This window comes from Desulforhopalus singaporensis (assembly GCF_900104445.1).
GTDB classification, from domain to species: domain Bacteria; phylum Desulfobacterota; class Desulfobulbia; order Desulfobulbales; family Desulfocapsaceae; genus Desulforhopalus_A; species Desulforhopalus_A singaporensis.
The window spans coordinates 1-57,671 of sequence record NZ_FNJI01000012.1; the positions used below are offsets into that span (position 1 = coordinate 1).

At 49.0% G+C, this 57,671-nt stretch carries 51 protein-coding genes and 1 tRNA gene (1 of these 52 running past the window's edge); 20 read left to right on the forward strand and 32 right to left on the reverse strand.

Going from position 1 to position 57,671, the window contains the following annotated elements; translation table 11 throughout:
• Positions 1-354, forward strand: a 354-nt coding sequence (locus BLQ17_RS23835) for a transposase (RefSeq protein WP_143005477.1), incomplete at its 5' end; no start/stop codon positions are given.
• 236 nt (positions 355-590) lie between these two features.
• On the opposite strand, the gene BLQ17_RS23675 is transcribed toward BLQ17_RS23835, so the two are convergent.
• The 4 genes from BLQ17_RS23675 to BLQ17_RS23680 all read right to left on the reverse strand — a co-directional run bounded on the left by BLQ17_RS23675 (position 591) and on the right by BLQ17_RS23680 (position 3,757).
• Positions 591-968 (reverse strand): site-specific integrase, encoded by a 378-nt coding sequence (locus BLQ17_RS23675; protein ID WP_407919119.1) that lies wholly within the window; start codon positions 966-968, stop codon positions 591-593.
• Positions 892-2,007 (reverse strand): tyrosine-type recombinase/integrase, encoded by a 1,116-nt coding sequence (locus tag BLQ17_RS09710; protein ID WP_092222295.1) that lies wholly within the window; start codon positions 2,005-2,007, stop codon positions 892-894. Before BLQ17_RS09710 ends, BLQ17_RS23675 begins: the two co-directional genes overlap by 77 nt.
• A 24-nt stretch (positions 2,008-2,031) precedes the next feature.
• The gene (locus BLQ17_RS09715) at positions 2,032-2,982 is read right to left on the reverse strand and encodes an IS1595 family transposase (protein ID WP_092222296.1); all 951 of its coding nucleotides are present in this window, start codon (positions 2,980-2,982) and stop codon (positions 2,032-2,034) included.
• Between the two features lie 289 nt (positions 2,983-3,271).
• A complete protein-coding gene (locus BLQ17_RS23680; RefSeq protein WP_407919120.1) occupies positions 3,272-3,757 on the reverse strand; it encodes a helix-turn-helix domain-containing protein in 486 nt (161 codons plus the stop codon).
• Here BLQ17_RS23680 and BLQ17_RS09720 point away from each other — a divergent pair.
• The 3 genes from BLQ17_RS09720 (at position 3,678) to BLQ17_RS09730 (ending at position 6,439) form a co-directional block, all read left to right on the forward strand.
• Positions 3,678-4,181 carry a magnesium chelatase subunit ChlI family protein gene (locus BLQ17_RS09720; RefSeq protein ID WP_092222298.1) on the forward strand — a complete coding sequence of 168 codons (504 nt, stop codon included), beginning with the start codon at positions 3,678-3,680 and terminating at the stop codon, positions 4,179-4,181. The genes BLQ17_RS23680 and BLQ17_RS09720 overlap by 80 nt on opposite strands.
• Positions 4,182-4,190: 9 nt before the next feature.
• Positions 4,191-5,915 carry a hypothetical protein gene (locus BLQ17_RS09725; protein ID WP_092222300.1) on the forward strand — a complete coding sequence of 575 codons (1,725 nt, stop codon included), beginning with the start codon at positions 4,191-4,193 and terminating at the stop codon, positions 5,913-5,915.
• A 161-nt stretch (positions 5,916-6,076) separates the two neighbouring features.
• Positions 6,077-6,439 carry a hypothetical protein gene (locus BLQ17_RS09730; RefSeq protein WP_092222302.1) on the forward strand — a complete coding sequence of 121 codons (363 nt, stop codon included), beginning with the start codon at positions 6,077-6,079 and terminating at the stop codon, positions 6,437-6,439.
• A gap of 40 nt (positions 6,440-6,479) precedes the next feature.
• On the opposite strand, the gene BLQ17_RS09735 is transcribed toward BLQ17_RS09730, so the two are convergent.
• From BLQ17_RS09735 to BLQ17_RS09755, 5 genes are all read right to left on the reverse strand, one after another.
• A complete protein-coding gene (locus BLQ17_RS09735) occupies positions 6,480-6,980 on the reverse strand; it encodes a deoxycytidylate deaminase (protein ID WP_092222304.1) in 501 nt (166 codons plus the stop codon).
• Positions 6,981-7,007: 27 nt separating this feature from the next.
• Entirely contained in the window at positions 7,008-7,844 is an 837-nt protein-coding gene (locus tag BLQ17_RS09740) for an alpha/beta hydrolase (RefSeq protein ID WP_092222306.1), read from the reverse strand.
• Positions 7,845-8,021: 177 nt separating this feature from the next.
• Positions 8,022-8,098, reverse strand: a tRNA-His gene (locus tag BLQ17_RS09745).
• A gap of 75 nt (positions 8,099-8,173) precedes the next feature.
• Entirely contained in the window at positions 8,174-8,821 is a 648-nt protein-coding gene (locus BLQ17_RS09750) for a zinc ribbon domain-containing protein (protein ID WP_092222308.1), read from the reverse strand.
• A 124-nt stretch (positions 8,822-8,945) separates the two neighbouring features.
• Complete coding sequence (locus BLQ17_RS09755; RefSeq protein WP_092222310.1) at positions 8,946-10,643, reverse strand: prephenate dehydratase domain-containing protein; 1,698 nt, start codon at positions 10,641-10,643, stop codon at positions 8,946-8,948.
• 314 nt (positions 10,644-10,957) lie between these two features.
• Between BLQ17_RS09755 and BLQ17_RS09760 the strand changes: the two genes are divergently transcribed.
• A complete protein-coding gene (locus BLQ17_RS09760; protein ID WP_245695085.1) occupies positions 10,958-13,771 on the forward strand; it encodes a DEAD/DEAH box helicase in 2,814 nt (937 codons plus the stop codon).
• Between the two features lie 62 nt (positions 13,772-13,833).
• On the opposite strand, the gene BLQ17_RS09765 is transcribed toward BLQ17_RS09760, so the two are convergent.
• From BLQ17_RS09765 to BLQ17_RS09775, 3 genes are all read right to left on the reverse strand, one after another.
• Entirely contained in the window at positions 13,834-14,283 is a 450-nt protein-coding gene (locus BLQ17_RS09765) for an SH3 domain-containing protein (RefSeq protein ID WP_092222314.1), read from the reverse strand.
• 173 nt (positions 14,284-14,456) lie between these two features.
• Positions 14,457-15,383 carry a S66 peptidase family protein gene (locus BLQ17_RS09770; protein ID WP_092222316.1) on the reverse strand — a complete coding sequence of 309 codons (927 nt, stop codon included), beginning with the start codon at positions 15,381-15,383 and terminating at the stop codon, positions 14,457-14,459.
• Positions 15,380-16,177 (reverse strand): type III pantothenate kinase, encoded by a 798-nt coding sequence (locus BLQ17_RS09775; protein WP_092222318.1) that lies wholly within the window; start codon positions 16,175-16,177, stop codon positions 15,380-15,382. Before BLQ17_RS09775 ends, BLQ17_RS09770 begins: the two co-directional genes overlap by 4 nt.
• 148 nt (positions 16,178-16,325) lie before the next feature.
• Between BLQ17_RS09775 and cutA the strand changes: the two genes are divergently transcribed.
• The 3 genes from cutA to BLQ17_RS09795 all read left to right on the forward strand — a co-directional run bounded on the left by cutA (position 16,326) and on the right by BLQ17_RS09795 (position 20,955).
• Complete coding sequence (gene cutA, locus BLQ17_RS09780) at positions 16,326-16,673, forward strand: divalent-cation tolerance protein CutA (RefSeq protein WP_092222320.1); 348 nt, start codon at positions 16,326-16,328, stop codon at positions 16,671-16,673.
• A gap of 376 nt (positions 16,674-17,049) precedes the next feature.
• Positions 17,050-18,885: a DNA topoisomerase IV subunit B gene (locus BLQ17_RS09790; RefSeq protein ID WP_092222324.1), complete on the forward strand. Its 1,836-nt coding sequence runs from the start codon at positions 17,050-17,052 to the stop codon at positions 18,883-18,885.
• A 54-nt stretch (positions 18,886-18,939) separates the two neighbouring features.
• Positions 18,940-20,955 carry a DNA topoisomerase IV subunit A gene (locus BLQ17_RS09795; RefSeq protein ID WP_092222326.1) on the forward strand — a complete coding sequence of 672 codons (2,016 nt, stop codon included), beginning with the start codon at positions 18,940-18,942 and terminating at the stop codon, positions 20,953-20,955.
• Positions 20,956-21,007: 52 nt separating this feature from the next.
• Here BLQ17_RS09795 and miaB read toward each other — a convergent pair whose 3' ends face one another.
• The 6 genes from miaB to BLQ17_RS09825 form a co-directional block, all read right to left on the reverse strand.
• Positions 21,008-22,360 carry a tRNA (N6-isopentenyl adenosine(37)-C2)-methylthiotransferase MiaB gene (miaB, locus tag BLQ17_RS09800; protein ID WP_092222329.1) on the reverse strand — a complete coding sequence of 451 codons (1,353 nt, stop codon included), beginning with the start codon at positions 22,358-22,360 and terminating at the stop codon, positions 21,008-21,010.
• An 82-nt stretch (positions 22,361-22,442) separates the two neighbouring features.
• Complete coding sequence (locus BLQ17_RS23685; protein ID WP_092222331.1) at positions 22,443-22,649, reverse strand: DUF4911 domain-containing protein; 207 nt, start codon at positions 22,647-22,649, stop codon at positions 22,443-22,445.
• A gap of 9 nt (positions 22,650-22,658) precedes the next feature.
• On the reverse strand, positions 22,659-24,104 hold the full coding sequence (purB, locus tag BLQ17_RS09810) for an adenylosuccinate lyase (RefSeq protein ID WP_092222333.1): 1,446 nt from the start codon (positions 24,102-24,104) through the stop codon (positions 22,659-22,661).
• Positions 24,105-24,491: 387 nt separating this feature from the next.
• Positions 24,492-26,204 carry a single-stranded-DNA-specific exonuclease RecJ gene (gene recJ, locus BLQ17_RS09815; RefSeq protein WP_092222335.1) on the reverse strand — a complete coding sequence of 571 codons (1,713 nt, stop codon included), beginning with the start codon at positions 26,202-26,204 and terminating at the stop codon, positions 24,492-24,494.
• Positions 26,197-27,141: a tRNA (adenosine(37)-N6)-dimethylallyltransferase MiaA gene (miaA, locus tag BLQ17_RS09820; RefSeq protein WP_176761165.1), complete on the reverse strand. Its 945-nt coding sequence runs from the start codon at positions 27,139-27,141 to the stop codon at positions 26,197-26,199. Before miaA ends, recJ begins: the two co-directional genes overlap by 8 nt.
• Positions 27,138-27,596 carry a ComEA family DNA-binding protein gene (locus tag BLQ17_RS09825; protein WP_176761166.1) on the reverse strand — a complete coding sequence of 153 codons (459 nt, stop codon included), beginning with the start codon at positions 27,594-27,596 and terminating at the stop codon, positions 27,138-27,140. Before BLQ17_RS09825 ends, miaA begins: the two co-directional genes overlap by 4 nt.
• Positions 27,597-27,762: 166 nt before the next feature.
• Between BLQ17_RS09825 and BLQ17_RS09830 the strand changes: the two genes are divergently transcribed.
• From BLQ17_RS09830 to rlmN, 4 genes are all read left to right on the forward strand, one after another.
• Positions 27,763-28,233 (forward strand): tRNA (cytidine(34)-2'-O)-methyltransferase, encoded by a 471-nt coding sequence (locus BLQ17_RS09830; protein WP_092222339.1) that lies wholly within the window; start codon positions 27,763-27,765, stop codon positions 28,231-28,233.
• A gap of 94 nt (positions 28,234-28,327) precedes the next feature.
• The gene (gene serC, locus BLQ17_RS09835; RefSeq protein WP_092222341.1) at positions 28,328-29,413 is read left to right on the forward strand and encodes a 3-phosphoserine/phosphohydroxythreonine transaminase; all 1,086 of its coding nucleotides are present in this window, start codon (positions 28,328-28,330) and stop codon (positions 29,411-29,413) included.
• 14 nt (positions 29,414-29,427) lie between these two features.
• Positions 29,428-30,297 (forward strand): radical SAM protein, encoded by an 870-nt coding sequence (locus BLQ17_RS09840; protein ID WP_092222343.1) that lies wholly within the window; start codon positions 29,428-29,430, stop codon positions 30,295-30,297.
• On the forward strand, positions 30,294-31,373 hold the full coding sequence (rlmN, locus tag BLQ17_RS09845; protein ID WP_092222345.1) for a dual-specificity RNA methyltransferase RlmN: 1,080 nt from the start codon (positions 30,294-30,296) through the stop codon (positions 31,371-31,373). The genes BLQ17_RS09840 and rlmN overlap by 4 nt, the downstream gene beginning before the upstream one ends.
• A gap of 170 nt (positions 31,374-31,543) precedes the next feature.
• Here rlmN and BLQ17_RS09850 read toward each other — a convergent pair whose 3' ends face one another.
• Positions 31,544-33,151, reverse strand: a complete 1,608-nt coding sequence (locus BLQ17_RS09850; protein WP_092222347.1) for a DUF445 family protein — start codon at positions 33,149-33,151, stop codon at positions 31,544-31,546.
• A gap of 767 nt (positions 33,152-33,918) precedes the next feature.
• On the opposite strand from BLQ17_RS09850, the gene BLQ17_RS09860 reads away from it, so the two are divergent.
• The 5 genes from BLQ17_RS09860 to BLQ17_RS09880 all read left to right on the forward strand — a co-directional run bounded on the left by BLQ17_RS09860 (position 33,919) and on the right by BLQ17_RS09880 (position 38,908).
• Positions 33,919-34,566, forward strand: coding sequence for a succinate dehydrogenase cytochrome b subunit (locus BLQ17_RS09860; protein ID WP_092222350.1), 648 nt, complete (start codon positions 33,919-33,921; stop codon positions 34,564-34,566).
• 82 nt (positions 34,567-34,648) lie between these two features.
• On the forward strand, positions 34,649-36,577 hold the full coding sequence (locus BLQ17_RS09865; RefSeq protein ID WP_092222353.1) for a fumarate reductase/succinate dehydrogenase flavoprotein subunit: 1,929 nt from the start codon (positions 34,649-34,651) through the stop codon (positions 36,575-36,577).
• Between the two features lie 59 nt (positions 36,578-36,636).
• Positions 36,637-37,392 carry a succinate dehydrogenase/fumarate reductase iron-sulfur subunit gene (locus BLQ17_RS09870; protein WP_092222355.1) on the forward strand — a complete coding sequence of 252 codons (756 nt, stop codon included), beginning with the start codon at positions 36,637-36,639 and terminating at the stop codon, positions 37,390-37,392.
• Between the two features lie 169 nt (positions 37,393-37,561).
• On the forward strand, positions 37,562-38,590 hold the full coding sequence (locus BLQ17_RS09875; RefSeq protein ID WP_176761167.1) for an FAD-dependent monooxygenase: 1,029 nt from the start codon (positions 37,562-37,564) through the stop codon (positions 38,588-38,590).
• 39 nt (positions 38,591-38,629) lie between these two features.
• The gene (locus BLQ17_RS09880) at positions 38,630-38,908 is read left to right on the forward strand and encodes a hypothetical protein (protein ID WP_092222358.1); all 279 of its coding nucleotides are present in this window, start codon (positions 38,630-38,632) and stop codon (positions 38,906-38,908) included.
• Positions 38,909-38,913: 5 nt separating this feature from the next.
• On the opposite strand, the gene pepN is transcribed toward BLQ17_RS09880, so the two are convergent.
• Entirely contained in the window at positions 38,914-41,553 is a 2,640-nt protein-coding gene (pepN, locus tag BLQ17_RS09885) for an aminopeptidase N (protein ID WP_245695087.1), read from the reverse strand.
• Positions 41,554-41,700: 147 nt separating this feature from the next.
• Between pepN and BLQ17_RS09890 the strand changes: the two genes are divergently transcribed.
• Complete coding sequence (locus tag BLQ17_RS09890; protein WP_092222360.1) at positions 41,701-42,924, forward strand: LL-diaminopimelate aminotransferase; 1,224 nt, start codon at positions 41,701-41,703, stop codon at positions 42,922-42,924.
• A 106-nt stretch (positions 42,925-43,030) separates the two neighbouring features.
• On the opposite strand, the gene ispH is transcribed toward BLQ17_RS09890, so the two are convergent.
• The 5 genes from ispH to BLQ17_RS09915 all read right to left on the reverse strand — a co-directional run bounded on the left by ispH (position 43,031) and on the right by BLQ17_RS09915 (position 47,670).
• Positions 43,031-43,969, reverse strand: a complete 939-nt coding sequence (gene ispH, locus BLQ17_RS09895) for a 4-hydroxy-3-methylbut-2-enyl diphosphate reductase (protein ID WP_092222362.1) — start codon at positions 43,967-43,969, stop codon at positions 43,031-43,033.
• Between the two features lie 32 nt (positions 43,970-44,001).
• The gene (locus BLQ17_RS09900) at positions 44,002-44,490 is read right to left on the reverse strand and encodes a universal stress protein (protein WP_092222364.1); all 489 of its coding nucleotides are present in this window, start codon (positions 44,488-44,490) and stop codon (positions 44,002-44,004) included.
• 170 nt (positions 44,491-44,660) lie between these two features.
• The gene (locus BLQ17_RS09905) at positions 44,661-46,061 is read right to left on the reverse strand and encodes a TRAP transporter large permease (RefSeq protein WP_092222366.1); all 1,401 of its coding nucleotides are present in this window, start codon (positions 46,059-46,061) and stop codon (positions 44,661-44,663) included.
• Positions 46,058-46,603 (reverse strand): TRAP transporter small permease, encoded by a 546-nt coding sequence (locus BLQ17_RS09910; protein ID WP_092222368.1) that lies wholly within the window; start codon positions 46,601-46,603, stop codon positions 46,058-46,060. The genes BLQ17_RS09905 and BLQ17_RS09910 overlap by 4 nt, the downstream gene beginning before the upstream one ends.
• A gap of 74 nt (positions 46,604-46,677) precedes the next feature.
• The gene (locus BLQ17_RS09915) at positions 46,678-47,670 is read right to left on the reverse strand and encodes a TRAP transporter substrate-binding protein (RefSeq protein ID WP_092222370.1); all 993 of its coding nucleotides are present in this window, start codon (positions 47,668-47,670) and stop codon (positions 46,678-46,680) included.
• A gap of 68 nt (positions 47,671-47,738) precedes the next feature.
• Between BLQ17_RS09915 and BLQ17_RS09920 the strand changes: the two genes are divergently transcribed.
• On the forward strand, positions 47,739-48,032 hold the full coding sequence (locus BLQ17_RS09920; protein WP_092222372.1) for a hypothetical protein: 294 nt from the start codon (positions 47,739-47,741) through the stop codon (positions 48,030-48,032).
• Here the strand turns inward: BLQ17_RS09920 and BLQ17_RS09925 are convergent.
• The 6 genes from BLQ17_RS09925 to BLQ17_RS09955 all read right to left on the reverse strand — a co-directional run bounded on the left by BLQ17_RS09925 (position 48,023) and on the right by BLQ17_RS09955 (position 55,627).
• Positions 48,023-49,375: a sigma-54-dependent transcriptional regulator gene (locus tag BLQ17_RS09925; RefSeq protein ID WP_092222373.1), complete on the reverse strand. Its 1,353-nt coding sequence runs from the start codon at positions 49,373-49,375 to the stop codon at positions 48,023-48,025. The two genes, BLQ17_RS09920 and BLQ17_RS09925, sit on opposite strands and share 10 nt — an antisense overlap.
• An 8-nt stretch (positions 49,376-49,383) precedes the next feature.
• A complete protein-coding gene (locus BLQ17_RS09930; protein WP_176761168.1) occupies positions 49,384-51,231 on the reverse strand; it encodes a sensor histidine kinase in 1,848 nt (615 codons plus the stop codon).
• A gap of 38 nt (positions 51,232-51,269) precedes the next feature.
• Positions 51,270-52,865 carry an imidazole glycerol phosphate synthase subunit HisF gene (gene hisF, locus BLQ17_RS09935; protein ID WP_092222377.1) on the reverse strand — a complete coding sequence of 532 codons (1,596 nt, stop codon included), beginning with the start codon at positions 52,863-52,865 and terminating at the stop codon, positions 51,270-51,272.
• 79 nt (positions 52,866-52,944) lie between these two features.
• Positions 52,945-53,544: an FmdE family protein gene (locus BLQ17_RS09940; RefSeq protein WP_092222379.1), complete on the reverse strand. Its 600-nt coding sequence runs from the start codon at positions 53,542-53,544 to the stop codon at positions 52,945-52,947.
• 266 nt (positions 53,545-53,810) lie between these two features.
• Positions 53,811-54,083 (reverse strand): HU family DNA-binding protein, encoded by a 273-nt coding sequence (locus BLQ17_RS09945; protein WP_092222381.1) that lies wholly within the window; start codon positions 54,081-54,083, stop codon positions 53,811-53,813.
• A 359-nt stretch (positions 54,084-54,442) separates the two neighbouring features.
• Complete coding sequence (locus BLQ17_RS09955; RefSeq protein WP_092222385.1) at positions 54,443-55,627, reverse strand: homocysteine biosynthesis protein; 1,185 nt, start codon at positions 55,625-55,627, stop codon at positions 54,443-54,445.
• 406 nt (positions 55,628-56,033) lie between these two features.
• Between BLQ17_RS09955 and pheA the strand changes: the two genes are divergently transcribed.
• Positions 56,034-57,146, forward strand: a complete 1,113-nt coding sequence (gene pheA / locus BLQ17_RS09960; RefSeq protein WP_092222387.1) for a prephenate dehydratase — start codon at positions 56,034-56,036, stop codon at positions 57,144-57,146.
• On the opposite strand, the gene moaA is transcribed toward pheA, so the two are convergent.
• Positions 57,129-57,671 carry the 3' portion of a GTP 3',8-cyclase MoaA gene (moaA, locus tag BLQ17_RS09965; RefSeq protein WP_245695088.1) on the reverse strand. It continues 513 nt past the right edge of the window, so only the last 543 of its 1,056 coding nucleotides appear in the window; the start codon falls outside the window, past its right edge; its stop codon occupies positions 57,129-57,131. The two genes, pheA and moaA, sit on opposite strands and share 18 nt — an antisense overlap.

Genomic DNA, 57,671 nt, shown 5'->3' on the forward strand with positions numbered 1-57,671 from the left:
CCGAAACAAACGTCTGAGAATGCGGAGAAGATTCGTAAAATGAAGGAGCAACGAATCCGGGACAGCAGAGAACGCATCCCAATTGAAGGTAAGTTTGGCCAGGGGAAAAACGGATACCGGCTCAACTATATTCGAGCGAAACTCCAGAAAACCTCTGAAGCATGGATCAACTGTATCTTCTTGGTGATGAATCTCATGGTTCTGCTCAAGAAATTGGGCAAAAACCTCACGCTATCGTTGCTTGCTCAACTTTTTAGGCTTTGCAGCAGGATTATAGCAGCTATTTTGGAGAGAGCCTCCGTGCGGGGTATCGCCGGGCCCCGTCCTCGCGTGGCACCGACGATGATTTTCTGAGGAGGCTCTATTTAAGCCAAAGGAGGCAACTTTGGATGCTGATAGGGGGGGCAATTTTCAGTGCTGATTGACATGCAACGACTGACCGTTTCTGTAAGCGTTTACAGAAGAGTAATTGTAATGGCTTTGATCTGGCAATTGCTTATCTTCGCGAAAAATATAGTAACAATCTCGCGGCCTCTACAATTTCTTCATCTGGCGGTGTCATTCTTTCCTTCTTGAAGTTTTTATAGGGATTACAGGTAAATATTGAACAAGTGTCGTTCTTCCAGCATCCATGGACGAAATACTCGCTCGTGTCTACTGATTAACGTTCGTATTAATATACCTTTGGGGACAGGATTTTGTATTGGCCAGCCTTCCTCTTCATGCAGATAACGGTAAAAACCGCGGATAGCAAACAAGCGGTCATTAATTGTTTTAGGGGCTAAATGCTTTTCCAGAAGTAAATCAAGATATCTCCTGATGTGGTTTGAGGTTGCAGACTCCAGGTGTACAGGCAGCCAAACCAGAAAATGTTTTAACCGATACAAATAGCTATTTACGCTTTGAGCGGAGTAGTTTTTTCTTTTCAAATACCTCTTGCAATTGAGTATTGACGCGGCGATGTTCATAGTGTCCTCCCTGCTCGATACGGCCCATGGCCTTGAAATACTCATGCTCTCGGGTTACATCCGTTATCCTTGCATAGCGCATGGTCATTTCGATCTCCTGATGTCCAAGCAATTGCTGTAGAACTTCCAGGCGCATGCCGGCATTAAGCATATCGGTGGCAAATGTGTGCCTCAGACTGTGTAAGCTATATCCTTTATTCGACAGACCAGCACGAGCCAGGATATTTCGCATCGCATTCCAGGCTGTTACATAACTTATGCTTCCCCCTGGCGACCTGCCTGGAAAGAGGGATGTAGAGTTGCCTGTCCTGATTTTCAACCACTTTTTCAGTGCCTGTTCTGCATCTTCACTGTAATACACCGCACGTCCCTGGAGGTTCTTCTCTCCCAGGTAGATCAGGATCTTTCGCTCAGCAATGCTGATATCGGATACCTGAACTTCCAGTAATTCACCGATTTTCAATCCAGTCCGCAGTAAAAGTAAAATCAAAGCCCAATCTCGATCCGAGCTAATTGCACTCAGAAGACTTTGCTGATCCTCAGAAGTAATCGCACGGGGAAGTGCTTCGGGGAGTTTTATACGGATTTTACGTTCCATGACTGTTGCCGGTAAAACATCCTGACCAACCAGGTAGTTGATAAACGCGTAGACAATTCTAAGATAATTAACAACCGACCGGACTTTTTGCCCACGGCCCTGTTCATATTCTACAAATTCGCTGATATCCTGACGAGTCAGAGTGTTGATTTTTGACCTTTTACGTTCAAGAAAGTGCAGGAAATGCAGAATCACACGGCCTGACTGTTTGATAGTGCTCGTTGACAAAGCCCTGATGTACTTACCGTACACGTAATCTGTAGTGAAGTCTGTTCCAGGTAGACCACTTTCTATTAATCGGGAACATACGAGTTGAGCCCAATACCGTTTTTGACCAGAACGATGATTGCCTCGATCAATAATCTGGACGTCTGGATGTACAGCAGAAAAAAACCTTTGATCAAAAGCGGTCAACTCAGTCGGATAGGTTACTTCGGTCATAATCGCCTCCTTTTTCTTTTCTGATTACCACCAATCCTCAGCACGCCTTAACTGTCGCTCAGGAATTGGATTTGATTTAACAGAATAATAGATGAGAGAGTTCAATAATATAGGCAGTTTGAAACGACGATTGAACCGAAAACAAAACTCACCCAGGTAACGTGGCAAATGTCTGTGGCAGATGCCATGATAAGTGCTCAACATAGCGTTTTTCACATTGCCAATGACTGTGTTGAGCCAGTCAAAAAAAGTGAAATCTGAATTTCTGTATCGGCTGGTAGTATTAATTGAAAAATGGCTATGATTGATGGCTTGAAAACCTGCAAAACATGCAAGGCCATCTGAAACAACCAGAGATTGAGAGATGAGGTGTCTTTCCCCCCAGCGTTGAATCTGATCAATAGTAAAGGCACCAATACGACTGAAACGTATGAAAAGGGGGTTTCCTTTTTCATTACGTTCGAGGGCAGCTATAAAGGGAGTTTTACCTTCTGCACCACGTCCGCGTTTACCCCCAGAATGTTTGCCTCCCCAATAGACGTCATCAACTTGAATGAAACCTTTGAGTGGTTTTTCATCATCAGCCTGTTTCATAACCATTTGAAGTTTATGTTTCAGTCGCATGGCTGCATTCTGGGAGATGCCGAGAAAACGCATGAGCTTTAGAGATGAAATGCCTTTTTTAGATTGACTAACCAGGTAAATTGCAAGAAACCAGACGGTTAGCGGTAGTTTAGTGGAAGAGAAAATGGTGCCGCTTATAAGCGAAGTTTGGGAGCGGCAATTTTGACACTGGTACAAAGAGCGAGATCGAACAAAATAGTACTGCTTGTGAGCACACCTGGGGCAGCAGTATCCATTTGGCCATTTCAGTTGGAACAGATGCTTCTGGCATTGTTCCTCAGTTCCATATTTTGATTGAAAGTCCAGCAAACTGACACCTTGTTGAAAGTGGATTTCGCTTCGTTTCGCCATGTCTACCTCCTAGTTGAATTTGAGGTAGTATGACATACCCGGGGTATCATATAGTGACACTCCCCTGGAAAAAATTGATAAGCTGAACATCAGTGGTAATCAGATTTTCTTTTGCAGAAAAAACAGAGCGTTAATAACCTTAGTATATCATTTGTGAGGTTGGGATTTTGTTACGTGGAGCCAAAGAACATCTTCCACAATTAACATCTGAAATAAAATAGTTCAGATAAAAGGCGTAAGCTTTTTTATTTCCTTCAGAACGCCCAAAATTGATTCTGATGCCTTTAAACTAGCGTTGCTGTAAGAAATAGGCCTCAACTTTCTCAACCAGTTTTTTCCATGGCTTATTAGCCCTATTCTCCCACCTCAGGATCGATGCCGAGTCAACTGAAATAATTTTAGCAAATTTCTTACAACTGATGCCCATGTGAGTTCTATGAAGCCTTATACGATCTCCCCATGTTCTGACCCGAACGTAAGGGCAGTATCCTAAGAAATTCATGATAGCCGGATAGTGTGAAATTCGTGGCTCATATCGGTTGTTTTCCCAATTCCAAATGCAACTTTCGGTAACATCTATTATCTTTGCAACCTCTTTTTGCTCTAACTCCAAATCCAGACGTCTTTTTCGAATATGATCACCAAGAGAGTTGATATTTTGAGGATATTTTGTATTTTTAGGCAGTTGAGAGATCTTGGTTATCGATGACAACAAGGCAATGAAACTATGTCCTTGCGGGTTTCTCGGCGACCATCGCAACAGATGCAACTGCACCGAACGGGAAATTAAGCGTTACACAGGAAAGATTTCGGGACCTCTGCTTGACAGGATAGATATCCATCTGCTTACACAACATCTTGAATTCCGGGAATTAAACAGCAGGGAGCGCGGCGAGGAATCGGCGGTGATAAGAAAACGGGTCGACAGGGCAAGAGAAATACAGCTTGACCGTTACAGGGATAGTAAAAATATCCACTGCAACGCCCACATGGCCAGCAACCATATTGAAAAATATTGCAAACTTGATATCAGTTCAAAAAATCTGCTGCACCGCTCTGTTGACAGACTGGGATTGTCGGCAAGAGCCTATCACCGCATTCTGAAAGTGGCACGCACCATAGCGGATCTTGATCAAAAAAGTGTAATCGATAAAAAACATCTTGCCGAAGCAATCCAGCTCAGCCGGAAAATCATCTGAAAGACGCCTATGAAAACCAACACAGTGGTCTACTTTCTTCTCCTGTTACTGGTCGTTTCCTATATCGTTGTGGCTAAAATTGACACCGGAGACCCTGTTGATATGGCAGAGCTTGTGCCCGCGGAAGCTCTTTTTTATATAGAACAGCGAGCCCCCTTTGCAGCCCTGCGCAGCTACGACCGCTCGATGCTGGGGAAAAAAGTTTCTTCAATCGATATAGAGGGGGTCATTGCAAAAACGGGAGGGGCCGCAAGCGATGGTCGCTTTCTTGTGGCTGCAAAAAAGATGTACCAAAAGGCCCTGACCAGCGACCTTGCCGAACTCCTGGCCGGACGCAAGCTCGGTTTTGCCATGATTCCGCCAACAGGTAAAATTGTCGAGTCCACCCTGGAAGATTTTGTAAAAAATAACACCCTTTTTCTTTCGTGGCCACGCCAGAATGCCGGTTTCATAGAGTTTGCCGGCAAGATTTACGGTCAGGCGAATGATTCGCTGCCGATAACGGTTAGCCAATACGGTAACCATCATATTCAACGTTTCGACCTGCAGGGAGAACAGCTCGCCTTTGTCAGCGCAGGCGGTACCTTTGTCGCCAGCTTCAACGAAAGGCTGTTGCGCCGCAGTATCGATTGTTACGATAAAGACAGGCTCTCTTTAAGAAAACTTGAGACATTCAACCTGGTAAAAAGGGCTGTTCGCCGGAAGGGAGACAGGTTTGTGTATCTTTCCGTGGATAGCCTGCGTTGTTGGCTTGAGCGGGTAACCGACAGTCATGAATTCAGCTGGAAGCCTGTTGTAACCAAGGAGCTCGAGACAACCAGAGGGTTTCTCAGTGTCGGGTATGGGGTCAAGAGTTCCGGCCATGTGGTGTCCGATATGCTGGCGGTGCATTACGATATCAACCAGGTCAACGACATAACGAGGAATCATCTACAGAAAGCTCCCGGGAAAAATTCGCTGTCAAGCTTTACGACCAGACAGACCGCTGCATACTACTGGTCTAACACCGTCGATTTTTATTATCTCCTGCCGTACCTGACGGGCGGTAAAAATTCTTCCTTCCAGACCAGAACAATTGTCAGCAGAATAGAAAAGCGGAGTGGGGTGGCTCTTGACCAAATGTTCTCCTATCTGGGGAATGAGGCGGTCGTTGTTGTCGAACCGGGTAACTCCGACGATTTTATTACCATCCCTCTGTGCACTCTTGTCCTTGACATGAAAGAGCCGCAAAAGTTAACCAGTGCTGTAAAAAAAATGGTGTCTGCAACGGGAATTCCCGTCATTGAAAGAAGGTATGGCCCGTTGCAATACATGGTCTGGCGCGACGCCCCCCAGAACGGGCTGCAGCTGCTTTGCGGGTTTTGGGGAAACCGGCTTATCCTTGGCAATTCAGTTGGCTACTTAAAAAGAATTATCGATCATCAGCAAGGGGGAAAGACAATCCCCCAGATGGCAATGCAAAACGGTATCGATCCGGGAACCAGAAAAGCCAGTAATTCCATAACCTATTATGACAACGTTAAAATAATGAGTATGACCCAGAGACTTTTGTCGATAATGGCGGCGTTCGTCGGCATAGAAGACCGCGAACTCTCAACCAAGGTGAAGGTCGTTATCGATGATGTTGTGAACCCTCTGCTGGAAGGGGGGAAGATGTACAGGAAAAGCAGCAGCAGGAGCTACTTCACCCCGCATCTGGTAATGATAGAATCCAAAAAAACTAAAAGGCAGTGATATTGCAAATTACCAAAAAAGAATCCGCCTGGGCGCACCCTCTTATTTTCAGCAAGGGCTTGATAGATAAGAGTTTAGGGTATAGACTACCGCCGGTGGCGAGGGTAATGAAAACCTCAGAGATAAAATAAAAAATTAAGGAAATCCGCCGAGAGGATTCGATGCAAAAGATAGTTGATGAAATAAAAAAACTGGTCAAATTCAAAAAAGACACCGATGTCGGGGATGTGGTCCTGATAGCGGCCAAAGAACCCCAGATGCTGGTCTATGCTTATGTTACATCAATTGAGCGGGATGCCAGCCGCAAAGACGAGTGGTGGCATGTCCAGATGGCGATGCTGTCGCTTCCGGTTCAGCATATTACCTGGACTCTGAGGACGGAACAGATGACCGGACAGGAAATTTTCACCATGGGTGGCGAAGAAAGATTCGTGCAGGCTGTTGACTTTTCAGGGGTAGTCTCAAAAACCGGACCTGAGGTAACCACTGAAAAAAAGGTGTCGCCGCTAAAAAGGATAAAGTAAAAATTTTCCCGTAACCTTTGCCCGAATTGTTCAACAATAGCTAAAACAGCTCCGGGGGGATAAAACTTATCTGCAGCTGTTTAAGATTCGTTTCAAGCTTTCGATAGGTGATATACGGTGACTTGTCCAACATAATTTTTGCAGCTCTTACCTGGTCGGTATCCCTGTATTTGTCGGAAAGATAAATTATCTCCTTGATGCCGGCCTGAATGATCACCTTGGTACATTCGTTACAGGGAAAAAGACCGACGTAAATTCGACAGTTTTTCAGGTCGGTCGAAATGGAATTGAGCACGGCGTTCAGTTCCGCATGGCAGACGTACGGATATTTGGTCTGCAGAAATTCCCCCTGACGCTCCCAGGGGAATTCATCGTCCGAACATCCCCAGGGGAAACCATTATATCCCACTCCGACAATCTTGTTCTGTTCATTGGCGACGCAGGCCCCGACCTGGGTGTTGGGATCTTTGCTCCTCTGTGCTGACAGCAGGGCCACCGCCATAAAATATTCGTCCCAGGACAGATAGTTATCTCTTTTCATAGTGTTCTGATAAGCTGGGTGTTGTTGTTATTTCTCGCGATCACGATATTTCTTCCGTCTCTGCCGCCAGGTATTGGCCCCACATACGGTATCGATAAACTTCTTGACCGTATCAAAATAGTGGTGTCCACCCGCCTCGCACAAGTTCTCCCTTTCACCGCCGGGGACAACAAAAAACTGCTTGGTCCGGGCTCCGCTGAAGGACTGCAGTTTTTCAGCTTCCGCAGCCGGGACCAGGGTATCACGGGAACCGTGAAAAATAAGGGTCGGGTTTTTGACACCTTCGATCTTATTTAAATTGTCAAAGCCGTCCTCCTCGCCAAAATCCAGATTGTCTTCGTCGACCCCAAGTGATCTGAGATAGAAAAGGGTGTCTCCTATGGCACTATCGAGGATCATTCCCTTGATCTTGTCGCCGTGTTGACACATCAGATCCAGCACCAACACGGCACCAAGCCCCTCACCTTTTAAGAAGACAGGGCCGTTGCACCCTTTTTCGTTGAGCCACCGTTCTGTTTGCTGAAAAAGTTCAACGCCATCTGCAAAAAAGGAGCTGACGTTTATCCCCGCCGTATCCCCTGACTCATCCCGGTAACTGACAACCGCAAAATTGAGCCCCCGGCGATTATATTCGCCCGCCATCCTGCTGCAGGCGTCGATCGATTTTCCAGGCGATGGAAAGAAAAGCAGCGTCGGCGCATCGTCACCATGGCCAAGAAACCTGCCCTCCAGGGTGTGACCGCTGTCCACTGCAACGGGAATCCGCTGCATGTTGTCCGAAGAAGATGACTCAACATCATGGTTTTTCCCCGAAAACAAAAGGGTAGTGATTGCCGGTTTATCGAGCTTGGAAAAATTATACATATCTGGTTGTTACCCTGTGGAATTTTCCTGAACAATTGTGTTTTTTACGATGCCAAACGGCATAATGTAAATAATTCAGTCATAAATTGCCACCCTTAGTTGGTGCTGCTTGTTGCGGACAATACCAAGAAAAAAAGGCCTGTATCTCTTTATCCGAGATACAGGCCTTATGCGATCTGGGGTGAGCGAGGGGACTTGAACCCCCAGCCTCCTGGGCCACAACCAGGTGCTCTGACCAATTGAGCTACGCCCACCAGCTTTCACCGTCAAGCGGCGAAGTGTTGTATACCTCGTTGCCGTATGTTTTGCAAGGATAAATCTTACAGAATTTAGAAACTTTCGTTACAATGCATACATTTTTTTGCCTGGGCTTTGACTATTTCAAAACACGCCGGACATTCTTTTTTGAAGTTTGCGTCGAGCAGTACCTTGATCGCCTTGTTGACGTCATGTTCGATAGCCGGATCCCTGAAGGTATGGTTTCTCAAGGCATCAATACAGCTGAGGTCGTTAATGGGACAGATATAACCTATGGCTCTTCGGCGAATATCCTTTGCGGCGGATTCATCCAGGACCACTTTGACAACCGGAACGATATTCTTGTCCTCGACACAGGTTTCGAGCAGCTTGATATTCTTTTTCTGTTCCTGGTAACGTTTGTTCTGTGCTTTCAACACATCCTTGTCGATGACACATGCCTTGAATGCGTCTGCGTTGGCCACCATCATATAGTTGCTCTCTTTACTGTTGGGCAGTTCCATGTACCTGTAGGAAGCGTGGTGACCGTATTGCGTTTCTATCTTTTCCCAACCGTCTAAAAAGACAGAGCAATTGTCGTTGAGACAGATAAAAAGAACCTCCGATCCCCACCCCAGACCATCGCCAACATGTATTGGCGGGGCTTCGCAACAGGAAAGTTGCTGCTTGCAGTGAGGGCATATCTTGACTTCATCAAGATAACGTAAAATGCTCGACATAATAAGACTCCTTAAAATGTTAACACCAGGCCGCCTGCAGCCAGACAATGGCGGCGGGGGGGCTGGTATTGAAAACCGGTCACAACCCAGGCCCTACCTTGGACATGAGCGGTGAAATTGCAATTTATTTAGCACTCCGGATCCCCGGCTGGCTGAGAATCTCATCTACGGCCTTGGCCTGTTTCATCCTCGATTTCAAAAAAGAAGAGGGCATAACAGACCGGTTTTTTTCCATAATCTCCGACAGTGCTTCTATCTCGCCGTTTTCCGCCAGTTCGGTAATCTTCAGCACATTTTTCACAAAACTTTTGACGATTTTACGGCCTTCACCGCTGGTTGCCATTATCTCGGCATAAGTTCTCGGGTTCTGGTTATGAACCCTGGCCATGGCGAGTATCGTATACAATGAAGTAAGCGTTGAATGACTGTTGATGTCAGAAAAGTCTATGCTGTGGCTCTCCAGGGTCATCCCGAGCGCTACGGAAATGGTGGTCGGCAGCTTCTGGCCGACCCCCATCAGCAGATCATGCTTCCTGGCGTTGTCCTGATAAATGTCGGCCCCGTGCTTGTACAAAAACGCTTCAAACTCGCTGCAGAAGCTGCCGCTGCGGTGGGTACGTACTATCGATGCGTTTTTATCCTTCATGGTCAACGCCTGGGGTCCCCACAGGTTGTGGACAAACATCACCTCAACGCCCGGATGGGTAGCTTTCATGGCCGCCTCTATGGTGTTTTCCGATTCACCAGCGAGAATTATCAGGGCCTGGCCGTCACGGATAAGGGGGCCAAACTTCAATATGGTCTTGGCGGTGACCGATATCGGAACACACACCATGACTACATCGACTTTTTCTATCATCTGCTCAGGGGTCATCTCACTGGACCTGCCGGTGATGATCGTTTCATACCCTTCGTTTGCCAGTCTTTGGGCAAACCAGACACTCATATCGCCGCTGCCAATAAAACCAAACGACCTGATATTTTTCACACGCATATCAACGCGCGGGAAAGATCCAAGGATTCTAAGCGCCCCATCTTCCTGGATAACGCTTGACTCGATGGTAGCAAGAGCCTGCTGCATCGAGTCACTGTCCCGATGTCCCTCAACTTCGACGTATATCCGAAGCTTCTGGGTATTTATATCATTTTCCGTTTTCAGGTCGAGGATGTTGATGCCCCGCCTGGTGAACTCGCCCAGGATGTCGGCCAGCATACCGACACGGTCCCTGAGAGGTCTGGTGATTACGGAAGTTGCATCGTATCCGCTGATTGGGGCCGGACTTTTCTTCAATATTGCAAAGCGGGTCCTGTTGTGGCTGACAACTTCTCTGTCAAGAAGCTTGAGCTGCAGTTTTTTCAGCAATTCTTCGGACTCGATCACCCCGTAGCCCTTGCAGCCTTTCTTGCGAATCGAGGTTACAGTAGCTTCGAGATCGTTTACCGCCATAAGCGTTGCATCACCAAAATGGTTTTCGAGATACTCGCTTGACTGACGCAGCACGGAATTCCTGCCGACTATGGTGTGGATCGTTTGATGATCGTCGGAATCATCGAGACTCCCAAGCGAAAGGTGTATGGGCAGGACCACATTGTCGATCCAGTGACAAGCAGTCATATCGGCTATCAGCCTGAAATATTCTTTAACCTCTCCTTCCCGCGTGTTATAGACTGGTATGAGCGCGCATTCGACTTCCCCCCTGGTAAAAGAGGCCAGGACCTCGGGGATTCTGTTGAATAAAAAGACCTCTGCATCCGGATCGTATAATTTTGCGGCCTGGAAGCAGTCGGAAACTGCAGGACCGAGAGTTGCAATTGTGATCATATCAAGCTTACTGTGGAGTTACCGAAAATATTAGCCGCTCCGCTTTTATCAGGAGCATGTACCTCTATATGAATTGTAACCTGTGCAAAATATACGCTCTTCCCCATTTAAGCAAGACCTGATACCTTTCGGATTCTTTATATTCTATACTTTTACCAATTATCATGGTCAGAAAAACCGACATCTCAGAGTATTTGACAGCCTTAAAGGACTCTTCCAGATTCGGTCCGCAGGTTGTCTGTCATAAAAAAATAGCACCCTGTGCCCCTGAATTCGCCCATGGTTCGGTCTCTCTAAGCGAACCGGTGAAAAAAATGCTCGAAAGACGCAACCAGAAGCTCTACAGCCACCAGTACCAGGGGATAGAAGCGCTGCTCAAGGGCAAGGATATACTTGTTGCGACCCCTACGGCATCAGGAAAATCGATGATCTACAACCTGGCTGTGCTCAATGAACTGGCCCTTGGCAACCCTTCCCATTTTCTTTATCTCTTTCCACTGAAAGCACTCGCCCAGGACCAGAAAAAAGTTCTTGAAGGACTTGGGGCCGAGCTAGAAGAGGTTACATCAGTCAGTTGCGCTAACATTGCTGCTCTTTTTGATGGAGATACATCGAGCTATAAACGGAGGAAGATAAGGGACCAGCCCCCCGCAGCCCTCATCACCAATCCGGAAATGCTCCACCTCTCTCTGCTTGCTTATCACCAGAACTGGAGCTCGTTTTTTCAAGGGCTCAAATATGTGATAATTGACGAAGTCCACAGTTACCGGGGGGTTGTCGGTAGTCATATGTCCTGGATATTGAGAAGGTTGCAGCGAATTGCCGCACATTACGGCGCCGCTCCAGTCTTTATCATGCTGTCGGCTACAATCGGCAATCCTGAACAGCTCGGTGAGATGCTGCTCGACCGAAAAATACATGCCATCACCGAATCGGGTGCGCCCCAGGCTGAGAAAAACATGGTTTTCATCAACCCCTGGGACAGCGCGGCCCATACCGCAAGCCAACTCCTGGAAGCGGCGGTTAAAAGAGAACTGCGAACCATAGTCTACACCGGATCGCGCAAAATGACGGAGCTGATCAAGCTCTGGACCGACCCAAGGCTCGGGGATCAAGCCGACAAAGTAAGCGCCTATCGAGCCGGCTTTCTCCCAGAGGAGAGACGTGAGATCGAAGCACAGCTTTTTTCAGGAGAGCTGCTTGGGGTTATCTCCACCTCGGCGCTGGAGCTTGGCATCGATATCGGCGATCTTGACCTGTGCATCCTTGTCGGTTACCCGGGATCTGTCATGGCGACTTGGCAGCGAGGCGGACGGGTAGGGCGTTCACTTAAAAAATCGGCCATAATCCTGATAGCCCAGCAGGATGCGCTTGATCAGCATTTCATGCGCGATCCTGAAGATTTTTTTTCCCGGGATGTGGAATCGGCGGTGCTCAACCCGCTCAACCTCCCGGTAACCAGGCAACATCTTCTCTGTTGTGGTGCAGAACTCCCCTTACGCAACTCGGAAATAATCCTCCAAGGCAGCGCCATAAAGAAAGTTCTCAGGGAACTGGTAAATGACGGGTTGCTGCTGGAGCTGTCCAGCGGCAACAGCTGGCTGTCGCCGCAGAAATATCCCCAGAGAAACGTCACCCTCCGCGGGGGAGGCAGCCAGATGGCCATCATCGACAGCGAAAGCGGAGAGATAATCGGCGAAATCGATGCCGACAGAGCGATGAAGGAGTGCCATCCCGGCAGTGTCTACCTGCACAGGGCGAGAACCTGGGTGGTGATGCAATTTTCCCTTGAGAACAAGGAAATAGCTGTAAGGCGGGAAAAACCGAATTACTACACCAGGCCGACCTCGGTCAAGCAGACGGAGATATTACAGGTAGTTGAAACCAGAATCGTCAATGGAGCGAGAGTGTCTTTTGGCAGGGTACGGGTCAGGGAAAAGGTGACCGGATACCAGAAAAAAGACAACCGCACCCAGCGGCTTATTTCAACGACCCCGCTTGATCTGCCGGAAAGAATCATAGAGACCGAAGGGGTGTGGATCGATATCCCCGCCGGTATCGTGGAAGCAATCGAACACCGGAAACTTCATTTTATGGGCGCCATCCATGCCATGGAACACGCCATGATAGCTCTTTTTCCCCTGCTTGTCCTGTGCGACAGAAACGATATAGGAGGCATATCCTGTCCTGTTCATCATCAGACGGAGAGCGCATCGGTATTCGTTTATGACGGCTACGCTGGAGGAGTAGGGCTGGCCAGAGAGGCGTTTGACAAATTCGAGTTCCTGTTGACAAAGACCCTGTCGACCGTCGCCGGTTGTCCCTGCGATACCGGATGTCCCTCGTGCGTCCATTCGCCTAAGTGCGGTTCGGGCAATCGCCCCATCGACAAGGAGGCATGTCTTATCCTTCTCCAGACGATCATCGACAACGACAGCAGCAAAAACCCAGAGACAAAGCAGGAAAAGAGTGTTCCTCCACCTCTGTACCTGGCAGGAGATGGTGCCGACTCCCTTGCACGGAAAACAGCAGAGAAAAACAACCATCCAAAAGGGCTCGATGCACTTCCTGCAAGATACGGCGTGTTTGATCTTGAAACCATACGGTCAGCGGAAGAGGTCGGGGGGTGGAACAGGATCGACAGAATGGGGATGTCGGTTGCGGTGGTGTACGACTCAATGCTGGATGACTTTGTCACCTATCTCGAAGATGAGACGAACAGCCTGATCGACCACCTGTTCCAGCTCGACCTGGTCGTTGGGTTCAACAACAAACGTTTCGATAACAGGGTGCTGTCTGTCTATACAACCAGCAACCTCCACACCCTGCCGTCGCTGGACCTGCTGGAACAGGTTCAACTGCAGCTGGGGTACAGGTTGAAGCTGAACAGCCTCGCGGAGCACACCCTTGGCACCGCCAAGAGTGGTGACGGCCTTCAGGCGTTGAGATGGTACAAGCAGGGGAAGATCGACCAGATCGTGCACTACTGCAAAAAAGATGTAGAGATCACGAAAAATCTCTTCCTCTTTGGACTGGAGCACGGCCACTTCCTGTTTGCCAACAAGGCCGGCCACCAGGTCCGTCTTCCCCTGGCGCTTGACACGGCTATCGCCAAGATTATCGGCTGACCGGAGAATTTTCCGGGACTACTGGTGGAGCATGCCCCGGAAAGTCGTACTACAAAGGAAGATCAAGGCCATAAAAGAGAGCTGTAAATCCACCCTTCGGTGCCTGAAGTATGCTTTACCTTTGTCCATTTCCCCTTGGTATCAAGCTTTTGCAGGACGACTCCACGTTCCACGTCGGCGATAACGGGGCTGTTGGTTGAAGGTCCCGATCGCATATTCAGGCTTTTCCGGGCATTGACAATAACCGTGTCGCGGTCCTTGACGATAGAATTGTGGATCCACCCGGAATCCTTTTCATAATCTATTATCTTGTACCACTCACCTTGTGTTTTCAGAACCTTGAGGGGATACCCCTGGAACAGTTCCATGGCCACTGGGTAATTGAGCCCGGGGCCTGTTCTCACGTTGGCGTTGTCGGCTGTAACCGACAAGAAGTCGGCGGCCAGGACCGAGGATGAACAGAACAGGGTAAACGTACCCAACACGATTATTTTTTTACATATTTTTTTCATATCAACAAATAATGAAATAGGATTTTTTGGGATCGAGCAGACAGTGTGTGCAAATATTAAAGAATCAGGCTACTTCTATAGCATTAATTATGGCGCAAGTCAAACATCATCCGGCCAAGCTGCCCGGATGATCAATGCACCATATTGGGACTGCTGTTTATCGGGGGTAACTGCTAGGAAAAAAAGACAGTCGAACTCTTTTTATCCATACGCGCTGTGGCGCCCAGGGGAAAGGTGAGATTTCGCCCGGTGTGGCCGGCGGGAAAATTTGCCCAGACAGCAACACCCCTCTTGCTGCATATTTCTTCAACTCTTGTCCATATGCTCTCGATATAGCGAAGATGTTCTATCCGGTCATATTCATGAGGATCGCTGAAATCTCCGAGCAGAATTCCGGCTGCTTCGTCAAACTTACCCGCATATTCCAGTTGCGTCAACATCCTGTCGATTTTGTAGAGCGGTTCGTTGATATCCTCAAGAAAAATTATCCTGTCTCTCCAGGGAAAGTCGTACGGCGTGCCGAGAAGCGTCACCAGGCTCGCCAGATTACCTCCTGCAACAGGCCGTTCAACAGAGTCGCCGTCGACTATGATCTCAAGGGAGGCCATCTCGACAGGGCTGTACCATTTTCCTGTCAAGCTGCGATACAGTCGTTCAAGGCTTTCAGGAGTCGCTCCGGCAAGCGAGGTCATCACCGGACCGTGCAGCGTGACGACGCCTGTTGCCTGATGCAGGTAACTGTGGAGGATGGAAATATCTGAAAAGCCGACCACGAATTTTGGCTGCTGGACTAACACAGAGGGTTCCAGGCGGTCAAGAATCCGTAACGAACCGAACCCACCCCTAAGAGCAATTATCGCCTTTACTTCAGGGTCCCGCAACAGGGTGTTGAACTCTTTTGCCCTGTTGGCGTCACTGTCTGCAAGATAGGAGGATCCTGGCCAGAGATCTCGCTGAAACCTGACTTCAAACCCCATCTCCCTGATGATCGTGATCCCTTTATACAGCAACTCCGGAGCGCGTATCTGCCCGGCCACAGCGGCAATGCCGATAATATCACCCGGCTTCAGCGGAGGCGGTAAAATCCTACTTATTTTCATTTAACCAGGGTGTTGTAGATATATTCAAGGCCATAGATGGTGAGCATCGGTTCGATAACGTCGATAGAATCTGCAAAAGGGGCTATGAGCTGTGCCATGCCTCCGGTGGCAACGACGCGAAACTCCTCGTCCTGGTCCGCTATCATTTCCGTCTTGATGTTTTTTACCAGACCGTCAATCATGGCACCGTAGCCGTACAGCAGACCGCTCTTCATCGCTTCCACGGTCGATTTGCCAATAACGGAAGAGGGCATCTCGGAAACATCGATGTGAGGCAGCTGGGCGGTTCTGTCGGCAAGCGCCTCCAGGGAGATCGCTATTCCAGGCAAAATAGCACCTCCTAAATAGTCACATTTTTCAGTGATACAGTCAAAAGTAATCGCTGTACCGAAATCGATCACCACCTGTTTGGATCGGTAGAGGTTCCATGCCGCAATTCCGTTGACCAGTCTGTCCGCCCCGACTTCTTTGGGGTTGTCGAGACGAACGGTGATGAGGTCTTTGATTTTGTCGACATTGACAACGAAAATGTCCGATTCCTTAAGGGTCGAGAAATGTTTTTTGCAGAAATTGACCCAGGCGGTCTGCAGGGTAGGAACAACAGACGCTATCACAACCCCTTCGATATCACCTTTATCGATTCCCGACAACGAGAAAAGAGTATGATAGTTGATGCCTAACTCATCCGCAGTACTTTTCGATTCAGACTTGATACGCCACTGGCCAACAAGTTTGCCATCCTTGAAAATACCTGTAACTGTGTGTGAATTGCCGATATCTACGACCAGAAACATAGTGTTATGCCTTTTCAATGTGCAATAATTTTATATAGAAATTATTGGCTTGTTTTGTCAAACGACATATTATGCTATCTCTAAAAACCGGGTGCTGCCGGTGGGGCTGCCCCGAAACCGGAACAAATGTAACAGGTGAAACATCAATATGGAACAGGTAATTATACTGTCAACAACTACTGAGAGCAAAAAAGACGCGGAACAGCTGGCAAAAATTCTGCTGGAGGAAAAACTTGTGGCCTGCGCCCAGATTCACGGGCCTATCGACAGCCATTACCGCTGGCAGGGCGACCTGACCTCCTCTGTAGAGTTTTGCCTGGAGGTCAAGACCTGTTCTTCGGCTATCGAACGGGTAAAGGAAAAAATCATCGCCAATCACCCTTACGAGCTGCCTGAACTGGCTGGCACCGTCACCGACCTTGTCTCCGAAGATTACCGGGCATGGGTGGTGGAGCAGATCGTCATCCATAAAGATCAACAATCGGACAATTCTTGAAATTGCGTAAAAAATCCGGGGTTACCGTAAATTACTGTTTACCGTCATGAGCGAAAGCAACAAAAGAAAGGGATATCGTAGAAAACGCACCGGGGAGTATGTTTGTCACTGTTGCCGCAAAAAGCAGCAGTTCTGCTGGAGCTGCCCCTGCGGTTTCATGATATGCCCGAGCTGTTTTGAAGAAAACAGATGGGGTATGAGCAATGGCCCTACGTGGATTTGTCCTGATTGTGAAAGAATAAGAATGATTTAGCTGCTAAGCAGAAAAACGATCGGGTGGAATTATGACCAGTCGCAAGGGCTCTTGCCAACTTCAAAGAAATGCAATATTATGGCGTCCTAATATAAAATTCTTTACGCTGAGCCGTCCATCCATATGAATGCATCAACTACAACGTACGACGAAAGTAAAATTAAAACCCTGAGTTCCCTTGAGCATATTCGCAAAAGGCCGGGTATGTATATCGGCCGTCTCGGGGATGGTTCGAACCAGAACGACGGTATCTATATCCTGCTCAAAGAAGTTGTCGATAATTCGGTTGACGAATTCATTATGGGGGCAGGTAAACGAATCGATATCAATATCGACGAGAAAGGATTTGTCCAGGTCCGTGACTATGGGCGGGGAATTCCGCTGGGCAAGGTGATAGATTGCGTCTCCACCATAAATACCGGTGCAAAATACAACACCGATGTGTTTCAGTTTTCCGTAGGACTCAACGGCGTCGGCACCAAAGCAGTTAATGCTCTTTCTGATGTTTTCACCGTAACCTCCCATCGTGACGGTGATTTTTTCAAAGCATCATTTCGCAGTGGTAAACTTTGCGACAAGGAGCAGGGTGAGACCAAAGAGAAAAACGGCACCCTCATCGAGTTTTTGCCGTCAGCGGAAATGTTTCCCGATTTCGCTTTCGACCCGGATTTTATAGCCAAAAGACTCTGGCGGTACGCTTATCTCAATGCCGGCCTGAAGATTTACTTCGACAAGAAGCTCTATCACTCCACCAATGGACTGCTCGACCTTTTGCACAAGGAGCTCGACGGTGCGGAGCTGTACGACCCCATCTACCACCGGGATGACACCCTGGAGTTTTCATTTTCTCACACCGACGCTTTCGGCGACTGTTACTACACCTTTGTCAACGGCACCTACACCAACGAGGGGGGGACCCATCTTTCCGCCTTCAGAGAAGGTATCCTGAAGGGAATCAATGAGTTTTCCGGAAAAAAATTCGTTAACACCGATGTTCGCGACGGCATTGTCGGCACCCTCGCCGTCAAGATAAAAGATCCGGTATTCGAATCGCAGACCAAGAACAAACTGGGCAACACCGAGGTGCGTTCATGGATTGTCAATAAGGTCAAGGATGTTGTTTCCAAGGCTCTTTACAAGGACACCGAATCGGCACAAAGACTGATAGACAAAATCATCAGAAACGAAAATGTTCGCAAGGAGCTGCAAAGCGTACGAACCGAAGCGCGGGCAAACGCCAAGAAAGTCGCGCTGAAAATTCACCAGCTCAAGGATTGCAAATACCATCCCAGCCGAAAAAAGCCTTCTGCTCCGGGCAAGGAGAACATGGTCTTCATCACCGAGGGCCAATCTGCAGCCGGCTCCATTGTCTCCGCCCGCGACCCGATGACCCAGGCGGTTTTCTCTCTAAAGGGAAAGCCGCTGAACGTCTTCGGCCAGAAGATGACAACCCTTTATAAAAACGAAGAGATGTTTTCTCTGATGAGAGCTCTCGATATCGAGGAGTCAATTTCCGACCTTCGCTACGACAAGGTCATCCTGGCCACCGATGCCGATGTCGACGGGCTGCATATCAGAAACCTGCTGCTGACGTTTTTTTTGCACTATTTCGAACCGTTGGTAAAGCTCGGGCACGTCCATATTCTGGAAACGCCAATTTTCAGGGTCCGCAACAAAAAGGAGACGATCTACTGCTACAGCGACAAGGAAAAAGTCAGCGCGACCAAAAAGCTGCAGGGCAGCGGCCGGCAGAAAATTAATGTCGAAACCACCAGGTTCAAGGGGCTCGGCGAGATATCACCAAAAGAATTCAAGCAGTTTATCGGTGACAACATAAGGCTTCGATGCGTCACTCTGGACTCCTTGAGCGAGGTCGCCAAGGTCCTCTCTTTCTATATGGGGAAAAACACTCCCGCCAGGCGGGAATACATCATGGAAAATCTAAAGCTTGAGCTCTGATAGACTTCCCACTTATTTTACTGCCAACACCTCATGACGCAAGAAATCTCTAGTATGGACAAAAAGCCAGGGAAGCTGCATCAGCTCTTTGACGAAAACTTCCTTGAATACACATCGTACGTCGTCAGGGAGCGTGCGATTCCGGCCATTGACGACGGACTCAAACCGGTTCAGCGGCGGATCCTGCAGACCCTTTACAACATGGAGGACGGAAGGTTCCACAAGGTCGCAAACGTTGTCGGCGAGACCATGAAACTGCACCCGCACGGAGACCAGTCGATCTTTGCCGCCCTAGTCAACCTTGCCAACAAAGGCTTTCTAGTCGATAGACAGGGTAACTTCGGCAACATATTTACCGGCGACAAGGCCTCGGCTGCAAGGTACATTGAGTGCAGGCTTTCCCCTCTGGCCAAAGAGATTCTGTTCAACAAAGACCTGACCGAATTTGTCGAATCCTATGACGGTCGGATGAAGGAGCCGGTAACGCTGCCGGCAAAAATTCCGTTGCTGCTGCTCATGGGCGCGGAAGGGATTGCCGTCGGTATGGCCACCAGGATACTGCCGCACAACTTCTGCGAACTCCTTGAAGCGCAGAAAGCAATTCTCAAGGGCGAAGAATTCACCCTATACCCCGACTTCATCCAGAAAGGGTTGCTTGACTACACCAACTACGACGACGGCAACGGCAAGCTCAGGTGCAGGGCAAGAATCGAGGAGCTTAACGACAAGACCATCATCATCAAGGAAATCCCGTATACGACCACCACCCAGTCGCTGACCGATTCCATCGAAAAAGCTGCTAAAAGCGGTAAGTTGAAAATTATTTCCATAAACGATTACACCGCCGAAGAGGTCGAAATCGAGATAAAACTTGCCCGCGGGGTATACGCCAGCGACACTATCAAGGCCCTGTACGCTTTCACCGACTGTGAGGTTTCCATCACCCCGAACCTCACCCTGATAAACGGTATCACCCCTGAGACCTCAACTGTGAGTGAGGTGTTGCACCACAACACCTTCAAGTTAAAGAACGATCTGGAAAAAGAGCTTCAGATCGAGTTGTCTCAGCTCAGGGACAGGCTCCATTTCAAACTTCTCGAACAGATATTCATCGAACAGAGAATTTACAAAACCATCGAGGAAGAGACCAGCTATCAAAAGGTTATCTCAAGCGTGGACACAGCCCTGGCCGACTACACCGACCAGCTGATTCGCCCGGTCACCAAAGATGACATCGAGCATCTGCTGGAGATCAAGATCAGGCGGATATCCAGGTATGACATCGACAAACAGGAAAAAGCGCTCAAGGACATTCGCCAGCAGATCAAGAAAATCGAGAAGTCGCTCAAGGACATGGTGGCGTTCACCCTGGCTTTTCTTGACGATCTTCTTGCCAAGTACGGCCCCATGTTCCCACGCCAGACCGAACTGAAGAGTTTTTCCGAGGTCAGCTACCGCAAGGCCGCACTTTCCAATCTCAACGTAGTGTACAACAGGAAATCCGGGTTTATCGGCCATCAGATCAAAGAGGAAGATCCTACAAGCGACATCAGCGTGGTGTGCTCCGAGTACGACAAACTTTTCCTGATCTACTCCAACGGCCTGTACAAATTTATTCCGGTTATGGATAAATTTTACGTCGGCGACGATCTGGAGTGGTTCGGTATCGTCAGCAAAAAAAGCATATTCAACGTAATCTACCGCGATGGCGCTGAAAACCTTGCGTATGTCAAGAGATTTGCAACCCCGAGCTTTATCCTCGAAAAAGAGTATCGGCTATTCAAGGAACACAAGCGTTCCAGGATACTGCTCCTTGATTTTGGCGAAGAAAAATACGCCAGGGTCAATCTTATGCCGTCATCAAGAGCCAGGACCAACAGCCTTGATATCGCATTTGACGATTACCTGATAAAGAATGCGGGCGCCAAAGGCAAGCGTGTGTCGACGAGGGTGGTGCGCAGGGTTTCCAGGTCCACGGGGACATCCTCCCCTCCGACCAAACAGAACATGACTCTGCCCGGAATTACATCCGAGCAGGAAGTCGATCAGGACGAAAACGATAATATATAGCGTCTTGCTCCCCGCAGAAAGATACGGCAACAGGGGAGGGGGGGCATTTTTTCTAGGGGGTAACGACCTCGCCCTTGAGGGAATGCTGGCCGGCGAACGTGATCCTGGCGTGGACAATGTCTCCGGGACCGCAGCTCAGGACGTTTTCGAAATGCACTATATGGTTGGTATCGGTTCTCCCTCTTGTCTCTTTTTCAGAGCACTTTTCAATCATCACCTTTTTACAGGTGCCGACATACTCCCTGTTGCGCTCAAGGCTGATCTCATCCTGACGTTTCTGAAACCTTGCAAGACGCTCAGATTTCACGCTCTCCTCTATCTTGTCACCAAACCCGCTTGCTCTAGTACCGGGTCTATCAGAATATTTGAAGGAAAACGATCCGTGGTATCGTACAGTCTCCAACAGATCCATGGTCTGCTGAAAATCAGCATCACTCTCTCCTGGGAAACCGACAATAATGTCGGTAGTAAGAGCTATTTCCGGGCATCTTTCACGTAATCTATCAACTTTTCCAAGATACTCTTTAACGGAGTACTTCCGATTCATTCGCTTCAGAACCGAATCAGATCCTGCCTGAACCGGCAGATGAAACTGCGGACAGAGGTTGTCGATTGTCCCAAAGCAATCGATCAGTTCATCGTCGAGATCTTTCGGGTTTGAGGTGGTAAATCTCAGCCGCTCGAGACCGCTGGTTTCGGCGACGACCCTCAGCAACCTGGAAAAATTGTATTTTTCATCTCCGGAGGCGACGGGGTTGGTTTTGCCATAGGAATTGACATTCTGGCCAAGAAGAGTGATCTCTTTCACCCCACTTTGAACCAAAATTTTAACTTCTTCTGCTATGTCACTTATTTTACGAGACACCTCCCTGCCTCTTGTGTAAGGTACAACGCAGTAGCTGCAATAATTGTTACAACCCTGCATAATGGTGACGAACCTGCTGAACCCGCCTTCCGTGTCTTCTTTCTTTTCTTTTTGCTTCACATCCGGGAGAAACTTGGGAATCACGTAGGAGTCGGCAAGGGAGGTGACCACTTTTCCGGCAGCGCCGTTTTTGATGTTGAGATATTTGCCGATGCCGTAAATATTCTGCGTCCCTATCACCAGATCGACATGGGGCATCCTGGCAACAATTCGATCTCCTTCCTGTTGAGCCACGCACCCGGCAACACATATTTTCATCGCCGGATACTTTTGCTTCTGCTTGCGCAGATACCCGAGAAGACTCATCACTTTCTGCTCGGCTTTTGCCCGGATGGAACAGGTGTTGAGGATGACCAGATCGGCGCCTTCCATCTCCATCGTCTCTACGTATCCTTCACTGCCAAGGGATTGTGCCATTATTTCCGAATCGCGTTCGTTCATCTGGCAGCCAAAGGTTTTAATAAAAAAAGTTTTTTGCATTTTTAACTGGAGTCTATCTAGCTGAAGTTCAGCGCAGTATATCTTTTTGTGTAGTCAATAGTCTTTTGAGGAAAAATTCAAATCAGAACCCCGGACCAATATCGACTGCTATCGACTCCAAGAGTTCAAATAATTCCCTGGACAAGCCATCAGGGTAACGGAGCACAACGACGCCATTATTATCAAAGCTCGAGAGTATAGCGAGGTTGTCGTAACCTTCAAGGATAAACTTCAGGTAATGAAATTTATCCTTGGAAATACGTAGATACTGAGTCTTCAAAACCGCCACGCTACCTCCTCACACACTCAGCGAGCTGTCGATCTCAGCCATCTCATTTCGGTTTGCAAGGAGCAGGGGAGAGATGACCTCATCGAGAAATTCTTCTGTCTGTTTCTCGGCACGCCCGGTAAATGCAGAATAATCGCTTACCATCTCGTTGAGTTCTTCAAGAGAGAAGGGGATCCGACCATCTTCTGCCAACCTTTTAAGCAGGTCGTTTTCCTTTGCATTTTCCTTTACCTCTTTTCCAGCAGCCAGAGAGTGCTCCTTGACGACTTCATGCATCTCCTGGCGGCTTTCACCTTTCTCGACCGCTTTCATGAGAATTTTTTCTGTGGCCATAAAAGGCAGCTCAGCCAGCAGATATTTTTTTATTTGTGCCGGAAATACAACCATATCAGAAGTTATATTCACAAATAACTTTAAAATTGCATCTGTCAACAGAAAACATTGCGGAATGTCCATTCTCCTGATGGCAGAATCATCAAGGGTACGTTCAAACCATTGATTGGCGTACGTTCCGGCAAAATTCTGCGGCAGATTCATCAACTTCCTGGCAAGGCCGGTAAGGCGTTCTGACCTCATTGGATTTCTCTTGTATGCCATGGCTGAAGACCCTGTCTGTTTTTTTTCAAAAGGTTCTTCTTGAACCTTGAGGTTTGACAGCAGCCTTAGGTCGACGGCAAACTTATGGGCTGTTGCGCCGATACCAGCCAGAGTCTCACCAAGCTTCATGTCCATTTTCCTGGTGTAGGTCTGTCCGGTGACCGCAAAACTTTCGGAAAAACCAAGCTTTTCGGCGACTAGCAGATCCAGTTTCCTCACTTTTTCATGGTCCCCCTTGAAAAGCTCGAGAAAGGTCGCCTGGGTTCCAACTGTTCCTTTGGCGCCACGTGCCTTGACCTGATCCAGGTAGTTGTCGATATATGCGAGATCCATCACCATGTCCTGAAGATACAGGGTGTTTCTCTTGCCGACGGTGGTGGGTTGTGCAGGCTGATAGTGAGTAAAACCAAGGGTGGCGATATCTTTTGTTTTTCTACTGAATTCGGAGAGGTTTTTAATAGCCTGGAGCAGTCCGTTTCTTATCAGCAACATCGCTTTTTTCTGAACAACAAGGTCGGTGTTGCAGACAACAAACTGCGAGGTTGCGCCAAGATGAATAATTCCTGCAGCCTTGGGGCACTTAAGGCCATATTCGTAAACGTGAGCCATGACGTCATGTCTGATCTCTTTTTCCTTTTGCGCGGCAATGTCGTAATCGATGTTTTCCACATTGGCTCGCATTTCATCGAGCATCTCGGCGGTGACGATATCGGTAAGTCCAAGCTCATGCTGGGCTTCGGCCAGGGCCACCCAACATCTTCTCCAGGTTGTAAATTTGGTCTTTTCAGAAAATAAATTCTGCATTTCCTTGCTGGTGTATCTGCTCACCAGCGGCTCCTGGTAAATATCTCGTTGCATATCAAGCTCCAAAACTATTCAGGTTATAACTGCATATGGCTATTATTTCGTATTTTTACAGAAACAGACTGTTGCTGTAACGAATATTGGTTGTCAGCAAAATCAGATATATAGCATTTTTCGCCGCCAATATAAACCAAAGATCCCTTACCGGGCGTTAAAACATAATTTCGGCTAATGTCGCATAATATATATTATGTTAAGCAATGGTGAAGATACACAAATACAACAAGATAAGTGGCGCTCTTTTAATTTTTGTTTCAGAATGACGAATTCAGGAAATTGGTGGAAAAAAAATGACTGCAGGTCGCACGCAGGTGTGAATCCCGGGGCAACGGAGATCTCGGCCGTCTTTGCCCCGGCAGATCAAAGGCTGTGTTTTGGTGGTTAGAGAGTAAGGAGCCTCACCTGCCAGCTCACGGTGTTGCGGTACCGATTTTTGGTATAGGTGAAAACAGCTGGTCTGGTTGGCGATCTCTGGACCTCATCGATATCTTTACCGAGCCCGAAACCGATCCCTTTATAGTTGGTATATTTGCCACGGATCGTGACGGAAAGATGTTCCTCGTTTTGGCCGACGGTTTTCGCGCAGACTATGTTCATGGTTTTGTCAAGAAATTTTGGATGGGGGTTCGCGGTCCCGAACGGTTCGAGCAATTTAAGAAAATACAGTGACTCATCGTCCATTACCTCGCTGACGCTGCATTGTACATCGTAAGGCGCAATCTGCGCCCTTTGTAAATTGCAAAATTGTTTTGCAACCGCGCTTTCAAATCTTTTAATGAATTCTCCGACCCTTCGTCCATCAACCGTCAACCCAACCGCCATCTTGTGGCCACCGAACTTGATCAACAGCGAGGAGCAGTCCGCAAGGCTTGCCACAAGATCGATCCCTTCAACCGACCTGCCTGAACCTTTAAAATAACAATTACCTGAGGAATCAGTCTGCCTGGACAGAATTATTACAGGAAGATTGTATTTATCGGTTATTCTCGAAGCGACTATTCCTGCAACTCCAAGATGGTAATCGCCAGCCAGGACTATCGCTTTTCTGTCGGATGCAGTCTCTTGTTCAAGTTCCAGGAACGCCTGGTCGGTATCGGCTAAGCAGAGCTCCTTCCTTTTGCTGTTCAAGCTTTCGATCAGCGAAATATTAGTTTTTATTTTTTGCAGGTCGTCGGTGGTAAAAAGTTCGACAACCGCCCTGCTCTCACCAAGCCTGCCTGCGGCATTTATTTTTGGACCGATGAGAAAACCTATATCTTCAGACGATAAATCCCCTCTTTCGACCCCGCTTGACTGCAGAAGAAGCTTCAAGCCGGTAAACGGGGTAGCGTCAAGCGTTTCAACCCCTGCCCGCACCAAGATCCTGTTAGTGGCGGTAAGTTCAACCATGTCGGCGATTGTTCCAAGGGCAACGAACGCCAGATAGTTTTTAAGATTAATTGCTGCCGCAGCTTGATTATATTTGCTGTTTTCTATAAGTTCCGATCGTATTTTGGCAGCAAGATAAAAAGCTACCCCGACGCCCGCCAGCTTCTCTCCTGCAAACCCGCAATCCTGCTGCATTGGATTAAGAATCAGCGTCTCTGGCACCCCGTCACCGGGCAGTTCGTGATGATCGGTGACGATCACATCCGCTCCCGATTCAGTCAGCACTGAAATCTCATGGGAGTTCGAACTTCCGCAGTCAACGGTTATCAGAAGAAAGTTAGCGTTGCCACCCAGTGCATTATTATCACGGAACCACGACAAGTTAACGCCATACCCTTCAACAAGTCTGTTAGGTATGTGCCAGATCGTTTCAACTCCCAGTTCTCTGAAGAAGTTAACCAAAAGAGCAGTCCCGGTGGTCCCGTCGACATCATAGTCGCCCCATATGACTATTGTTTTTTTTTCGATAACGTACCGGGTGGCCAATTTGGCCGCCGCGTCAAGATTTTTCATCTTCTCCGGACGGGGTAGATCCTTGAGCTTTGGAAACAGAAAACCTTCAATCGCCTTTTGATCCTTGACGCCTCTTTTAATCAGAAGGCGGCGTATGAAATCGGGCAGCTCAGCTGGTGCACGATTTGAGCCCTTGACGTTTTTGCTACTCATGTCCCAGCCACCCGGAGATTTTTTTCAATATCTGTATTTCATCCTCTACCTGGTACCACTGCAACCTGTCCATTTTGGTAAACCAGGTATATTGTCTTTTAGCGTATCTTCTGGTATCACGGGCCATCAGTCGGCACATCTCGTCAAAGCTCCATTTATTGCTTATATAATTATTCATGTGACGGTAACCGATCGATTGCATCGACTTCAACTCGGGACTGTAACCCATCCGTAACAGTCCCCTGACCTCGTCTTCAAAGCCGCTCTCAACCATAATCTTTGTTCTTTTATTTATTCTCTGATAGAGAAGCTGCCGGTCACAGGTGAGCCCTATCTGCAAAGTGTCCGCAAAGGACGGTCGACCGGTATTTTTTTTATGTTCTGCAAGATGGGCGGACCAGGGCCTGCCGGTTAAAAGATACACTTCCAGGGCGCGCAACAGCCTCTGCGTATCGTTACGATGTATTTTAGTTGCCATAATACGGTCATATGCAGCCAACTGCTCATGCATTATCTCGCTTCCAGCGCTTGCAAGTTTTTGTCGCAATTCTTCCCGTAATCCGGAGTCAGACGGGGCGTCGGGAAATATTCCTTCAAGCAGAGTCTTCAGGTACAGACCGGTACCTCCGGTCAAAAGAGGTACCTTGTTTCTGGCGTGAATTGTCCGGATCAGCGCAAGACTGTCTTCTGCAAATCTTGCCGCATCGTAATTCTCTTCCGGGTCTACAATATCGATCAGATGATGGGGAACACGGGCTCTTTCTTCAGGAGTCGCTTTGGCTGTGCCGATATCCATGTACCTGTATACCTGCATCGAATCAACACTTATTATCTCACAGTTGAAACGCTCTGCGATTTCAAGCGACAGCCTTGTTTTACCGATGGCTGTCGGGCCGACAAGAATAAGAACAGGTTTTTCAATAGTGTCGTGATTCACTGTTGTGTCGTAAAAGTAAATTTAGTTGCCAGGTATTGCGCCTTGTTATCACCGACGCCTTTTAGCATCGTGAGCGATTCCTGGCAGGTGAACGGACCAATAGAGTTACGGTGGCGAATTATCTTATCCGCCAGAATCGGCCCTACTCCGTTTACGGTCATCAATAGTTCCCTTGATGCCTGGTTGACCGGAATCTTTGCAAAAAAGAACGGAGAATTGGCTGCGGCAACCCGAGATTCACCGGGTATCTGCCGACCATTGCAGGGACTCAGGGAAAGACCGCGCCCCATGCTATCCACAAGTTTTCTGCAAGTTGACTCACCCTCTTGCGTTTTATGGTTGTTTTCGGCAATTCGCACATAACCTGCCAGGTCAAAACAGCAAACAAGTGCCATGACCAGAATAACCGCTATGATCCTGTAATCTTTTTCGAGCTTTTCTTCAAGAGACGACATAGAGGCAATAGCTTTACAGAGGCGACGTGTCTTACAAAATTTTTCCGGCTTTTTCACTGCGACATGGGGAACACTGTTTTCTTTATCGTTGTGTTCTTGCAGATCAGTGATTATAAAACCATACCTTGACATTTAGCAAAAGATAAAGAAATCCATTTGTAATCATATGACTGTCCAACAACCTTTTAACATTGTTCTGGTAGAACCCGAAATCCCCCCAAACACAGGCTCTATAGCCCGCCTGTGCGGAGCAACGAGCAGCGTTCTTCACCTGGTACGCCCCCTTGGTTTTTCAACGGATGACAAACACTTAAAGCGTGCAGGTCTTGATTACTGGGCCCATGTAGACATCAGATATTGGCAAAATCTAGAAAGTTTTTTAAAGGCCCAGAAGGAACATGAACTGTTCTTTTTCACTACCAAGAGCAAAAGAGAATACACGGTTGCCGACTTCCCTCCGGGCGCTTTTCTTGTTTTTGGCAAAGAGACCAAAGGATTACCCACCGATATTCTGGAACTGTACGAGGACAGATGCTTCACCGTTCCCATGGCCAACAGCAATATCCGTAGCCTTAATCTTGCAATGACCGCCGGCATCGTCCTCTACGAGGCGATTCGCCAGAGTCATTTGTCTTGATAGAGTCTGTACCAATAGTATACAAGGGTTACCATTACACTTACCTGCACCAAAAAAAAATACAAACATCTCAACTTCAACAAGGAGAAACACAATGGGTGATCGCGTATTCAATTTTAGTCCCGGTCCGGCAACGCTTCCTCTTGAAGTCCTTGAAAAAGCTGGAAAAGACGTCGTTGACTTTCAGGATACCGGCATCGGTCTTATAGAAATGAGCCATCGCTCCAAGGAATTCATGACCGTGGCCGCCGACGCCGAAGCCAATCTGCGCGAACTGATGAATATTCCACAGAATTACAAGGTGCTGTTTTTACAGGGTGGAGCTTCTTCGCAATTTTTCATGATCCCTATGAATCTGCTGGGTGATAAGAAAAAAGCAACATACCTGGACACCGGAACCTGGTCCAATAAAGCGATAAAAGAAGCGCGTATTTTCGGCGACATAGATGTCGCCTTTTCAAGTGAAGACTCAAGTTTCAACCGGGTTCCCGAAGATGGCGAATATACGGTCTCCGAGGATTCCGAGTATCTCTATTATGTCTCCAACAACACCATTTACGGGACGCAGTTTCCCACTGCGCCCAGTACCTCGAAAATGCTGGTGTGCGACATGAGTTCGGATATCCTGTCCCGTCCCGTCGATGTGAGCAGGTACGGTATAATCTTTGCCGGAGCTCAGAAAAATCTCGGCCCAGCCGGAGTAACCATTGTCATCATAAGGGAAGATTTGCTCGACACCACACCGGAGAATGTTCCGACCATGCTGCGTTATAAAACCCACGCCGACAAGGATTCCATGTTCAACACCCCGCCCTGCTTTTCAATATACGTCATGGGAGAGGTATTGAAATGGCTCAAGCGTCAGGGAGGAGTGGAAGCGATCGAGAAACACAACAAGGAAAAAGCGGCGATGCTGTATGAGGCAATTGATCAGTCCGACTATTACCGTGGTCATGCAGAAACAGCCTCCAGGTCGATAATGAACATATCCTTCAACCTGCCGACCCCGGAACTGGAAGTCAAATTCATAGCTGAAGCCGCCGCAATCGGCCTCAACGGACTCAAGGGCCACCGTTCCATCGGCGGATGCCGGGCATCCATCTATAATGCTTTTCCCAGAAATGGCATTGAAAAGCTGGTCGCATTCATGCGGGTATTTGAGACAAACAACCCCGCATAATCCTGAAGCCGCAGATGAACTATATTGGCAACATCATCCGGCCGCCCAGCGAGGCGGACTCGATCATCCTCCAGGTGACGGTCGGATGTTCCCATAATAAATGCACGTTTTGCGGAGCATACAAAGATCAGCCTTTTACGGTCAAAGACAGCAAAACCATCGATGACGACCTGAACTTTGCAAGCAGATATTGCCGAAATCAGACAAGAGTATTCCTGGCCGACGGAGATGCCCTCATCCTCTCGCAGGAAAAATTGACCGTGATTTTAAAAAAGATTCGCAGATCGGTACCCTGGGCAAGAAGAGTTTCCCTGTACGGCAATGGTTTAGCTATTCGCAGCAAAACTACTCAACAGCTTCGTGAGTTGAAATCCCTTGGCCTTGACCGGGTTTATCTCGGCCTTGAGAGTGGCTCCGCCGAGATACTTGATTTTGTTAATAAAAAAGAATCACCAGAGAGCATGATAGCGGCGGGAAAAAAGGTTAAAGACGCCGGGCTGTTTCTCTCAGTTACTTGCCTTCTGGGGTTGGCCGGGATTGAAAAATCAGCTCGGCATGCAATAGAAACCGCAAGGGTTCTCAACACCATTGCGCCAAACCAGGTGGCTATCCTGTCCTATCTACCTCTGGCAAACACTCCGCTGGGACAGGCAGTTGCAGATGGATCTTTTACCATCCCCCAACCAGACAAGATACTTGGAGAGCTTCGGTTGATAATAGAAAATATTTCCGGAATCAAATGTCAGTTCCACGCCAATCACGGCTCTAACTACCTCCCCCTTTCAGGGCGTCTGCCCCGCGACAGGCAATTCTTTCTGGACCAGATCGAAAAAGCGCAGTATGGCAAAATTGCAACCGTCCCTGAATTCAGGAGGACATTATGAGCGAAAGGACAAAAACCGATCTCAGAAATTTCGACCAGGCCGGACTCGTCAAGTTTGTTGAGTCGCTGGGACAACCGGCGTTTCGGGGAAAACAGATTATGGGTTGGTTGTATCGTCCTGGAATATCCGGATTTTCCGAAATGACAGATCTGGCAAAAGATTTTCGCAGGGTTCTTTGCGAGCATGCCTGCATCTCAGAATTTCTTGACCCTATCGTTGAAAAGGCGAGCGACGGGTGCGTAAAATTCGGCTTCACCCTTGACGACGGACATATCATCGAGTCCGTTCTTATTCCCGAACCGGACAGGAACACCCTGTGTATTTCCTCCCAGGTCGGCTGTGCAATGGGCTGCAGTTTTTGCCTTACAGGCACCATGGGATTTATCAGGAACCTGAACCCTTCGGAAATTGTCAATCAGGTGTGCGGGGTGCGTGACTACCTCCTGGCGACCCCGAAAGATCAGCTCATCGGCCCGGAACGGGTAACCAACGTAGTATTTATGGGAATGGGAGAGCCGCTCAACAACCTGGAAAACGTACTGACGTCCTTGTCGATAATGACCGAACAGAAAGGACTGGATCTCGCTGCCAGAAAAATAACCGTATCAACATGTGGCATAGCGTCGAAAATCAAAGAGCTGGGTGAAAGATCCACTGTCAACCTGGCAATTTCCCTGCACTCCGTAAAAAATTCCGTCCGCAGTCAGATCATGCCGGTCAACAACCGTTATCCGGTTGAAGTACTGCTGGAAACGTGTAAAAACTTTCCGATGCCCAAAAGAAAGCGCATCATGTTTGAATACACCCTCCTTGCCGGGATAAACGATTCAGACGAAGATGCGGAAATGGTGGCGCGCATGTTGCGCGGCATCCCCTGTAAGATAAACCTGCTCGGTTACAATGAGTGCCCATCCCTGCCCTATAAAAGCCCTGACAGGGGTCGGCTCCTGGCGTTCCAGAAGATTCTGATCGATCATCACTATACAGTGTTTATAAGAAATAGCCGCGGCGCGGACATTTCTGCAGCCTGCGGTCAGCTGGCAACTGAACAAAACCTTACCGCACCGGGCAAATAGCTGTACGGTTTTGTTATTATCATCGCGGCTATGCGGCAAAAGCTGCAGCTGCGTTTTTTTCGGGGAAGGCAACACCTACAGATAACTTTAACTGCACGCCTTATCTCGCTATATATCTGACACTTTAGCTACTAGATATTTTTCTTGTGCAGATCTTTTCCGCCCCGCTCTCACCCTCCATAGATGAAGGCGATATTGAGGCAACCGATGATAAAGCCCAGCAGCGCCCCGAACAGGTTTATGTACTTGAACTGTTCCTCCATGATGGAGAGCAGCAGGCGTTCAAGCCGAAGCAGGTCTAGGGAGTTGATTTTTTCCGTTACGATCTGGCGTATATTGAGCGATTGAACGAGCCCCGGAACCTCTGAGGCCAACATCGCCGAGGCCATAAGCTGCAGCGATTTGGCAACCCCTTCCTTTACCCCGGCCGGGACAATGGAGGCGAGGCGGCCAATTTTTTTGTTCATAAGCGAAGCGGAAAGAGAATCCACCATGGCGTCAACCGTTTTCAGTGTCGTCTGCGACTGCAGCAATTCACGAATTTCATTTTTCAGCCATTTCTGGGAATCGACAGACGCCTCGGGACCAAGAAGATCACTAAGCATCTCTCCGATGACGGCCCCTTCCGACTGGAGGTGATTTTCAATGGTGGACCTGATCATTGATGAAAACAGTTCCGCCACCTCTTTTTCCTTGAGCAGCAAAACGATCTGTTTTACGCACTGGTGACAGAAATCATCAACGGCTTCCTCATTTTCCGCCTTCACCCACTGCACAATCGGTTTATTGAGATACTCTACCCCCTTTTCCCTCAGGATCGAAACCACCTTCTGCTGTACTTCCTCGGATTGCAGCCAAGCAGTAATATCGCTATTCTTCTCTATCAGGTATTCCCGGATTTTTTCTTCGACAGTATCCATTTTAAGAAAATTCCGAACCATGTCGGACATCGACCCCAGAGAATCGATAAATGAATCGACACCGGCGCAAGCCCCTGCCACAACCTTGTCCCGGACGGCCGGTTCGCTTACGAGGGTCGCCAGTTTTTTCAGGAACCCTGGGATCTGTTTTTCAAGCGAATCGATCAACAGCTCTTGAACCGAAGAGGGGAGAATCTCGGCTAGAGATTTTTTCTGTCTGAGAACATTATATACTTTCTGGTGCACCAGATCCTCCACCCACTGCTCCATCGCCACACTGTCGAACATCCTGACAAGGCTCTGGTGGAGAAACTCGTAACCGACCTCCCGTTTATCCGCTGAAAGTACAGACGTAACGTCAAGAGCTAGAAACGACTCGATCTTCTTTTCAAGGGCACTGTTTATTATCTGGGTAAATTCTCTCGAGGCAAAAAACGCCCTGAGTTGACTTTTTGCCTGATATGTAACCGCCTTTTCACCGATATTGACATAAACCTGGAACTTAGGAGACACAATAGAGGAAAGGGGGCCGAAGTCCTTCTGCAGCACCTGCTCTACCCGGTTGCTGATAAGATTGTAGAGGTGATCCTGAAAAGCGCTCTGCTGCAACCCCCTGCCGACTTCCTCGCTGGTAAGCAGGTGATCTCCGACGACCTCCCCCATATTCCTGGCAAGCTCCAGCCGTTTTGACGGAATAACTCCGGGGGTCATCGGAACCCTTATCCCGGCTACCCGCCATGGCCTCAGCGGCCGAAACAACATCTTTATAGCTATCCTGTTTGTCAAATAACCGATAAAGGCCCCGACAACAGGAGGTCCTGCAAATTTTGACCAGTAGAGAAGGTCTGGAGAAATCATGAATATAACGTAATGGTAAAATTAACTATGACTGACTGTAAATATCGCTTTTTGCATCCGTTCTGATATTTGGAAATATGGCTCAACTATTTACTGTTTTTTCTATTTCAAGGAAAGGCTTAATTATATTTTCATCCCCTGCCGGACATCAAGACAACCGCATCGAAACAATCTGGCAACGTTTTTTTTGCAAAATCAGGTTTAAACCAATTACTCCTATGGTGATTGTGTCATTCTTAGCGACGACCGGTATGTTTTGCCAATGGAGGCATTGATTCCTGGTCTTACCAATGCCCACTGGTGCAACAGTGATACATGGTCGCCATGACAATGACCAGAGTTTTTTTAAAAAAATAATTATTGTTCTCGCCAGATTTTTTTGCAACCTGTTCCGTCCATCACTATTTTTTTTCGAAATAGCAAATATTATTTTTCTTATTTTCATGATCTTACACATTTTTTTTGGGGTGGAACCAGTCGCTGGAACCACGATCACCCACCCCCTTCCCCCATCCGCGCTAACGGATGGGGGAAGATGTTTTTACCAAAAGAACATTGTTACTCATGGAAAATAAAATAGTTTCTTAGAAAAAAAGGGATACAGTGCAAATACACTGTTATATCGTATATATATAACGTTTTCCCGATACAGCTCACCGTCACCACACCCTGTAGAAAGGAAAATTCTCTTTTCTTTTTTGTTTTTTTATATTAACAGTCAGCCAACAACTAACATTAACTCATAAAATTTCACCGAAGGTGCACTTATGTGGTTTGTCAGATTCATTTCCTCATCCATTGGCAAAAAAATCGTCATGGCAACTACCGGGTTGCTGTTGGTTCTTTTCCTGTTTACCCACGCTGCCGGGAATGCGACCATTTTCATGAGCAGCGAAGTGTTTCAGGACTATGCCAATGAGCTGCACAGCCACCCGCTCATTGTGCTGGTTTTCAGCTTTAGCCTGCTGCTCATTTTTCTGGCTCACATTGTGGCGGGTCTCTATCTCTTTTTTGAAAATCGCGAGGAAAGCAAATCCAGGTACGTGGTCACGACCCGTGTTGTTGAAAACTCGTTCGCATCGCGGACAATGCCCTACACCGGATTATTCATACTGCTTTTTCTTCTCGTTCACATCATGGGATTCACTTTTTCTCCCGAGGACGTTTTGATTTCGGTCACCGTAAAGGAACTCCTTGGAAATTTCTTCTATTCATTTTTCTACATAGCCGCGTTCATTGCGCTGTTTATTCATCTGAGCCACGGTTTCTGGTCGATGCTGCAAACCTTCGGCGTAAACCATCCGCGATACAACGTCTTCATTTCCCGCTTGACCATACTTATTCCGCTATTCTTTCTGTTGATTTTTGGAGGCGTAGCCCTCTACTTTATGACAGGTCTTGGAGCCAATTACTAACGACCGCTCTATTAGCTGGACCAAAGAAACCCATAACCGAAAGATAAGACACTCTAAAAGCAACTACCCAAGGTTTTGAAATATGGAACTTAATTCTCGCATACCTTCAGGCCCCCTGGAAAAAAAATGGGATAATCATCGTTTCTCCAACAAACTGGTCAACCCGGCAAACAGACGGAAATACAGCGCAATAGTTGTCGGTACAGGTCTTGCCGGAGCTTCCGCCTCCGCAACCCTTGCCGAACAGGGATACCAGGTAAAGACCTTCTGCATCCAGGACAGTCCCAGGCGGGCGCACTCCATCGCCGCCCAGGGCGGAATCAACGCCGCGAAAAACTACCAGAACGACGGAGACTCTGTCTTCCGCCTCTTCTACGATACCATCAAGGGCGGTGACTTCCGGGCCAGGGAGGCCAACGTCTACCGTCTCGCCCAGGTCAGTACCGAGATCATCGATCAGTGCGTCGCCCAGGGAGTACCTTTCGCCCGTGAATACGGCGGTACCCTTGCTAACAGATCGTTTGGTGGAGCGCAGGTGAGCCGTACTTTCTATGCACGGGGGCAGACCGGTCAGCAGCTGCTGCTTGGCGCCTACGGCGCCCTGTCGAGGCAGATTCACGCCGGCCGTGTAACCATGTATAACAGACGGGAGATGATGGACGTGGTCGTCGTTAACGGACGTGCCCGGGGCATCACCACCCGAAATATCATTACCGGGGAGCTTGAAAGTCACGCAGCGGATGTTGTCATTCTTGCCACCGGCGGATACGGCAACGTCTACTTCCTGTCCACCAACGCAATGGCTTCCAACGTTACGGCGGCGTGGCGGGCGCACAAAAAAGGCGCCGGATTCGCCAATCCGTCCTTTGTACAGATCCACCCGACCTGTATTCCGGTACACGGAAACTACCAGTCAAAGCTCACCCTTATGAGCGAGAGCCTGCGCAACGACGGCAGGGTCTGGGTTCCCAAGAAAAAAGGGGATACCCGGCCGCCAGCCCAGATACCAGAGGACGAGAGAGATTATTACCTGGAAAACAAGTATCCCAGCTTCGGCAACCTGGTCCCGCGGGACGTTGCCTCAAGAAACGCCAAAGAACAGTGTGATCTCGGAAAAGGCGTAGGCGCGACCAAACTCGCCGTCTATCTCGACTTTGCCGACGCCATCAAGCGCGACGGCGAGGAGACAATTTTCAGGAAGTACGGCAACCTGTTCCAGATGTATGAAAAGATTACCGACTCCAACCCGATGAAGGAGCCGATGATGATCTACCCCGCCGTCCACTATACCATGGGCGGGCTGTGGGTCGATTACGACCTGATGACCACCATACCCGGTCTTTTTGCCATCGGCGAGTGCAACTTCTCGGACCACGGTGCCAACAGGCTTGGAGCCAGCGCCCTGATGCAGGGTCTTGCCGACGGTTACTTCGTCATCGCAACCTCGATTGCCCACTACCTCGGCTCAAATCCACTGGACAATGTGAGCGAAGCGGACCAGGCGTTTGTTGACTCCCGGAAAGAGGTTGAAGACAGGATAGCTAAAATTCTCAAAAACAGCGCCAGCGGCCCGGCAGCAAAATACACGGTTGACGAAATTCATAAAGAGCTCGGCAAGCTGATGTGGGATAACTGCGGAATGGCAAGAAACAGGGAAGGACTCGAGAAGGCTCTTGATGAGTTGCCCGGTATCAGGAAGAAATTCTGGGATTCGGTATATATCCCCGGTTCCACTAAGGAAATCAACCAATCCCTTGAAAGAGCCGGAAGACTAGCCGACTTTCTTGAATTTGCCGAGATCATGATTCGCGACGCCCTGTCCAGGGAAGAATCGTGCGGCTGTCATCTCAGGGAAGAGAGCCAAACAGAGGAACACGAAGCGAAGCGTGACGACGAAAAATATTCCCATGTGTCGGTCTGGGAATACAAAGGAGAGGATAGCGAGCCTGAGCTGCATAAAGAAGAGCTCACCTTCGAAAACGTAACTCCGTCGCAGAGAAGCTACAAGTAAGGGTCCTGACTTGTTACCAGTTAAGTGGCCGCAAAACTGAACTCTAAGGTAAATATATTATGAGCAGCATTGACCTGACGTTAAAAATCTGGCGACAACCGAACAGTGACTCACTGGGAAGCCTGGAAACATATACTCTTAACGGTGTCAACACCGATATGTCCTTTCTTGAGATGCTTGACGTGCTCAACGAAAACCTGACCAAGGAAGGCAAGGATCCGGTAGCGTTCGACCATGACTGCCGCGAGGGAATATGCGGCATGTGCGGAGCCGTAGTAAACGGAGTAGCCCACGGACCGGAAAAAGAAGTCACACTGTGCCAGTTGCACATGAGACATTTTTCAACCGGAGACGTCCTCGTTATAGAACCTTTCCGGTCAAGGGCCTATCCGATCAAGAAAGACCTGCTGGTAGACAGATCGGCGCTGGACAGAATCATTCAGTCCGGAGGTTATGTATCGGTTAATACCGGTGGAACCCCCGATGGCAACAGTCTGCCGATTTCATCGCAACAGGCGGAACTGGCAATGGATGCCGCTGCATGTATCGGCTGCGGTGCATGTGTGGCCAGTTGTCCCAACGGGGCGGCAATGCTTTTTACCAGCGCCAAGATTTCCCAGCTCGCACTCCTGCCGCAGGGACAGGTGGAAAGAAAGCAGAGAGCCCTGGCCATGGTTGCCCAGATGGACAAGGAAGGATTCGGCAACTGTACCAACGCCAAAGAATGCGAAGCTGTCTGTCCGAAGGGTATATCCATAAGAAATATAGCACGGCTCAACAGGGAGTATGTCAAGGCCGTGCTGAGCGAAGGATAAGCGCGTCGAGTTGCCCTTTTTCCAGCATATTTTCAAAATCAGAAAGCCTGCTGTCCACACTATTTGCGGACAGCGGGCTTTTTGGTTATAAGTATCCGCTATATCCTTAATCTTTGCCCTACCTGAATATTTCACCAGTCTGATTGTAAAGACTAAAATGTGTCTTGCCATGAGATATGACGTTGTGATTGTCGGTGGCGGTCCCGCAGGTCTTGCTTGTGCCGAACTTACCGCCCGAGGGGGTGCCAGGACCCTGGTGCTTGAAAAAAACGACCTGCTTGGCGTGAAAGTGTGTGCCGGAGGCATCACCTGGAATGGACTGCTGAACAAACTTGAAGATATCTCCGAGAGATGTTTTCCTGAACAGATTATCCAGACCAGATACCAGCAGGCAAAACTTATTGCTAAAACCCCAATTATCGCCACCGTAAACCGGACCAGGCTCGGCAGGCTGATGGGACGAAAGGCCGAAGCTGCAGGAGCCGAGATATTGACAGGGTGTCGGGTTCGGGAAATATCTGAGGGAGCCCTCTGGTTTTCATCCCCAAGATGTCCCAGGATGCAGCGGATCGAGTTCGCCAGCCTGGTCGGCGCCGACGGTTCAACCTCTGTTGTCAGAAAACACCTCAAGCTACCGACAGACGATTACGGAACGGGGATAAATTACCAGATTCCTGACGCGATGGAAGATATGGAGTGGCATCTTGACAGCAACCTGTTTGGCAGCGGATACGGATGGATTTTTCCGCACACGAACACAACCTCGATCGGGGCTTACGGTTACCACAAGGCCATATCGCCAAAGCAACTGCAGGCCAATCTTATCTCCTGGTGTTTAAAAAGAAATATAGCGATCGACCGATGTAAGCCGCAGGCCCAGAAGATAAACTTCGATTATCGGGGAATTGTTTTTGGTAATACCTATCTCGCGGGCGATGCCGCGGGACTGGCCTCGGGATTGACCGGTGAAGGAATATATCCGGCCATCATTTCTGGCCAGTATGTTGGCGAAAAAATTCTTTCGCAAACACACACCAGTTCAGAGTTCGGCGATCTGATAAAAAACCACGGCCGTCACCGCAAAGCCGTTAAAGTAGCATCACTTCACCGGGCTGCGGGTACGGTCATGGCGGAAATCTGCTGTCTTGCCCTCAGGCAAAAACTGGCCGATTTCTCCATTTTTGAAATGGCGCGTTAACCACTTATCTCACCGGCAAGACAACAACACACAAAAACCATGCACAACCAAAAAAAGGGCAACAGGAAACCACTGTTGCTGATCAACACGCTCTTTGTACTCTTTCTTGCGGGATTGCTCCTTGTTCTGTTCAATGCGCCGGAGGAGACCACCTCACATCTCCCCCATGACCCCAACCACGAACAGTTTCACGCCATAGCATCAAAAAAGGAAGCAGAGAAGAACTGCGGCGCCTGTCATGATCCTGATGGCCAGGCACCGCTGCCGGAAAATCATCCGCCAAAATTCCGCTGTCTTTTCTGTCATAAAAGAAAATAGTATGCTCAATACGAGGCAAGACTCTTGCTCACTATTTCAAAAACATCACGGGACAACTCTTTTTGGGCGGCTACCCGTTCCAGTTCTCCCTTCATTTTTTCCTTTAATACCGGCTCATAACGGCGCCAGCCGATCAGCGGCTGCAGCAGCCTTGCGGCAATTTGCGGATTGATGCCGTTGAGTTCGAGAATACGATCACCAAGAAACCGATATCCGCTGCCGTCAGGCCTGTGAAAACGGTAATGGTTCAATCCGGCAAAGGTGGCTATTAGCGCCCTGACCTTGTTGGGATTTTTGATTGAAAAAGCTGCATGTCCAAGAAGCGATTTCACCCGGTCAAGGGTGCCCTCGCTACGAGACATCGCCTGCAACGAGAACCATTTGTCCAGGACCAGCGGGTCCTTGGACCACCTCCGGTAAAAATCGTCGATCACCTTTTCAGCCGCCTGTCCGCCAACATCGACCAGGTGGGAAAACGCCGCAATCGCATCCGTCATGTTGCGCGCCTGAAAATAGTGGTCCTCACACAGCTTGAGCATATCGCGCTCCAAGGGATCAGGGCTCATAAGATAGGCCAGACAAACATTTCTAAGACTTCTTTTACCCATCGCCTCGGGAGTTATTGCATGATCCTGATGAGGTTCACTGTTTTTCTCGTACAATCTCATGAAACACTCACGGTTTTTCGCACCGATCGTCTTCATGACGTATCTCTTGGCCAGGTGGAGCTGTTCAGGGTGTACCTGCGCCATTTCCTGAGCAAGAGTTGTCTCCGCCGGAAGCTGCAGGGAAAGAGCAAACAGCGCTTTGTCTCCTATGGGAGCTTCAAGGGATTGGGCAAGGGACTGCAAGAAGAGCTCATCGATAACCGGTGTGTTGCCCTTTATCATCGACTCCGTAACCTCGAGAATAACTTCGCAACCAAGCCGGTTGATGCTGTCCCACCTGTTGAAAAGATTCGGGTCGCAGCTGCCCAGGAAGGCAAGCTCCTTCCTGCTCTGGAATTTTTCTACGCGAACAGGAGCGGAAAAATCCCTGAGAAAAGACAGAACCGGCTGTTCTTCAATATGGTCAAAGACAAAACTTTGGCTGGACTCACGCAATTCCAGAGTCATCGAACCATCGGCATGTTCCGAAGATAACAGCGACCGCCCTTCCCTGTTGATCAGACCGATTTTTATCGGCATGTGAAAAGGTTTTTTCACCGGCTGCCCCGGAGTCTTTGGGCATGTCTGGCGAATATCCACCCGATACTTGGATGAGGCGGAGTTCCATTCGGTCTCGACTTCGAGCACCGGCGTTCCAGCCTGGGAATACCAGAGCTTGAACTGGTCCAGGTCGACTCCGGATGCGTCGCTCATTGCGGCGACGAAATCATCACAGGTCACCGCCTTTCCGTCGTGTCGCGCGAAGTACAGATCCATGCCGGCGCGAAACCGTTGTGGTCCGACCAGGCTATGGATCATGCGAATAACCTCGGCTCCTTTGTTGTAGACGGTGGCGGTATAAAAATTATTAATTTCCACAAACGAGTCTGGCCGTACCGGGTGAGCCATGGGGCCGCTGTCTTCACGGAACTGACCATTTTTCAGAATACGCACATCTTCTATTCGCTTAACCGGCCTCGAGTTCATATCCGATGAAAATTCCTGGTCACGAAACACGGTAAGGCCTTCTTTCAAACTGAGCTGAAACCAGTCGCGGCAGGTAACCCGGTTTCCGGTCCAGTTATGAAAATATTCGTGGCCGACGACCCCTTCAACCCCAAGATAATCAGCGTCCGTTGCACTTTCAGGACTTGTCAGGACATATTTTGAGTTGAAAATATTCAGGCCCTTGTTTTCCATGGCCCCCATATTAAAATCATCCACCGCAACGATCATGAAGTTGTCAAGGTCATACTCAAGACCGTACACTTCCTCGTCCCAGCGCATCGCCTTAATAAGAGATGTCATTGCATGACCGCACTTGTCGCGGTTTCTCTCTTCGACAAATATCCCCAGGTCGACGGTCCTACCCGAACCGGTCACATATGTATCCTTTATGCAGACAAGTCGGCCTGCAACCAGCGCAAAAAGATAGCTGGGTTTTGGAAAAGGATCCTCCCACACCGCGAAATGACGGCCGTTGTCCAGCTGTCCGCTTTCTATCAGGTTGCCGTTTGCAAGCATTACCGGGCATCTTTCAAGGTCACTTTCTATGCGGGTGGTGAATTTCGCCAACACATCCGGTCTGTCCGGATGGTAGGTGATTTTCCTGAACCCTTCTGCTTCACACTGGGTACAGTAGTTGTTGCTGGATCGGTACAGTCCTTCAAGAGAACTGTTCTGGTCTGGATAAATTATCGTTTCAACTTCCAGAATGAAGTCGTCCGGAACATCCGAGATGGCAAGACTGGTTTTATCCACGGAAAACTCACCCTCTTCAAGTTCCCTGCCGTTTAATACAATCCTCGTAAGCTCCAGTTCCTCGCCAAAAAGCAAAAGAGGCGCCGCGGAATCACCGGTTCTTTGATACCTGGAACGGGCGGTAACCCTCGTTAGCTTTTCATGGAGATCAAAATCGAGAAAAATAGATTCAAGGTGGTAATCATATTCCTTGTAATCTTTACGATAGACTGGTGCCGGGAGTTCGGATTGCATCATATTTTTTTCAATAAAATTATAGCGGGTCGACGACGTTGACGGTTGACAGTGCGGCCTGTACCATTATATTTACGTCTTGGTCATCTGGCCGCAAATGATAAAACATCATAACTCTTTTCCAACACAAGACAACAGAGAAACGTATAAATGATTACAATAAATGAAAATTATCTAAAGCTCCAGGCTTCCTACCTGTTTTCCGATATTGCCAAGCGGGTCGCCGCATTTGAAAAAAACAACCCGGACAGGGACGTTATCAAGCTGGGGATCGGAGACGTAACCAAAGGACTCATGCCGGCGTCGATAAAAGCCTTTCATGAGGCGGTCGACGAGATGGCAAACGATGCGACTTTTAAAGGGTACGGTCCCGAGCAGGGTTATGAATTTCTGCGCGAGGCTATCGCCGTCAATGATTTCAAAAGCCGCGGCGCGGATATCAGTGCCGACGAAGTCTTTGTCAGCGATGGTGCCAAGTGTGATTCGGGAAATATCCAGGAAATTTTTTCCCAGGACATCAAGATAGCCATACCTGACCCGGTATATCCGGTCTACCTCGACACCAACGTCATGGCCGGACGCACCGGCATATTCGCTGACGGCAGATACCAGGGGCTGGTCTATCTCGACTCGACCAGGGAAAACAATTTCGTCCCCGCACTGCCCGAGGAGCCTGTCGACCTAATATATCTCTGTTTTCCCAACAACCCCACCGGCTCGACAATTTCCAAGCAGGAGCTGAAAACCTGGGTCGACTACGCAAGAGACAATAAAGCTCTCATCCTGTTCGATGCTGCCTATGAAGCGTTTATCAGCGACGATTCACTGCCGAAATCAATTTTTGAAATTGAAGGGGCCAAAGAGGTCGCCATCGAATTCAGGAGTTTTTCAAAAAGTGCCGGCTTTACCGGAACCCGCTGTGCATATACGGTGGTTCCCAAAGAGTGCGCAGCTTATGACTCCAAAGGCAACAAACATCTCCTCCACGCGCTCTGGAACCGCAGGCACTGCACCAAGTTCAACGGGGTGTCCTATCCGGTGCAGCGGGCGGCGGCAGCCGTATATACCGAGCAGGGGAAAGCGGAAAGCAAAGCGCTGATAGACTATTACATGGTCAACGCCAGGGCAGTCTGCAAGACCATGGACGAACTCGGCTACTCCTACGTCGGCGGTACCAATTCCCCCTACATCTGGGTTGACGGGAAGACCGACTCCTGGGAATTTTTCGATATGCTGCTCAACAAGGCCGGGGTAGTCTGTACCCCTGGTGCAGGCTTCGGAAAATGCGGTAACGGTTACATCCGCATCTCCGCGTTCAACAGCCATGACAAAGTAAAACAGGCCATGGAACGCATCAAGGCTTCCCTGGCCTGACAATAGTCTGCATACTCAACCCCGGTAATTTACCCATGGCGATTACGAGCTGCGGTAAATTGCCGGGATTATCCAAACGCACAAACTGTTGCTGCCACCACATATTCTACCGCTCTATTTCCGGCAGTATCTGCGCAGGAAAGTGAATGTTTTCCTTTACCCCGCGGTCAGTCCTCACCTCGATACGGCTGAAACTGCGCAGCCAATCGAGCACCCCGGCAACCAGCCTCTCAGGTGCCGAGGCACCGGCAGTAATACCTATATGGCGCACATTTTCGAGCCACGACCGATCGATATCGCGATAATCATCTATTAAATGGGCGGCGACGTTGCAGCGTTCGGCCACCTCTTTTAACCGGTTGGAGTTGGAGCTGTTTTTTGATCCGACCACGAAAACGACTTCTGATTTTTCAGCAAGCACCGTCACCGCATCCTGCCGGTTCTGGGTGGCAAAGCATATATTGGACGAAGGACCTTTGATTTTCGGAAACCGTTTTTGTAAAACGGCCACGATTTCGGCAATATCAACCTGGGTCAGAGTCGTCTGGGTCACGTAACCGACCTTTGAAGGATCGACCGGTTCCACCAACTCCGCCTCCTCCCTGGTGGCCACGACCTGGACTTTGTCTTTCACCCTTCCGGCGGTACCGAGGACTTCGGGGTGGTTGTGATGGCCGATAATGAGGATATCGTAATCATCCCGGTGATACTTCTCAACCATGCGATGGACGCTGGTGACCAGCGGACAGGTGGCATCTATGGTGTAAAGACCCAGCTGTTCTGCATAACTCTCGACATCAGCCGACACCCCGTGGGCACTGAATATGCAAATTTCACCCCTGGGTATCTGGGTAAGATGCTCGACAAAGATCGCACCCCTGTCCCGGAGTTCGTCGATCACGTGTTTATTGTGGACGATCTCATGAAGGACAAAGATCGGTTCCCGATATTTTTCCAGACTCTTTTTAACAGTGTCTATGGCACGCTCAACCCCGGCACAGAACCCCCTTGGTTCCGCCAGGTGTACGATATAGGACTCACCCACGATGAAAATCTCCTTTTAGTCGGTAATAGTTGTTAAAAATTCGGCACAATAAGAACCGGTATTGGCGACATTCTGCTGACCCGACGCGCGGTCGACCCCATTATCCGGATCCCCCGTACCTTCCTGGTGGATTTTCCCATGACGATCATGTCCGCCCCCTCTTCTTCAGCGACACGAAGAATCTCTTCGCTTGGCTTACCCGCAACGACAATAACCTCTTTTACCAGTTCTGAATATTCCTTTTCGTACGACTGATCGCGGTAAAACTTTTTCAACCTCTTTTTCATCGTTTCGAGAATCTCGCGCATCGTTTCCTTCTGTGTTCTTTCGGTACGCTCCTTCGGGTAATAGGTGTCGATAACTGCCTTTACCGCATCGGTTATCGGTTCAACGACATGGAGCATTATTATCTTGGCATCGTTTTGTTTTGCCGAAGCGATGGCGTGGTGAAAGACAGGATAGGTATGTCCACCTAAATCTGAGGTATAGAGGATAGTTTTTATATCAGGTCTTTTGTCCATTTTGCAGCTCCCGTAGAATGTCAGGCAATATTTTATAGTATGCACCAGCGGCTCATCCGGAGTCGCAGAATATTACCATAACTTAAAAAATAGAAAGAAAAAGCCCTTGGTGCCAGTAATTTCGGAGGCACCAAGGGCTTTTTCGCAAACACCTGTTCAGGGGTTGCTCCTTAATTATATCCCTGCAGAGAGTCGAGAAATTCCGGCAGGAAAAGCGATACCTGCGGTACATAGGTAATGATGATAAGAAACGTAAGCAGTACCAGCAGCCAGGGGACACACGACTTTATCGCCCAGCCGATGGAGTGACCGGTCACCCCGGATATAACAAAGAGATTAAGACCTACCGGAGGCGTCAACATGCCTATTTCCATATTAACCACCATGATGATTCCCAGATGGATCGGATCGATACCAAGTTTTACAGCGATCGGGAACAGGATCGGCGCCATTATCAAAAGGATGGCCGAAGGCTCCATGAAGTTTCCAGCCGCAAGCAGGAGCAGGTTGACGACAACAAGAAACATCCACGGGGAAAGCCCCCAGTTGACTATCATTTCCGCTATATGATGCGGAATTCTCTCGGTTGTAAGCACGTGGGCGAACAGCATCGCGTTGGCGATAATGAAAAGCAGCATGATGCTTACCTTGGAAGCATCAAGCACGACTTTGTTTATTTCCTTGTCAAAAGCAATTTTGGGGAGGGTGATGATACATTCCTTGAGGTTTCGCAGGATCATCACCGAAACACTCTCCCCTTTCTTTCTCCAGGGCACGTTCTTCAGCGGCCCCATATCACGATACCCGTAAATGGCCACGAAAAATGCGTATACCGCGGAAACTGCAGCTGCTTCGGTTGGGCTTGCTATACCGCCGTAGATCGATCCCAGCACTATTATGATGAGCATCAAACCACCGGTGGCACTGATTCCCGCAGATATTACTTCATTAAACCCTGACCAGGGCTGATTGGGGATATTTTTGATCCGGGCGACGACGTAGATCACCACCATCAGCATCAACCCCATCATCAAGCCGGGAATAAAACCAGCCATGAACATCCTGGCGGCAGACACCTCTGTCGCTGCGGCGTACACCAGCATGACGATGGAAGGAGGGATGAGAATGCCCAATGTTCCTGCATTGCCGATAACCCCGGCGGCAAGTTCTTCCGGATAGCCGGCTTTGACCATACCGACAATTACAATAGAGCCGATTGCGGCAACGGTTGCCGGAGAAGACCCGGATACGGCGGCAAATATCATACATGCCACAACAGAAGCCATGGCCATTCCCCCGCGGATATGGCCGACAAGACTCAGGGCGAACCTGATGATACGCTTGGCCACGCCACCCGTTGACAGAAACGTCGAGGAAAGTATGAAAAAGGGGATGGCGAGAAGCGTGTAGTGTTCCGACAATGCTTCGAACAATTTTAACGCAATGGAAGCAAGGGAGTCATTGGAGAACAGCAGGATGGTTCCAATGCTTGACAATCCCAGGGCAAGCGCAATTGGCATGCCGAGCATCATACAGCCAAAGAGAAGTATAAAAAGTGCGGCAGTGGTCATGAACTCTCCTCCCCTTTTGTGATTTCTTCGGCAAGCTCCATGCTCTCTTTTGCTTCATCAGCATGTTTGAACCCGTCGGCTTTGTCGGTTATTATCGACCACAGTATGATGAGAAGACGAACGGTCAGAAAAATAAAACCGACCAGCAGCAACCCGTGCGCCAGCCATGTAGGGATCGGCAGATCTTCGAGGGTGATGCCGATCATCTTCATTTTCTTGAGATAAATCCAGCTTCCGTAGAGGATCAGTGAGCAATAGACGATGGCTAGAATACTGGCAATACCCGTTAAGAGTCTCCTGCCACCCCGTGAGAACAGTTTGACGAACGCATCCATGCCAATGTGAGAACCTACCTTTAACCCGTATGATGCACCAAACAGCACGAACCATGCGGACATATGCAGGGTAAGCTCCTGGGACCACATGAAGCCGGTGTTAAAACCAAAACGCATTACGACATCTACAAAAACAAGAAGAGTGGTCAGAACCAGGAGGATGCAGATGATTGCCTCTTCAGCACGATTCACTATGCGCATAAACATATTTGACCTCTTGCAAACGAAAAAGGACTGTACGGGGTGTCGCACCCGGCAACACCCCGCCGACATCTGATTTTTTACATATTGGACTTATAAGCAGCGTCGATCATGTCCTTGCCGATTTCCTTTTCAAATTCTTCCCAGACCGGTTTCATGACCTCAACCCACTGATTCCTTTCAGCATCAGTTAAGGTTATGATTTCAGAGCGGTTGGAGTCAATTATTTTCTGGCGATCATCCATCGATTTCTTGGCGGCAATTGCATTGCCGAATGCGATCGCCTCATCAAGACACTTCTTGACCACCGCCCGGTCCGCTTCGGGAACGGACAGCCAGAACTCCTTGGAGGTTACCACCATGTAGTCGAGAAGACCGTGGTTGGATTCGGTGATATATGGCTGAACTTCAAAAAATTTCTTGGAATAGATATTTGACCAGGTGTTCTCCTGCCCGTCGATCGCCTTGGTTTGCAGCAGTGTAAACACCTCAGAGAACGGCTTTTTGAGAGGGGTGGCGTTTACCGCCTTGAATTGGGCGGCAAGCACGTCGGACGACATGATCCTGAACTTGAGACCGTCGGCATCTGCAGGTACTTTCAGCGGCTTACTCGACGACAGTTGCTTCAGGCCGTTATGCAGGTATCCGAGACCGACCAACCCTCTTTTCTGCAGTGAATCGAGGAGTTCCTGCCCCTTGGCGCTTTGCTGAAATTTTTCCACGGCGGCCATGTCCTTAAACAGAAAAGGCAGGTCGAAGATCTGCAGCTTGTTGGTGTACCTGGCAAACTTTGATAATGCCGGAGCCCCCATCTGGACGTCGCCTAACAGCATCGCTTCAAGTACCTTGTTGTCACCAAAAAGCTGTGAATTGGGAAAAACTTCAACCTCAACCTTGCCAGCCAGCCGCTCGGCAACCAGTTCCTTGAACTTGTTGGCCATCTGCCCTTTAGGTGTATTTTCTGCGACGACATGGGAAAACTTAATGACAACAGGAGACGCAAATGCGGTTCCTGTCACCAAAAACGCAGAAAGTGCAGCTGTTGCAACAAGTGTAGTAATCTTCCTTAACATTGTGTCTTCCTCCTTTGTGATTGATAATTGCCGAAACTGCATCGATTTCTTCGGTGCGGCGGCTCACGTTGCCTGAAAAACCGGGATTTCCCGGGATCGATATCAACCTAGCAAAAAACGGGCCAACACCAATTGGTTACTGTAAAATTCTGATATACTACAGTTTTTCAAAATATCATCCGAAAAGGTGCAACAAAAGTGGCGGAAATCCACCCGCTGGGGCATTAAAAAATGATTTTCAAAGATTTACTTACTATTTCAATGAAATACACGGATATTTACTGCAGGACAGCCAGGAAAAGTGGTGGGAATCCACCCATTTTAAACAAATGACTGAACAAAACATTCAATATTATTTGTAGTCGCTTTTTTTGAGATTGTATTTTTTCATTTTGTCATAGAGGGTTTTTCGCGGCAGATCGAGAACCGCCATGACCTCTTTAAGACTGCCGCTGGTTGCAGCCAGGGCATGTTCAATCAGACTCGCTTCAAACTGTTCCACCTGCTGGGACAGCGAGCGGCGCTGCTGGCTTTCCGTTCCGGACAGCATCTTCTCAAGGGACCAGTCGAACTGTTTGCCGAGCAGGACATACCTCTCGGTGAAATTACGCAGTTCCCGGACATTTCCGGGCCAGGAGTAAGAGAGCAGCGAATTGATCTGGTCGCTTGTGGGGGTCGGAACCTCAAGCTGGTAGCGGTGACCGGCGACCAGCAGAAAGTGATGAAACAGCAGCGGAATATCTTCCCTGCGCTCCCTGAGCGGTGGAATCTGCAGACATACCACGTTCAGTCGGTAATAGAGATCTTCACGAAAAGTCCCTTTTTTTGCTGCGTCGAGCAGATCAATCTTGGAAGCCGCGACAACCCTGAGGTCGACAGGAATCAGTTTATTCGACCCGAGTCTTTCAATGGCGCGTTCCTGGAGCACACGGAGCAGATTGATCTGCACCCTCATCGGCATTGATTCAATTTCATCAAGCAGCAGAGTCCCGCCGTTGGCATGCTCGAATTTTCCTACCCTGTCCTCCCTGGCGTCGGTGAAGGCACCGGCCTGATGGCCGAACAGTTCGCTTTCCATGATCGACTCCGCCACCGCCCCGCAATTAATAGCAACGAAATTCTTTACCCTTCTCGAACTGTTCTCATGAAGGGCTCTTGCGACAAGCTCTTTTCCTGTGCCGGTCTCGCCAAGAACCAGTACGTCCGCCCCGGTGTCTGCAATCTGGGCGATCATCGAACGCAGCTTTTCCATTACTGCGGTCTTGCCGATAATCCTCGGTCCAGGCGCGCTGTGCAGTTCCAGTTCCCGACGAAGATTCCTGTTTTCAAGGGTAAGGTTTCTCTTTTCAAGCCCCCGCCGGACCGTTTTTATCAATCTCTCAGCGGAATAGGGTTTTTCAATAAAATCATATGCCCCGTCACGCATGGCCTTGACCGCCGTCGAAACATCTCCATGCCCGGTTATAAGAATAACCGGGAGATCCTGGTCAATTTTCTTTAATTCCAGCAGGAACTGCATGCCATCCATATTGGGAAGCCTGATATCACAGACGACGATCCCGGGCCAGTCGCGATCGAGCAGTTTGATGCCTTTTTCCGCCGAGTCTTCACAGACAACTTCAAGATCGGCAAGCTCAAGAGTCTGCCGGTTGGCCTGTCTTATATGTTTTTCATCATCGATAAAAAGAACCTTTCCCCTGCTCATTGCCCCTCCTACACAACCTGTTCAAGAGAGAATTCAAACCTGGCTCCGTCCGGCTGTTCGATATACTCAAGGGTTCCGCCGAAACTCTTGACTATTCTGCTGCTGATCGTCAGTCCCAACCCCAATCCCTGTCCCGATTTCTTGGTGGTGAAAAACGGTTCGAATATGTTTTTAAGTTCCTTTGGCAAAACCCCGGGACCGTTGTCCTGAACAGAAATACGGACCCTGTCGTCAGTTACGCGGCAATCAATGGTTATACGTTTTTGTTCCTGTTCCTCCAGGGCCTGAATCGCATTGGTCACAAGGTTGACCAGCACCTGCTGCAACAGCACATGATTCCCCTTGACCTTTACATTTTGCGGCACAATGGAGATAGTCATATCCACTTTCGCCTTCTTGATTGCCGGATTGAGAATTTCCAGCGCGCCGTCGACAACACTCTGGAGGGTAACGACGACAATCCGGTCACCGGACTTTCTGGAGAAAAGCTTTAACTGCACCCCGATCTGGGCCATACGTTCGGTAAGTTCAGCTATCTGATCAAGGTTATAGCAGACCTCCTCCAATCGGTCTTTTTCAAGAAATTTCTTGGCGTTGTCGGCGTAGCTGCGGATGGCAGCCAGCGGCTGGTTCAATTCGTGGTTTATGCCTGCTGACATCTGTCCGAGCACCGCAAGCTTGGCGGCGTGAACGAGCTCTCTTCTTGTTCTCTTGAGTTTTATTTCCGCCTTTTTCCGGTCAAGAATCTCTTTTTTCAGGAGGATATTTGCCTCTGTAAGTTTTTTGGTCCGGTCGTGCACTCGGGTTTCCAGCTGTTCATTTGCGTCCCTGAGCGCCTCTCTGGCTTTCTGCTCAATCCGATTGAGCTCCTCCAGTCGGTATTGCCGCTGATAGAGCAACATGGCAATGATATAGAGAACCATAAATCCTGATCCGGCAATAACGCTGACCGCCAGGACCTTTCTTTTGAGCCCCTTGGTTTCGGTCAGGATATGCACATGCCATCCCGCCTGGGGCATATACTGACTCTGTTTAATAAAACGCCGCGCCCCGCCGCCGGACTCTTTGGCAATCTCCAGCACCTGGTAATCAGGGGAAACTGTTAAAATCTTGTCGCTTAAAGGGGCAAATTGTTCGTGGGGGTATCTCTTTGTTTCCCTGATCCGTTCAAGCACCTGGTCGGCAAGCGGGTGCAGCGTCTTGTACCGCCAGCTGGTATTGGTGGTGATAAAAATGACCCCGTCAGGATCGGTGACCAGATAACTCTCCTCTTCCTGGGCCCATTTCCGTTCTACCAGGTCGACCCCTATTTTTATAACCACCGCCCCGGCAATTTCTTTGTTTTTATAGACCGGGTAGGCAAAATAGTAGCCTCTTTTGGCTGAAGTCGTCCCCAGCGCAAAATAACGCCCTAGATGCCCCTTCATGGCCTCTTTGAAGTAGGGCCGGTAACTGAAATTCCGGCCGATAAAAGGACGGGGCTCGTTCCAGTTGCTTGCCGCGATGGTCAGCCCGTCCTTGTTCAGCAGGTAGGTGTCCAGGGTATCGCTCACCTTGTTGATCGTCTCAAGGTACTTGTTGAGCGTTGCGATGCGTGTTTTTTCGTGGGGGTTGAGCAGGGCGTGGAGAAGCTTGTCATCGATTGCAAGCAGTTCAGGCAGACTTTCATACTTCTCCAGTGTCCCCTTAAGATAATTCACATAGAGGTCAAGACGAACGTTTCCCCGCTCGAGAATATCGTCTACCCCCTTCCAGTAGGTCCACTTGGCGATGACGGTAAGTCCGCCTGAAAGTAAAACCGCAAACACCAGAACACTGATGAAATAAATTTTGATTCGCGGCCTTGACCTGCTCATAATCCCTGTCTGCATTACCTGCTGTTAAAGACCGGTAATCACCTCACCTCAATTCCGGCACCGGCAACCAGATCCTTGACATCTTCAATCTGCACTTCATGGCGGTGAAAGATTCCCGCGGCAAGGGCTGCATCCGCAGGGGTTTTTTCAAAAACCTCGACGAAATGATCCGCTTTTCCGGCACCACTTGAAGCAATTACCGGGATTGCAACCGCATCCTTTACCATGCGCACCAGTTCGATATCAAACCCGCTGTTGGTTCCGTCCCTGTCAATACAGTTAAGCAGAATTTCCCCGGCCCCAAGCTCTTCGCACGCTTGAACCAGCTGGACAACATCGACGTCGCGGCCCTCACGCCCCCCCTTGACGGTACACTGGTACCAGCAATACTGTTGACCCTCCGGTCCTGGAAAACTGGTTTTAATTGTATGGTGAGAAGTCAGCTCCGGCGAAGAAACGTAGACGCGTCGCGGATCCACCGAGATAACAACAGCCTGGGCGCCGTAAACCGAGGAGATCTGTTCTATGGAGCTGGCACCGGTTTTGGTTTTCGTCGCCAGAAACCGTTCAACCGTATCGACCGCGTCGCTGCCGATCGAGACTTTATCGGCGCCCGCCCTGAAATAGGCCGAGGCTACATCCAGCGAGGTGTAGCTCGCTCCTTCCGAATCGGTAAATTCCCGAATGCCGCCGCCGATGGTAAGAGGCACGAAGACGTTTTCAGAGGTGCGCTCAAGCACTTCAAGCATCGGTTGATCCTTCATGGGAAAATCCCTGAAGCCCGTGATATTTAAAAATGTTATCTCATCAGCACCTTCTTCGTAGTAGCGTTTGGCAAGCTCCACCGGCTTGCCGAGATTTCGCACCTCTCCCTTGTCCCTGACGTCATACTGGTCACCTTTGGTAACGACCAGGTCTCCACTGTCGTTGCTGCGAACGTCAAGACAGGCAATTATCCTTTTGGCTATTTTCGTCCTTTTGTCAGAGAATTGTCCGTTTTTTGTATTTATATCTATTTGTTGCTCGGTACCTGCGAGATAATTTTCAAGAATTTTGAGACCTGCCTTACCGCTTTTTTCCGGATGGAACTGGAAGGCGGTGACGTTTCCTTTGGCCACGGCCGAAACAAACTCGATTCCGTAATCGGTTTTGGCAAGGCACCACTGCGCGTTTCTGCTCTCGTCAGCCGCATAGTAGGAGTGGACAAAATAGAGTTTTTCATCGTTATAGTCGTTAAACAAAGCGGATGGCTGCTGCAGCTTAATACCGTTCCACCCTATCTGCGGAACTGCGTGGACACCTGCGGGAAAACGCTTTACCTGGCCCTTGAGAATCCCCAGGCCATGGACACCGGGAGACTCTTCGCTGCCTTCATAAAGGGACTGCAGCGCCACGCATATTCCGAGAAACGGTTTGTTTTCAAGAATTCGCTGTTGAAGCGGTGCAATATAGCCTTTTTGGCTCAACCTGTTCATCACCAGGCCAAAACTTCCGACTCCGGGAAATATCAGTCGTTGTGCATTTATTATATCTTCGGGCCCGGTCACATCGGATACCGAATAGCCGAGTTTTCGTATCGCATTGCGCACGCTGCGAACATTGCCCGCTCCGTAATCCAGTAAAGTAACGTTCATCACCAACCACCAGTAATATTAAATAAACAGTACCCTGCTGCAAGGCTCACCGGCCCTGCAGCATAGTCGCAGTATCTTCTCACCGACCGTCTCTTTCGTCGATGACAGTGTAATACTTGTCACCGGCACATCCCCTGCAGAGGACGGCCCCTTCTCTCTCAACTTCTCTTCTGTCCTGTATCCAGTCGCCGCATTTTGCACAAACAACCCTTGACAAAGGTCTTCCGGGAAGATTCTCCTCGGGCACATTCACCCTTACGTTCTCGACTTTAAACAACTCCTCTTCCGGCATGATCTTATACGCTTCAAGTTGTCGGGCATATTTGTCAGTAATTGATCCGCAATATTTTTTTGAGAGCGTCCTTGACTCTTCAAGAGCGGTAACCCTGACCGCTTGCTGGGTTTCAAGGTTAACAAAAGTCGCCGCCATAACGCCATGGTCGACATGTTTCATCGATCTTTTGCCAAGAGTGCAGCCGGTAACGGACTGGATGGCATCCGTTGCACACCGATCGATCTCCACAATAGTGTACAGCTTTTTCCGATCTTTGCCCTTGGGATCATTCAACCCCAGCAACCGCAACGCCAGCATGCTCATTCTTACTCCAATTACCTGTCCGGCACAAATATGTCCGTGGACCCGTGTCGACTCTTCCAGCAAGGCTTCAAAGGTTTCCATCTTCGTTCTCTCTGGTTATTCCTGTGCAGATTATATGCTCTTTATCCCCATAGAATACTTCTCTGCAATATCGTGTCAACAAGTGTTTAAAACTGAAAAGGCCGTTCCTTTCAAGGAACGGCCTTTTAAAGACTCAATCTATCAATGTGCCGGGCAATTCGCCATATCAGTGCCATCTCTCCGGTTTGCCGGGCCTTGTCCGATCTCCTGCTCGCAGTTCTGTTAATCGGCCAACAACTGCTTCATTGCTTCGGGATCAGCAGGGATTAATTGACAGCCTCGGAGAGTTTTGATCCGGCTTTGAACTTCACAACCTGCTTAGCAGGAATCTCTATTGTCTTTCCGGTCTGGGGGTTCCTCCCCTGTCGAGCATCGCGCTTGGAAACCGAAAAGGTGCCAAAACCAACAAGCGTGACTTTGTCACCCTTGTTCAGACTTTCAGCAATTGCAGCAAGAGTTCCGTTAAGAGCTTTTTCTGCTGCAGCTTTGCTGATGTCTGCGGCACCTGCGATGCTTTCAATGAGTTCCTTTTTGTTCATGAATTCCTCCCTGCTTTATCTGCTTTGTTCGTTTTTCTGGACAACGGCGTCCCTTCGCCCACCTAATGGGTTTTATGCACTTTATCAACAAATGAAAAAAATGTGGGAATTTTCTCTTTAATGGACCAAGGTGCCACAACCCTTTATATTCAGGCTGTTGCAACCTTATTTGCCACCTTAATTGAATCGGAAATGAGAATCAAGCAAATATTTAATCCATCCCGGATAACACAACACTTTTTACTTGCTTCCCGTATCGCCAGCCGGTATTTTCTGATCTCCGGCCAGCTATCCTCACCGGTCGGTGAAGCCACAAAGCCATGCAGACCCATACACAGCCTGCACGTTTTCAGGATGCATCACATCCTGTCATTGATACCGTCGGGAAGCGTTTCTGCAGGCCTGTTGAGCAGAAACTTTCCTGATTTGATGTTATTTTTTAAGATTTCCGCAATCTCTCTTGCCTTCACGACAGATGACAGCGAAGCGGTTTTAACCTGCTGGCCGTTGACCACTATCTCTCCGGACTTCAAGTCCTTGTAGCTGACCTGACCGTAACTTCTGGCAATACCGTTGGTGTAATCATATCCGTAATCGACGACCTGGGTGTACAGATCGGCATCTGAAACTCCGGTATAGCGCGCCATCTCGCTGTTTAGCACCGGAATCGGTATGCCAAGGCCGACGGCGAGCGAACATCCATACCCGCGAATGGCCACTCCTCTGAGCCACTTGGCCGACATCTGCTTAAGGTCGCCATGGACCATGATGGTTCCCGCCGGCTTGACCGGCACGCCATTTTCCCCTCTTGGAGCATAGGGGTTGTGCTGACTGCCTTGCCAGGTGACATACCCGTATCCGCCCCCTAAAAATATTCGGGTCCCAACCCCTATGGTCTTATAGAACGGATCGTTGAGCAGCGGACTGAGCTCGCCTGCGCTGCAGTAATTAGCGTTTCTGCCGTTCGGTTTCAGCATCCCCATATAGGTGTTGACCGGCTTATCGGACAGGTTGATCGCGCAGTTGTAATTCTGGTACCCGTTTCGGGGGTTGCACAGCAGGGCGTAGGGCAGGTCTTCGAGACCGATCTCTTTTTTCATCTTCTTGGCGGCATAACAGTCCGTACCGTATGCCTTTGCCTCAAGAAGAAGTTTCTTCCCTTTCAACAGATCTTCTATCACATGGCCACCGCCATAGCTGAAGGCTCCCGGATAGATCTTGTTCAGGGGGTCGTCTTCCGCCGGTTCGGTTGCGCCGATATATGAGTCCACCGCGGCCAGTCCTCCGTATGCAGGAACTTTATTGAACCATATTTTCGACGCCTTGATGGTAGGTACCATCTGGCCGAAATTGAAAAACATACCGGAAGAACACATGGGCGCAAAGGTACCGGTGGTGACCACGTCCACCTTCCGGGCTGCTCCTTCGGGACCGTCCTTCTGAACGATATCCACCATTTCTTCGGCGGTTACTACAACTGCCTCTCCCGCCTTTATCTTTGCATTTATTTCTTCGTATGTTTTTTCAATTTTTTTCACGCTCATTGCTCTTTATTAATTCTTTTCAGTCTTAGGAAAATATTACAACTGTTTCGCCAACTCCGAACAATACATAGCACTCTTGTCGACACCTGTCTATCAGAAAAAATTTATTGCCGTGCACATATTACTTTATTATCCCATTGCTTTTTTTTATAAAACAACAGCAGGTTATAACGTTAGCAAAAAACAAGAGCAACAGAATAATCAACAACTCATCCGAGCTAGCACCTAATATTGTCCGGCGAGCAAAGCGTTTTTCTTTTTGTATCTTGACACGCTGACCACCTTACCCTAATTTATTAAGGATTTATTCCGGATATTACTCGGATTCAGTGTCGGCGCAGTTTCGACCGCCGACACTAGTTTTAGACCGGTATTTTTTATTCCACCTCCACCCACCAGGAACCGCATGCAATCGGAGCAGAAAAAAGAAATAGTTTCCGTTCGGGACAATATAGACGCCATAGACGACCAGATTCTTGAGCTACTCAAGAAACGTCTGTCGTTTGCCAAGGAAATAGGCAAGCTCAAAGACAGCGAAAAAAGAGCTAAATGGGACCCTCTTCGCGAAAGGCAGATTTATGACAGGCTTCTCAGGGATAACAGCCAGATCTTTCCCGAAGACGCCTTGAAATCTATTTTCCATGAAATAATCACCACCTGCCGGCTATCGCAGAAAAAGGCCGTTGTCGCCTTTCTCGGGCCTGAGGCGACTTTCAGTCATCTCGCCGGTGTTGAATATTTCGGCCACTCGGCCGACTACAAAGCGATGGAAACCATCGACGATGTTTTTGCCGAGGTGGAAAAAGGCAGGACCCGGTACGGCATTGTTCCCGTTGAAAATTCGATAGAAGGAGCGGTGTTTTCTACCCTTGACTGTTTTATGAAATACAAGGTGCAGATTTGCGGGGAAGCACAGCTGGAGATCAGTCACAACCTGGTCTGCCGATCCGGCAACATCGAAGATATCCAGACGGTCGCCTCCCACTCCCAGCCCCTTGCCCAATGCCGACAGTGGTTGCGAAAACATCTTCCCTCGGTCCCGACCCTCCCGGTGTTTTCCACCGGAGCGGCGGCCCAGATGGCGGCAAACAACCCCAACATCGGCGCCATAGCATCATCGCTTGCGATCAAGACCTACCAGCTGCAGGTGGTGGTTCAGGGAATAGAGGACTACCGGGGTAACACCACCCGCTTTCTGGTTATCGGCAAAAAATCGCCTTCAAGAAGCGGTCTTGACCGAACCTCCCTGCTGATAGGGTTGATGGACCGACCGGGAGCCCTTAATGAAATCTTGACCGTGCTGTCCGATGAAGGGATCAACCTGGCAAAGATCGAATCCCGCCCGATCAAGGGAAAGCGGTGGAAGTACTTATTTTTCCTCGACATGCTCGGCCATATCGAAGATGAAAAAATTCAGCGCGGATGCGATCTGCTCAAATCGCTGTGCTCCTATTACGAATGGCTTGGCTCCTATCCCCAGGCGGAGAGCTCGCCCCCCGACTCACCCGCCGATTCGTGACATGGTCCCCCCGGACCGTGCCTTTTCTTCAGCCTCAGTCTCATTCTGCAGAGAATGGCCCTGGGGCTTGTCGATAATGGTCTGCCGCACAGCTGTCATGATGTCCTGATCGGAACCGTTGCCACGCAGGATCTTCTTGAGATCGGTTTCCTCGTCCTTGAGCAGGCACGCCCTGAGTTTTCCTTCCGAGGTCAGTCGCAACCGGTTGCACTTGTCACAGAAATGATGACTTATGGGGCTTATGAATCCGACCGCACCGGTTTGGCCGTCAGGGGTTACCAGGTCGTACATTCTGGCGGGCCCTGCACCGTGCTGGATGGCAAACGGCTGTAACGAACCGAGCGTGGATATCATCGTTCTTATATCCTCACCCCGAATAAACCTGTCCTTTTGCCAGCTGTTTTTTCCGCCCACCGGCATAAATTCGATAAAGCGGACGTGAAACGGGTATTCCAGGGCCAGACGACCAAAATCGACAAACTCGTCGTCATTGACCCCTTTCATCGCCACCACGTTGATCTTGAT

Bases quoted from the DNA above. Each gene is read 5' to 3' on its own strand.
- BLQ17_RS09870 (WP_092222355.1), top strand. From the start codon at position 36,637: ATGAGCAGCATTGACCTGACGTTAAAAATCTGGCGACAACCGAACAGT.
- BLQ17_RS09765 (WP_092222314.1), bottom strand. From the start codon at position 14,283: ATGAAAAAAATATGTAAAAAAATAATCGTGTTGGGTACGTTTACCCTG.
- serC (WP_092222341.1), top strand. From the start codon at position 28,328: ATGGGTGATCGCGTATTCAATTTTAGTCCCGGTCCGGCAACGCTTCCT.
- BLQ17_RS09740 (WP_092222306.1), bottom strand. From the start codon at position 7,844: ATGTATAATTTTTCCAAGCTCGATAAACCGGCAATCACTACCCTTTTG.
- BLQ17_RS09725 (WP_092222300.1), top strand. From the start codon at position 4,191: ATGAAAACCAACACAGTGGTCTACTTTCTTCTCCTGTTACTGGTCGTT.
- pepN (WP_245695087.1), bottom strand. From the start codon at position 41,553: ATGATGCAATCCGAACTCCCGGCACCAGTCTATCGTAAAGATTACAAG.
- BLQ17_RS09925 (WP_092222373.1), bottom strand. From the start codon at position 49,375: ATGAGCAGGGGAAAGGTTCTTTTTATCGATGATGAAAAACATATAAGA.
- BLQ17_RS09955 (WP_092222385.1), bottom strand. From the start codon at position 55,627: ATGAGCGTGAAAAAAATTGAAAAAACATACGAAGAAATAAATGCAAAG.
- BLQ17_RS09865 (WP_092222353.1), top strand. From the start codon at position 34,649: ATGGAACTTAATTCTCGCATACCTTCAGGCCCCCTGGAAAAAAAATGG.
- BLQ17_RS09875 (WP_176761167.1), top strand. From the start codon at position 37,562: ATGAGATATGACGTTGTGATTGTCGGTGGCGGTCCCGCAGGTCTTGCT.
- BLQ17_RS09830 (WP_092222339.1), top strand. From the start codon at position 27,763: ATGACTGTCCAACAACCTTTTAACATTGTTCTGGTAGAACCCGAAATC.
- BLQ17_RS09915 (WP_092222370.1), bottom strand. From the start codon at position 47,670: ATGTTAAGGAAGATTACTACACTTGTTGCAACAGCTGCACTTTCTGCG.
- BLQ17_RS09790 (WP_092222324.1), top strand. From the start codon at position 17,050: ATGAATGCATCAACTACAACGTACGACGAAAGTAAAATTAAAACCCTG.
- BLQ17_RS09775 (WP_092222318.1), bottom strand. From the start codon at position 16,177: ATGTTTCTGGTCGTAGATATCGGCAATTCACACACAGTTACAGGTATT.
- miaB (WP_092222329.1), bottom strand. From the start codon at position 22,360: ATGCAAAAAACTTTTTTTATTAAAACCTTTGGCTGCCAGATGAACGAA.
- BLQ17_RS09940 (WP_092222379.1), bottom strand. From the start codon at position 53,544: ATGGAAACCTTTGAAGCCTTGCTGGAAGAGTCGACACGGGTCCACGGA.
- rlmN (WP_092222345.1), top strand. From the start codon at position 30,294: ATGAGCGAAAGGACAAAAACCGATCTCAGAAATTTCGACCAGGCCGGA.
- purB (WP_092222333.1), bottom strand. From the start codon at position 24,104: ATGCAACGAGATATTTACCAGGAGCCGCTGGTGAGCAGATACACCAGC.
- BLQ17_RS09905 (WP_092222366.1), bottom strand. From the start codon at position 46,061: ATGACCACTGCCGCACTTTTTATACTTCTCTTTGGCTGTATGATGCTC.
- BLQ17_RS09880 (WP_092222358.1), top strand. From the start codon at position 38,630: ATGCACAACCAAAAAAAGGGCAACAGGAAACCACTGTTGCTGATCAAC.
- BLQ17_RS09795 (WP_092222326.1), top strand. From the start codon at position 18,940: ATGGACAAAAAGCCAGGGAAGCTGCATCAGCTCTTTGACGAAAACTTC.
- BLQ17_RS09930 (WP_176761168.1), bottom strand. From the start codon at position 51,231: ATGAGCAGGTCAAGGCCGCGAATCAAAATTTATTTCATCAGTGTTCTG.
- BLQ17_RS23675 (WP_407919119.1), bottom strand. From the start codon at position 968: ATGAACATCGCCGCGTCAATACTCAATTGCAAGAGGTATTTGAAAAGA.
- BLQ17_RS09730 (WP_092222302.1), top strand. From the start codon at position 6,077: ATGCAAAAGATAGTTGATGAAATAAAAAAACTGGTCAAATTCAAAAAA.
- BLQ17_RS09715 (WP_092222296.1), bottom strand. From the start codon at position 2,982: ATGGCGAAACGAAGCGAAATCCACTTTCAACAAGGTGTCAGTTTGCTG.
- BLQ17_RS09750 (WP_092222308.1), bottom strand. From the start codon at position 8,821: ATGTCGAGCATTTTACGTTATCTTGATGAAGTCAAGATATGCCCTCAC.
- BLQ17_RS09710 (WP_092222295.1), bottom strand. From the start codon at position 2,007: ATGACCGAAGTAACCTATCCGACTGAGTTGACCGCTTTTGATCAAAGG.
- BLQ17_RS09735 (WP_092222304.1), bottom strand. From the start codon at position 6,980: ATGAAAAGAGATAACTATCTGTCCTGGGACGAATATTTTATGGCGGTG.
- BLQ17_RS09850 (WP_092222347.1), bottom strand. From the start codon at position 33,151: ATGATTTCTCCAGACCTTCTCTACTGGTCAAAATTTGCAGGACCTCCT.
- BLQ17_RS09860 (WP_092222350.1), top strand. From the start codon at position 33,919: ATGTGGTTTGTCAGATTCATTTCCTCATCCATTGGCAAAAAAATCGTC.
- recJ (WP_092222335.1), bottom strand. From the start codon at position 26,204: ATGAGTAGCAAAAACGTCAAGGGCTCAAATCGTGCACCAGCTGAGCTG.
- cutA (WP_092222320.1), top strand. From the start codon at position 16,326: ATGGAACAGGTAATTATACTGTCAACAACTACTGAGAGCAAAAAAGAC.
- pheA (WP_092222387.1), top strand. From the start codon at position 56,034: ATGCAATCGGAGCAGAAAAAAGAAATAGTTTCCGTTCGGGACAATATA.
- BLQ17_RS09900 (WP_092222364.1), bottom strand. From the start codon at position 44,490: ATGGACAAAAGACCTGATATAAAAACTATCCTCTATACCTCAGATTTA.
- BLQ17_RS09770 (WP_092222316.1), bottom strand. From the start codon at position 15,383: ATGAAAATAAGTAGGATTTTACCGCCTCCGCTGAAGCCGGGTGATATT.
- BLQ17_RS09760 (WP_245695085.1), top strand. From the start codon at position 10,958: ATGCTCGAAAGACGCAACCAGAAGCTCTACAGCCACCAGTACCAGGGG.
- BLQ17_RS09945 (WP_092222381.1), bottom strand. From the start codon at position 54,083: ATGAACAAAAAGGAACTCATTGAAAGCATCGCAGGTGCCGCAGACATC.
- BLQ17_RS09755 (WP_092222310.1), bottom strand. From the start codon at position 10,643: ATGATCACAATTGCAACTCTCGGTCCTGCAGTTTCCGACTGCTTCCAG.
- BLQ17_RS09825 (WP_176761166.1), bottom strand. From the start codon at position 27,596: ATGTCGTCTCTTGAAGAAAAGCTCGAAAAAGATTACAGGATCATAGCG.
- BLQ17_RS09890 (WP_092222360.1), top strand. From the start codon at position 41,701: ATGATTACAATAAATGAAAATTATCTAAAGCTCCAGGCTTCCTACCTG.
- BLQ17_RS09840 (WP_092222343.1), top strand. From the start codon at position 29,428: ATGAACTATATTGGCAACATCATCCGGCCGCCCAGCGAGGCGGACTCG.
- hisF (WP_092222377.1), bottom strand. From the start codon at position 52,865: ATGAACGTTACTTTACTGGATTACGGAGCGGGCAATGTTCGCAGCGTG.
- BLQ17_RS09910 (WP_092222368.1), bottom strand. From the start codon at position 46,603: ATGTTTATGCGCATAGTGAATCGTGCTGAAGAGGCAATCATCTGCATC.